General features: G+C 34.3%; 40 protein-coding genes and 1 tRNA gene. 38 read left to right on the forward strand and 3 right to left on the reverse strand.

Annotated features, from left to right (window positions below):
- Positions 1-122 precede the first annotated feature (122 nt).
- On the forward strand, positions 123-935 hold the full coding sequence (speD, locus tag CJF42_RS12015; RefSeq protein WP_095366951.1) for an adenosylmethionine decarboxylase: 813 nt from the start codon (positions 123-125) through the stop codon (positions 933-935).
- A gap of 110 nt (positions 936-1,045) precedes the next feature.
- Here the strand turns inward: speD and CJF42_RS12020 are convergent, their stop codons facing one another.
- Complete coding sequence (locus tag CJF42_RS12020) at positions 1,046-1,936, reverse strand: phosphoribulokinase (RefSeq protein ID WP_095366920.1); 891 nt, start codon at positions 1,934-1,936, stop codon at positions 1,046-1,048.
- A gap of 442 nt (positions 1,937-2,378) precedes the next feature.
- Here CJF42_RS12020 and radC point away from each other — a divergent pair, with 442 nt between their 5' ends.
- From radC to mutM, 5 genes are all read left to right on the forward strand, one after another.
- Complete coding sequence (radC, locus tag CJF42_RS12025; RefSeq protein WP_095366921.1) at positions 2,379-3,053, forward strand: RadC family protein; 675 nt, start codon at positions 2,379-2,381, stop codon at positions 3,051-3,053.
- A gap of 241 nt (positions 3,054-3,294) precedes the next feature.
- Positions 3,295-3,531, forward strand: coding sequence for a 50S ribosomal protein L28 (gene rpmB, locus CJF42_RS12030; RefSeq protein ID WP_042150648.1), 237 nt, complete (start codon positions 3,295-3,297; stop codon positions 3,529-3,531).
- 11 nt (positions 3,532-3,542) lie between these two features.
- Positions 3,543-3,698, forward strand: a complete 156-nt coding sequence (rpmG, locus tag CJF42_RS12035; protein WP_095366922.1) for a 50S ribosomal protein L33 — start codon at positions 3,543-3,545, stop codon at positions 3,696-3,698.
- Positions 3,699-3,876: 178 nt separating this feature from the next.
- A complete protein-coding gene (locus tag CJF42_RS12040) occupies positions 3,877-4,317 on the forward strand; it encodes a hypothetical protein (RefSeq protein ID WP_141235547.1) in 441 nt (146 codons plus the stop codon).
- Between the two features lie 48 nt (positions 4,318-4,365).
- Positions 4,366-5,175: a bifunctional DNA-formamidopyrimidine glycosylase/DNA-(apurinic or apyrimidinic site) lyase gene (gene mutM / locus CJF42_RS12045; protein ID WP_095366924.1), complete on the forward strand. Its 810-nt coding sequence runs from the start codon at positions 4,366-4,368 to the stop codon at positions 5,173-5,175.
- Between the two features lie 234 nt (positions 5,176-5,409).
- Here mutM and CJF42_RS12050 read toward each other — a convergent pair.
- A tRNA-His gene (locus CJF42_RS12050) sits at positions 5,410-5,485 on the reverse strand.
- A gap of 111 nt (positions 5,486-5,596) precedes the next feature.
- Between CJF42_RS12050 and CJF42_RS12055 the strand changes: the two genes are divergently transcribed.
- The 31 genes from CJF42_RS12055 (at position 5,597) to CJF42_RS27470 (ending at position 41,215) form a co-directional block, all read left to right on the forward strand.
- Positions 5,597-5,971, forward strand: a complete 375-nt coding sequence (locus CJF42_RS12055) for a YbaN family protein (protein WP_095366925.1) — start codon at positions 5,597-5,599, stop codon at positions 5,969-5,971.
- 114 nt (positions 5,972-6,085) lie between these two features.
- Positions 6,086-6,904 (forward strand): mechanosensitive ion channel family protein, encoded by an 819-nt coding sequence (locus tag CJF42_RS12060; RefSeq protein WP_095366926.1) that lies wholly within the window; start codon positions 6,086-6,088, stop codon positions 6,902-6,904.
- Positions 6,905-6,976: 72 nt separating this feature from the next.
- A complete protein-coding gene (locus CJF42_RS12065) occupies positions 6,977-7,735 on the forward strand; it encodes a DUF481 domain-containing protein (RefSeq protein ID WP_095366927.1) in 759 nt (252 codons plus the stop codon).
- A gap of 109 nt (positions 7,736-7,844) precedes the next feature.
- The gene (locus tag CJF42_RS12070) at positions 7,845-10,520 is read left to right on the forward strand and encodes a polysaccharide biosynthesis/export family protein (RefSeq protein ID WP_502694788.1); all 2,676 of its coding nucleotides are present in this window, start codon (positions 7,845-7,847) and stop codon (positions 10,518-10,520) included.
- A gap of 63 nt (positions 10,521-10,583) precedes the next feature.
- A complete protein-coding gene (locus CJF42_RS12075; RefSeq protein ID WP_252097598.1) occupies positions 10,584-11,543 on the forward strand; it encodes a Wzz/FepE/Etk N-terminal domain-containing protein in 960 nt (319 codons plus the stop codon).
- Positions 11,544-11,605: 62 nt separating this feature from the next.
- Positions 11,606-12,673 carry a UDP-N-acetylglucosamine--undecaprenyl-phosphate N-acetylglucosaminephosphotransferase gene (gene wecA, locus CJF42_RS12080; RefSeq protein WP_095366929.1) on the forward strand — a complete coding sequence of 356 codons (1,068 nt, stop codon included), beginning with the start codon at positions 11,606-11,608 and terminating at the stop codon, positions 12,671-12,673.
- Between the two features lie 87 nt (positions 12,674-12,760).
- Entirely contained in the window at positions 12,761-13,948 is a 1,188-nt protein-coding gene (locus tag CJF42_RS12085; protein WP_170940588.1) for a lipopolysaccharide biosynthesis protein, read from the forward strand.
- A gap of 12 nt (positions 13,949-13,960) precedes the next feature.
- Positions 13,961-15,304 carry a nucleoside/nucleotide kinase family protein gene (locus CJF42_RS12090; protein ID WP_095366931.1) on the forward strand — a complete coding sequence of 448 codons (1,344 nt, stop codon included), beginning with the start codon at positions 13,961-13,963 and terminating at the stop codon, positions 15,302-15,304.
- The gene (locus CJF42_RS12095) at positions 15,301-16,476 is read left to right on the forward strand and encodes a hypothetical protein (protein WP_095366932.1); all 1,176 of its coding nucleotides are present in this window, start codon (positions 15,301-15,303) and stop codon (positions 16,474-16,476) included. The genes CJF42_RS12090 and CJF42_RS12095 overlap by 4 nt, the downstream gene beginning before the upstream one ends.
- Positions 16,473-17,519, forward strand: coding sequence for an EpsG family protein (locus CJF42_RS12100; protein WP_095366933.1), 1,047 nt, complete (start codon positions 16,473-16,475; stop codon positions 17,517-17,519). Before CJF42_RS12095 ends, CJF42_RS12100 begins: the two co-directional genes overlap by 4 nt.
- A gap of 95 nt (positions 17,520-17,614) precedes the next feature.
- A complete protein-coding gene (locus CJF42_RS12105; RefSeq protein WP_095366934.1) occupies positions 17,615-18,769 on the forward strand; it encodes an O-antigen ligase family protein in 1,155 nt (384 codons plus the stop codon).
- Positions 18,766-19,893, forward strand: coding sequence for a glycosyltransferase (locus tag CJF42_RS12110; RefSeq protein ID WP_095366935.1), 1,128 nt, complete (start codon positions 18,766-18,768; stop codon positions 19,891-19,893). The genes CJF42_RS12105 and CJF42_RS12110 overlap by 4 nt, the downstream gene beginning before the upstream one ends.
- Complete coding sequence (locus CJF42_RS12115; protein WP_212668812.1) at positions 19,884-20,585, forward strand: acyltransferase; 702 nt, start codon at positions 19,884-19,886, stop codon at positions 20,583-20,585. The genes CJF42_RS12110 and CJF42_RS12115 overlap by 10 nt, the downstream gene beginning before the upstream one ends.
- Positions 20,582-21,799 carry a glycosyltransferase family 4 protein gene (locus CJF42_RS12120; RefSeq protein ID WP_095366936.1) on the forward strand — a complete coding sequence of 406 codons (1,218 nt, stop codon included), beginning with the start codon at positions 20,582-20,584 and terminating at the stop codon, positions 21,797-21,799. The genes CJF42_RS12115 and CJF42_RS12120 overlap by 4 nt, the downstream gene beginning before the upstream one ends.
- 7 nt (positions 21,800-21,806) lie before the next feature.
- The gene (locus CJF42_RS26780; RefSeq protein ID WP_170940591.1) at positions 21,807-22,892 is read left to right on the forward strand and encodes a glycosyltransferase family 4 protein; all 1,086 of its coding nucleotides are present in this window, start codon (positions 21,807-21,809) and stop codon (positions 22,890-22,892) included.
- Entirely contained in the window at positions 22,893-23,933 is a 1,041-nt protein-coding gene (locus tag CJF42_RS26785) for a DUF1972 domain-containing protein (protein WP_170940592.1), read from the forward strand. It abuts the gene before it with no gap.
- Positions 23,934-23,945: 12 nt separating this feature from the next.
- Entirely contained in the window at positions 23,946-24,827 is an 882-nt protein-coding gene (gene rfbA, locus CJF42_RS12130) for a glucose-1-phosphate thymidylyltransferase RfbA (protein WP_095366937.1), read from the forward strand.
- Positions 24,824-25,369 (forward strand): dTDP-4-dehydrorhamnose 3,5-epimerase, encoded by a 546-nt coding sequence (gene rfbC, locus CJF42_RS12135; protein ID WP_095366938.1) that lies wholly within the window; start codon positions 24,824-24,826, stop codon positions 25,367-25,369. The genes rfbA and rfbC overlap by 4 nt, the downstream gene beginning before the upstream one ends.
- Before the next feature lie 13 nt (positions 25,370-25,382).
- On the forward strand, positions 25,383-26,450 hold the full coding sequence (gene rfbB, locus CJF42_RS12140; protein WP_095366939.1) for a dTDP-glucose 4,6-dehydratase: 1,068 nt from the start codon (positions 25,383-25,385) through the stop codon (positions 26,448-26,450).
- Positions 26,450-27,301 carry a dTDP-4-dehydrorhamnose reductase gene (rfbD, locus tag CJF42_RS12145; RefSeq protein WP_095366940.1) on the forward strand — a complete coding sequence of 284 codons (852 nt, stop codon included), beginning with the start codon at positions 26,450-26,452 and terminating at the stop codon, positions 27,299-27,301. Before rfbB ends, rfbD begins: the two co-directional genes overlap by 1 nt.
- 153 nt (positions 27,302-27,454) lie before the next feature.
- Positions 27,455-28,624 (forward strand): nucleotide sugar dehydrogenase, encoded by a 1,170-nt coding sequence (locus tag CJF42_RS12150; protein WP_095366941.1) that lies wholly within the window; start codon positions 27,455-27,457, stop codon positions 28,622-28,624.
- 44 nt (positions 28,625-28,668) lie between these two features.
- Complete coding sequence (gene galE, locus CJF42_RS12155; protein ID WP_095366942.1) at positions 28,669-29,685, forward strand: UDP-glucose 4-epimerase GalE; 1,017 nt, start codon at positions 28,669-28,671, stop codon at positions 29,683-29,685.
- Between the two features lie 468 nt (positions 29,686-30,153).
- Positions 30,154-31,701 carry a 2-isopropylmalate synthase gene (leuA, locus tag CJF42_RS12160; RefSeq protein WP_095366943.1) on the forward strand — a complete coding sequence of 516 codons (1,548 nt, stop codon included), beginning with the start codon at positions 30,154-30,156 and terminating at the stop codon, positions 31,699-31,701.
- Positions 31,702-31,706: 5 nt separating this feature from the next.
- Positions 31,707-32,786: a 3-isopropylmalate dehydrogenase gene (gene leuB / locus CJF42_RS12165; RefSeq protein ID WP_502694789.1), complete on the forward strand. Its 1,080-nt coding sequence runs from the start codon at positions 31,707-31,709 to the stop codon at positions 32,784-32,786.
- A gap of 119 nt (positions 32,787-32,905) precedes the next feature.
- On the forward strand, positions 32,906-34,306 hold the full coding sequence (gene leuC, locus CJF42_RS12170; RefSeq protein ID WP_095366944.1) for a 3-isopropylmalate dehydratase large subunit: 1,401 nt from the start codon (positions 32,906-32,908) through the stop codon (positions 34,304-34,306).
- Entirely contained in the window at positions 34,306-34,929 is a 624-nt protein-coding gene (leuD, locus tag CJF42_RS12175) for a 3-isopropylmalate dehydratase small subunit (RefSeq protein WP_095366945.1), read from the forward strand. The genes leuC and leuD overlap by 1 nt, the downstream gene beginning before the upstream one ends.
- A gap of 197 nt (positions 34,930-35,126) precedes the next feature.
- A complete protein-coding gene (locus CJF42_RS12180) occupies positions 35,127-35,747 on the forward strand; it encodes a trimeric intracellular cation channel family protein (protein WP_095366946.1) in 621 nt (206 codons plus the stop codon).
- A gap of 258 nt (positions 35,748-36,005) precedes the next feature.
- On the forward strand, positions 36,006-37,529 hold the full coding sequence (locus CJF42_RS12185; protein ID WP_095366947.1) for a YifB family Mg chelatase-like AAA ATPase: 1,524 nt from the start codon (positions 36,006-36,008) through the stop codon (positions 37,527-37,529).
- A 153-nt stretch (positions 37,530-37,682) separates the two neighbouring features.
- Positions 37,683-39,392 carry an SEL1-like repeat protein gene (locus tag CJF42_RS12190; protein WP_095366948.1) on the forward strand — a complete coding sequence of 570 codons (1,710 nt, stop codon included), beginning with the start codon at positions 37,683-37,685 and terminating at the stop codon, positions 39,390-39,392.
- 203 nt (positions 39,393-39,595) lie between these two features.
- Positions 39,596-40,912 (forward strand): membrane-bound lytic murein transglycosylase MltF, encoded by a 1,317-nt coding sequence (gene mltF, locus CJF42_RS12195; RefSeq protein ID WP_095366949.1) that lies wholly within the window; start codon positions 39,596-39,598, stop codon positions 40,910-40,912.
- A gap of 135 nt (positions 40,913-41,047) precedes the next feature.
- Positions 41,048-41,215, forward strand: coding sequence for a hypothetical protein (locus tag CJF42_RS27470; protein WP_170940593.1), 168 nt, complete (start codon positions 41,048-41,050; stop codon positions 41,213-41,215).
- A gap of 108 nt (positions 41,216-41,323) precedes the next feature.
- Here CJF42_RS27470 and tadA read toward each other — a convergent pair whose 3' ends face one another.
- Positions 41,324-41,827 (reverse strand): tRNA adenosine(34) deaminase TadA, encoded by a 504-nt coding sequence (gene tadA, locus CJF42_RS12200; protein ID WP_212668813.1) that lies wholly within the window; start codon positions 41,825-41,827, stop codon positions 41,324-41,326.
- 269 nt (positions 41,828-42,096) lie between these two features.
- Here tadA and CJF42_RS12205 point away from each other — a divergent pair, with 269 nt between their 5' ends.
- Entirely contained in the window at positions 42,097-43,401 is a 1,305-nt protein-coding gene (locus tag CJF42_RS12205) for an inosine/guanosine kinase (RefSeq protein WP_095366950.1), read from the forward strand.
- The last annotated feature ends 222 nt before the right edge of the window (positions 43,402-43,623 follow it).

Here is a 43,623-nt window from a genome sequence, read left to right on the forward strand (position 1 = left end):
ATATTGAGCGAGAATTGCTGAGTGTAATTAATAAAGCTTTTTTGCAGGGCTTTTTTCGTATAAACTTTGAGAAACAAGCCCTGCAAGGGCAAATAAACAACTTTAACAAGGATGGTTTTTTGGTGCATAGACCATTTGAAAAACTCAAACTTCATGGTTTTAATAATTTAACTAAAAGTTTAAGTTTTAGTATTTATGATATTCGCTATGCCAAAACACAACAACAGCGAATAGAATACTTGGAATATATTGGGCAGCAATATAGTGCTGAGCGTTTAACCGATATTTTAAGAGAAGTCGTTGATATTATTGGTGCCAATATACTGAATGTTGCACGACAAGATTATGAACCTCAAGGTGCAAGTGTCACTATGCTTATATCTGACGAAGCACAATTAGGAAAAGAAGCACAAAACCACGTTCAGCAAGCAAAACCCGGTCCTTTACCAGATTCCGTTGTTGCTCACTTAGATAAAAGCCATATTTGTGTTCATACCTATCCCGAAACCCACCCTGTAGAGGGGATTTGTACATTTAGAGTTGATATTGAAGTGTCTACTTGTGGTGTTATTTCGCCACTTAAAGCCGTTAACTATTTAATTCATTCTTTAGAGTCAGACATTGTCACTTTAGATTACCGAGTACGTGGTTTCACCAGAGATGCGTCAGGTAAAAAGCATTATATAGATCATGCAATAGATTCAATTCAAAACTTTATGACTAAAGATACCTTAGTTGGCTATCAAATGCTTGATGTAAACATTTATCAAGAAAATCTATTTCATACAAAAATGATGCATAAAGAATTTAACTTAGATCAATACTTATTTGGTATTACTGCTAGAGATTTGTCTGAACAAGAACAATCAGATATTGCTGAAAAGCTACAGCGTGAAATGAAAGAGATATTTTACGGACGTAACTTATCTGACTAGAGTTTTGAAGATGGAGCTTTATAACTAAAAAAAAGGCTATAGATGAGAGTTCACCCTTATAGCTTTAAAATCGTTAGGTTACTATATCATAATTAACGGACCTAAACTGGCTACCCAGCTGGTGCTAAATTCATAGAGGCGCGCTTTTTAACAATGATATCTTCAATTAAAGGTCTCAGTATTAACTCCATTGCCAAACCCATTTTACCACCGGGTACAACCATAGTATTAATGCGCGACATAAAACTGCCTTCTATCATTTGTAAATAGTAAGGGAAGTTAACATCAGCAATATCCCTAAAGCGAATCACGACAAAACTTTCATCTAGTGATGGAATATCTTTAGCGCTAAAGGGATTTGAAGTATCAACAGTTGGCACGCGTTGAAAATTAATATGAGTACGAGAAAACTGTGGTGTAATATGGTTAATGTAATCATCCATGCTACGCACAATTGAATCTCGAACAGCTTCGTGAGAATGACCCCGATCTCTGGTATCGCGAATTAACTTTTGGATCCACTCTAAGTTTATAATAGGCACCATACCGATTAATAGATCGACGTGTTTAGCAACATTGTGTTCGTCATCAACTACACCACCGTGTAAACCTTCATAAAAAAGTACATCAGTAGTGGCTTCTAAATCTTGCCATGGCGTAAAAGTACCTGGTAGTTGATTATATGGCACTGCTTCATCAAAGGTATGTAAATATCGGCGGGTTTTGCCTTGACCTGATTCAGCATAGCTAGTAAATAAGTTTTCAAGTGCTGCAAAATCATTAGCTTGGGTACCAAAATAACTAATGTGTTTACCATCTTGATGGGCTTCACGTACACGTTTATCCATTTCAGGTCGGGTGTAGCGATGAAAACTATCACCTTCTATCGTGGCAGCATCAATATTTAAACTGCGAAAAATATGTTGAATGGCGTTAGTGGTAGTCGTGGTACCTGCGCCCGATGAACCTGTGATCGCGATAATGGGATGCTTAACTGACATTTTATGTTCTTCTTAATTGTATATAAATCTGCTGCGCATATTTATTATGGGCACTGCGTATCATTGAAATAATTTTAATTTCGTGGTCGACAGTATTTTAAGATATGCGCTATTGTTTTATATAAAGTAAATGGCAGTAGACAATAGGTCAAGTTTATTAGGGTAACTTGATGTACCCAAATCACTATAAGATGCAGAATTGAGCTGGAATAATAAGTGTCTTAAGTCAGTTTATTCGCTTTTGTTGAAAATTTATGAGGAAGTCGCAGAAAATATTAACTTTAAGCTATAGTTAAATTGAAATTAAAAACTTAAGTCAAAATACGACTTACTTTAAAATAATATATTGTGCTAAGCAGTGGATCAATAAAGATGCGAAGCAGGTTTTCGACATGCTGTAATCTCGCATTTCCATGTAGCATGGGTATATAAGGAAATGAATATGCAATTGACTGCGATGCCTAAAGAGACTCGTCCAAGAGAAAAGTTATTAGCAAAAGGTGCTGATGCATTAATTGATGCTGAGTTATTGGCGATATTTTTGCGAACTGGCACACCGGGTATGAATGCAATAGAGTTAGCGCAGCATTTACTACAAGAATCGGGATCATTACAAAATTTATTTAATGCACCTTTATCTGAGTTTATAAAATTAAAAGGATTGGGAAGTGCTAAATATGTGCAATTTCAAGCAGTATTAGAGTTAAATAAACGTTATTTGGCTGAGCAGTGTCAGCAACAAACTTTATTTGATTCACCAAAAGCCGTGCGTGACTTTTTATCTTTAAAATTAAAGGCACAGCAGCAAGAGGTTTTCATGCTACTTTATTTAGATAGCCAAAATCGTTTACTAAAAGATGAGGCATTATTTTATGGCACAATTAACGCGGCGAGTGTTTACCCAAGAGAAGTTGTTAAGTCAGTTTTAAAACATAACGCTGCTTCTGTTATTTTGGCACATAATCATCCATCAGGAGTTGCTGAGCCAAGTGAGGCTGATCGACTTATCACCAATAAACTAAAACAAGCTTTGCAATTAATTGATGTTCAAATTTTAGATCATATCGTCGTGGCAAGTAACAAAACGCTTTCTTTTGCCGAGCGAGGTTGGCTATAAATAAAAGTTTTTAGGTGGTTTGGCTCTAAAATAGTAAAAAAATCGTTTTTTATGCAAATTAGTTTAAATTAACTGCACTTTTTACTTTCACTTAGTCGAGAGGATCTCTATAATTAGCCGCTATCAAATTTACACATGAGCTGAAGTGGTCAGATAGTCCACTTTACAAGATCTTTGCCTGTAGTTGCTGTACTTATGGCTTGGGGAAATTAGCTCGAGCAAGATATTGGAGATATATATAATGTCTAAAGTCTGTCAAGTTACAGGTAAGCGTCCAGCGGTAGGTAATCACCGCTCACACGCAAGAAATGCAACTAAGCGTCGCTTTTTACCAAACCTTCAAACTCACCGTTTTTGGGTTGAGAGCGAAAAACGCTTTGTTAAACTACGTACTACTGCTAAAGGTATGCGTATCATCGACAAAAATGGCATCGACGCGGTTCTTACAGATATCCGTGCTCGTGGCGAAAAAGTTTAAGGAGCTGAATAATGCGTGAAAAAATCCGTTTAGTTTCAACTGCTGGTACTGGTTATTTCTACACTACCGACAAGAACAAGCGTAACATGCCTGAAAAAATGGAAATCAAAAAGTTCGATCCTAAGGTTCGTAAACATGTGATTTTTAAAGAAGCAAAAATAAAGTAATTTTGCTTTTTAAAGAAAAACCCGATTTATCGGGTTTTTTTATCTCCAAAATTCAACATTTCAATCATATTCTGCCATTTTAGAGTTTAATTGGTTACACTTCTTGTAAATTTATCAAATTTAAATCTTTATGATCCGATTAAGTAAAAAAGGTTGGAATAATGTATTAATATTTTCCATGTTAATAATGATCTTTTTGTTCAATGGTTTACATCATAAAATTATTGATACAGAATCAGATGATATAATACAATCCATCTTAAAAGAGCAAAGTTACATTCTGACAATCGAATACCCTTTATATAAAATTGAGCGTATTGGTACTGGTTGGCGTAGTAATTCACAACTAACAGGGCCTCAAATATTCGAACTCTCAATTAATTGGCAGCAAGCTACTGGTTTGCGAATAACTGATATTGATGCCATTAAATCAGAGTTTAAAAATAAACAGGCTGAAAATATAGTGACTATTTGGCTTGCTGGTGAGGCGTTACCACAGGTATATGCATTTTTTAAATTAGGTCAAGATTACTTTATTCATATGCCAAAAGCAGCTAATGAAACTTGGTTAAAACTAACTAGCGATCAAGTAAAGTTATTATTTCCAGAAGATATTTAGATTGATCATATATTTATTTGAATTGGTATTAATAGTTAAGAGAGAATTATGCCTGAATTACCAGAAGTTGAAGTAAGTAGAATGGGAATTTCACCTTACCTTGAAGGTGAAGTAATAAAAAAAATACATATTTATCAAGCAAGTTTACGCTGGGTCGTACCTGAGGAGGTTAAACTAACCGAAGGGTTAGTTATAAATAAAGTAACGCGACGTGCAAAATATCTATTATTAGAAACGATAATGGGCAGTTTAATTTTGCATTTAGGCATGTCGGGTAAACTAAGAGTGATAGATCATTCAGTGCCTAGGATCAAACATGATCATATAGATATAGAGATGGAAACGGGTAAAACATTAAGGTTTAATGACACAAGACGTTTCGGCTGTTTTTTATATCAACCACCAGGAACAATACATAAGTTATTAACTAAGTTAGGGCCAGAACCACTTACATTAGCTTTTAGTCATGAAGCGTTATATGAAAAATCTCGCGATAAAAAAACGGTTATTAAACAATTTATAATGAATAATGCCAATGTTGTTGGTGTTGGTAATATATATGCTAATGAGGCATTGTTTAAAGCGGGTATTCACCCGCAAACTCAAGTAGGTAAAATCAGTAAGAAACGCTATGAAAAATTAGTGGTATTAATAAAAGAAACGCTAGAGCATGCTATTTTACAAGGAGGTACGACATTAAAAGACTTTGCCCAAACAGACGGTCAGCCAGGATATTTTGCACAAGAGTTATTAGTGTATGGTCGTACAGGTTTACCTTGCAAACATTGTACTAAGCCATTAACTGAAATAAAAATAGGTCAACGCAGCTCTGTATTCTGTGATGAGTGTCAGAAGTAAACCTGTTTTGTAAGTATAAGATAAGGTTCCCGATAAAAGACTTCGAGAATAATGGGATCTTTGCACCAAGCTTAAACCCTTCACTAGATTCTGATAAAGCACTTTTGAAATCACGGGGTTTGAGCACAGAGTTAAGATTAAAAAATAGAAAATTAAAGTAAGAAGAAGCTATAAATAATATAAAAATTAATAAAAAAATAATCTGAAATGATAAGTACAAAATAGGTTAAAGAGTGGGGCGATTGACGGGGCTCGAACCCGCGACCACCGGAATCACAATCCAGGGCTCTACCAACTGAGCTACAACCGCCACTTCTTTAAACACCGTGTTGGTGTTGGCGCGCATAATACATAAAAATAAACGTCATGGGAAGAGCTATGTTACTATTTATTTCGAAAAATTAAAAAAAAAGGAAAGTAGATGATAAAACGTACGTTTTGGCTGCTTTTTGGTTTGCTAAGTTTATTATTAGGTATCGTAGGTGTTTTTTTACCTTTGCTACCAACAACACCTTTTGTATTGCTAAGCGCATATTGTTTTTCTAAATCGTCAAAAAGATTACATTTGTGGTTATTAAATCATAAATTATTTGGTTCATTGATTTCTGACTGGGAAAAACACGGAGTGATCCGTTATAAAACAAAATGTTTAGCAACGGCAAGTATGTTGATTTTAGTATCTTATCCGCTTATTTTTTTACCAATTATAATATGGCTTAAATTAGTGGTAATAATTACGATGGTATCTGTGCTTATATTCATATGGACTAGGCCTTCTAGCCCGGTTGAAGTGTAATAAAATGTAACCTTTTTATATAAATATAATATACAATACTTTTTTCTTACTTTTGTTAATTAAAAGCAGAGGTAATTAGGCATCATTTTTTATTTTCATATAAAGGAACATTAAATGGAACAGGCGGCTGATTGGTTAAACAATAATTCAGATTTATTCATTCATTACGGTATAAATACAATTTTAGCCATAGTGATATTTCTTATTGGTAATAAAATTGCTCGATTTTGCGCTAAAACTACCGAAAAAGCGTTTACTAAAAAGAAAGTAGATAAAGCGGTTGGTTCATTTGTTTCAAGTATAGTATATGCGTTGGTTTTTGCTGTTGCAATTTTAATGGCGTTATCACAAGTTGGTATTGAAACGACGTCCTTTATTGCTATTTTAGGTGCTGCAGGCTTAGCAATAGGTTTAGCATTGCAAGGTTCATTATCAAACTTTGCATCAGGCGTTTTAATTATTATGTTGCGCCCATTCAAATCAGGTGATTATATCGAAGCTGCAGGTCATGCTGGTTCAGTAGTAAAAATTGAAATATTCGCAACTGAATTACGTACGCCAGATAACAAAGTGGTCATTGTTCCTAACTCTTCAATTATGTCTGGTGCGATCACAAATTACTCCAAAGAAGCGACACGTCGCATTGATTTAGTGATTGGTGTGGGTTACGACGCGGATCTAAAACAAGCAAAACAAGTTTTTCAGTCGGTATTAACAGCTGATGAACGTATTTTAAAAGATCCTGCTTATACAGTTGCGGTATTGGAATTAGCGGATTCAAGTGTCAACTTTGTGGTACGTCCTTGGGTTAAAACAGCTGACTATTGGAATGTATACTTTGATTTGATGGAGAATATTAAAGTTGCACTAGATGATGCAGATATTAATATTCCGTATCCGCAAATGGATGTACATGTTCAAAAAGAAGATTAGGTTTAGTGCGTAGCCTAATGACAATTCAAAAAATATTTATTAAACAGTTATTAAATAAAGGTTTTAATTGAAATGAAAAAAATATATTTATCACTTGTGGTTGCTGCGTTAACTGCAACTCATGTCGCTGCTGAAGAAGCAAAAACAAATTGGCAAGTAACGAGTGAACTTGGCTTAATTTTAACAAGTGGTAATACTGAAACGACTACGCTTAAAGGTGCAATTAAAGCCAAACACGAAATGGAAAATTGGACAAATGAATATAAATTAGATGGCTATTTCAAAGAAGATGAAATTGAAAAAGAGGATGGTACTAAAGAAACACAACGTACTAATGAAAAGTACTTTGCATCTGCACAAGGTAATTATAAATTAAATGAGAAAAATTCACATTTCTTTTTATTTGGTTCTCATACATCTGATTATTTTGGTTCATACAGAAACGAAAGCGTATTAGCATCAGGTTATGGTAAACGATTTTTAGCTAAATCAAATATGTATTTTGATGCTGAAATTGGTCCTGGTTATAAGTATTTTGAAAAATCAAAAGACGAGGACGGTAATAAGGGAGACACCGAAGGTGAAGTTATCGCGTTAGGTAAAGTTAACTTTAGTTGGGATATCACTGAATACGCTAAATTTACGCAAACGGTTGGCATGGAATATGGTTCGACTAATACTAAAACCAAATCAGAGTCTGCATTATTAACTAAAATTAATGGTTCAATGCAAATGAAAATGGGTTTTAACGTAACGCATAATAGTATTGTAGATAAAGATGAAGAAAATATGGATACTCAAACGACGTTAACATTAGTCTACAGTTTTTAACATTTTAAATTGATATTTTACTAAAAAGGAAGCTTAGCTTCCTTTTTTTTTATGCAATCTAAGGTAGAATACAGCACTTTATTGTTCATTTTAGTTTCAAGGGATCTTTGTGAAGTTTTTAAATATTGTTTTATTAAGTATAATCGTGCTGTTATCGGCATCGGTAAATGCTGCGACACCTACAAAACAACAAATGGAACAGTTTAAAAGTTTACCAAAAGCACAGCAAAAAGCTTTAGCTCAACAAATGGGCATAGACGTATCTGATCTTACAAATACAGAGTCTTCATCAGAACAAACAGAATTAGAACCCACGATATTCCCTCGTGAAGAAAAAGAAGAACTTTTATCAGAAGAAGAAAAATACAAACCTGTTGAAGATGAAATTAAGCCTTTTGGTTATGAATTATTTGCAGGTGATCCAACTTCATTTATGCCAAGTGAAATATCAGCAGTGCCTGAAACGTATACAGTTGGCCGAGGCGATGAATTTCAAATCAACTTATACGGTAAAGAAAACTTAACCCATACAGTGATTGTAGATCGTGAAGGCCGTTTATCAATACCTGATTTAACACCTGTATTTGTAGCAGGTTTAAGTTTTGCTGAAGTAAAAGAATTAGTCAAAAATAAAATATCTCAAGAAGTGATAGGCGTAAAAGCATTTATATCTTTAGGTCAGTTACGTTCAATGCGCATTATGGTATTGGGTGAGGCATTTAAACCTGGTAGTTATACAGTATCTTCTTTAACGACAGTATCACATGCATTATTTGTAAGTGGTGGTATATCTGATATAGGTTCATTACGTAATATTCAAGTAAAGCGCGCTGGTAAAGTAGTACAAAATTTTGATTTATACGATTTATTAATAAAAGGTGATAGCTCTGGCGATATTATGCTAAAACCAGGTGATGTTGTATTTATTCCACCTGTGAGCAAAAGAGTCTCAGTGCAAGGTTTAGTAAAGCGCCCAGCTATATTTGAACTAAAAGATAATGAGCAAGCTGCACAACTGATGAAAATGGCCGGGGGGCTGTTGCCCTCAGCATATGCTAAAAACGCCATAGTAGAACGGTTTAGCAGCAAAAGTTTAAAAGAAATATTATCAGTTGATTTAACTTTAGATAACCTGACTTATAAACCCAAAGATGGCGATGTTGTAACATTAAAGCCGATGAGCGAACAAATAAGTAACTCAGTAGCGCTTGTTGGTGCAGTTACCAGACCTGGGCAATATCAATGGTATCAAGGGCAAAAAGTATCGGATGTGATCAAGTCTGTAAAAGGTGATTTATTAATACAAGCCGATCTTGATTATGCTTTGGTGGTGAGAGAACAGAATATTCAGGGTAATGTTAAAGTACTGCAGATAAATATTGCTAACGCAATAGCCAATAAGACCTCTGATAACGTATTACTACAAAAAAATGACCGAATATTAGTGTTTAGTCGCTATCAATTAAAAGTGAATGAAAAAGTCGCTTTAAATAATCTTGCTCTAACTGAAACGCAAGCATTCGAGTTGGAAAAGACTGAATTGTGGCATCAATTTGAAAATAAACAGTTTTACGATTTTGTTGGAGCTAAACAGTTAGGAGCAACAGAGGCCGTAGAAGCAACAGAAAAGCCAGAGGAAATTGAAGTAACAGATTTAAACAAACTTCAATTATCAAATAGAAAAAACTTAAAGTTAGTTGATTTTAGTGCCTTTAGCCGTGAGAAATTACTAAAACCACTGATTTTGCAACTTAAAAAACAATCAGGTGTAAATGAAAAAATAAAACTGGTTGAAGTAGCTGGTCATGTGAAATTTCCGGGTATTTATCCTTTATCTGAAGACGCGTCTGTAAAAGAGCTGGTTATAGCTGCCGGTGGTTTACTTGAGTCTGCTTATTTAGCTAAGGCTGAAGTAACCCGAGTCTTAAATAATGATACCGCTAGCGTTGCCCATATTGGCTTTGATTTGAAAGATGCTATCGCTGAAAATACATCGGTAAAGTTTGCATTAAAAAGCAGAGATAGTTTGAATATATTTGCAGTTCCTAACTGGCAAGAAAATATAAAGGTGGAACTCAAAGGTGAAGTTAAGTTCCCTGGCACTTATACCATAATGCGCGGTGAAACTTTAGTGAGTTTACTTGAAAGGGCTGGTGGTTTTTCTGATTTAGCAGCGCCAAATGCGGCAATATTCACTCGAGAATCAGTACGTATAAAAGAAGAAAAGCAGCTAGCTAAGCTTGCCGATGAATTACGTAAAGATATCGCAACAAAAAGCTTTCAAAGTTCAGTTGGCAGTAATTCACTTTCTTATGCAGATACTAATAACCTATTAAAAGATATAGGGTCAGTAGAAGCGGTAGGGCGATTGGTAATTGATTTACCTGAGATCGTAAATGGTCACAGAAATTTAACATTGCAAAATGGAGATGCTTTATATATCCCAGCTCAGCGAGCATCAATCAGTGTTATTGGCGAGGTGAATTTAGCAACATCTCACTTATTTACAGCAAATACAACAATTGATGAATACATAGCACAAAGTGGTGGACTTAAAGGTCGTGCAGCAGAAAGTCGTATTTATGTGATTAAAGCAAATGGCGCAGTAAAAATGCCAAAACCAGCAAGTTGGTTTTCAGTCTCTCAAGATAACTTTTTAGAGCCTGGCGATACCATTGTTATTCCGCTTGATTCAGATCACATGAACAATCTGACATTATGGAGTACCGTCACGCAAATCGTTTATCAATTGGGTGTAGCAGTTGCTGCGATAAGTAGTATTTAACTTCAAGATTTGAATAACCTTTAGAACATAGAATAATAATAATTAAAGGCTTAATTTTATTGTTTGAATAGAATAGAAAATATTGGAGTAAATAAGCATATTATGAAAAGTAATTTACAAACAGATAATGAATTTCGAGAGTTGTGGATAGAAATTTGGAGTCGAAAATGGTTTATATTTCTAACTAGTCTTATTGTTGTTATTTGTGCTGTCTTTTACGCACTTTCTTTGCCAAATATTTATAAGTCAGAAGCGTTGCTTGCACCTGTTGAAGAAAATAATCATAGTTCTGGTGGGTTAGCATCACAATTTGGCGGTTTAGCTGCTATTGCTGGTATTAATTTGTCTAACTCTGGAGCGGATAAGTTAACATTAACCTTAGAGGTGTTAAAAAGTAGAGCTTTTCTAGTTGAATTTTTAAACGAAAATAATTTTAAGCCCATTATCATGGCTGCCAATGGCTGGAATATGTCTACAAATACGATAAAGTATAATCGCGATATCTATGATCTAGACTCCAAAACTTGGCAAAGAGAAATTAAAGCACCAAAAAAAGCGGAGCCTAGTGATCTTGAAGTCTTTGAGTTTTTCATAAAAGAGAATTTATCGATCAATAAAGATAAAGAAACAGGGCTGGTGCTGTTATCAGTGAAACACTTTTCACCTTATGTAGCAAAAGAAATTGTTGATAAATTAATTTTAGCAATTAATAAGAAAAGAAAGCAGGATGATATAGCTGAAGCAAATAAAAGTATTGAATACTTGAGGATTGCTTTAAAAGAAACAGTCGTAGTTGATATGCAGAAAATATTTTATCAACTTATTGAGCAACAAGAGCAAACAAAAATGCTAGCGAGTGTTCGTGAACAGTATGTATTAAAAGTCATTGACCCTGCTATTATTGCCGAGAATAAACATGGCCCTAAAAGAGCTGTTTTTTGCATCTTAGCTTTATTATTTGGCGTGATCTTTAGCTTGGTTGTTGTAATGCTAAGATTTTTTTATAGTAAACATAGCAACTAGATATGTGTTATGTATTTTGTTGCACTCAGCAATTAATATGTTCAAAAGAAATAGAGTTTAGAATGGAATTAATATTACCGCTCCTAGTAGCGTTTATCATATCTTATATAAGTATATGGTTTTCAAAGCCAATAGCTGTGGAATTAGGGTTAGTTGACATCCCTAACTCAAGAAAGCTTCATATGGGAACAGTTCCTTTAGTTGGTGGTATTGCTATCTTTTTTGGGGTTTTAACTTCAACATCAATTTTCATGTTAAACAATCAATATTTGAATATATATCTTGTAGCTTCTGCATTAGTTGTTTTTATTGGCGTTCTTGATGATTTCTACGATTTGCCTGTTCGACCACGTATTGTAGCGCAAGTAATAGCTGCCTGTTTTATGATTTATGGTGCAAATATCAGTGTTATAAATTTAGGTGATTTATTTGGCTTTGGGGTTGTATCTTTAGGTGTCCTCAGCTCTATTTTTACAGTTATCGCTGTTGTTGCTTCGATTAATGCATTCAATATGGTTGATGGTATTGACGGGTTGGTAGGAATGCTTTCATTGGTTACATTTATAGCCTTGACCTACCTGTTATATGTAGCAGACCATAACTGGTTACTATTAAGCTCAACATTTATTGCTGCTACTATTGCTTATTTAATTTTTAATTTAGGTTGGGTTAAACATAAACGAAAAAAAGTGTTTATGGGTGATGCTGGAAGCATGCTAATTGGGTTTAGTATTCTTTGGTTGCTAGTTGTAGGCTCGCAAGGAAGTGCGCCTGCCTTTAAGCCTATAACTGCATTATGGCTAGTTTCGGTGCCTGTTATGGATATGGCAGCTATTATGGTTAGGCGAATAAAAAAAGGACAATCACCTTTTAAACCTGATAGAGATCATTTACATCATATTTTCCTCAGAGCTGGCTTGTCATCTAAGCAAACACTTATATTTATAACACTGATAGCGTTAGGATTAACCTTCCTAGGTATTTTTCTTGAATATTTAGAGACCCCAGACTGGTTAATGTTAAGTATATTCTTATTTATTTTTATTTGTTATAGCTACGCAATTACTCATATTTGGCGCTTTTTGGCATTTTATAGAAGATTTAGGGTGAAAGGACGAAAGGTAGAATAAAGGCTATGGATTGACCTTTATACTTAAATATATATGAAAATTTTTATAAATAAACTGTCACCTTTGATTGACCAATTTGTAGTTAGTATGAGTAATTTTGTAATAACAATATTGTTAGCTAGGTTATTAAATTTAACTGATTTTGGATTATATTCTATTGTTTGGCTTATTGTTATTTCAATAGCATCTTTGGTTCAAGCTTTAATATTTTCACCAATGCTTTCATTTTCACCTAAAATGTCTATTTCAAGGCTGCGTATTTTTTCTAACGTAACTTATTCACAGTTATTAGTTTTGCTTGCGATATTACTATTTTTATTAAGTCTGATTTCATTTATATCCTATTTTTTTGATTTACATACCATGTTTCAAGTTGCATTAGGAGTTTTATTTGTATCGATTCCATATTATTTATTTGAGTATTTCAGAAGAGAGTTAATGATTCAGGGGAGGTGTATTGCATTGCTCTGCACTGATTGTTTAACTTATCTCACTATCCTTTGTTGCTTATATTTATTTGAAGTGAAAAGTTTATATTATGCAGTAATGACAATTTCAATATGTTTTAGTGGGGTTGTTGTCGTGTTTATGCTTACCTCAAACAGTCGAATAGTTGCATTTTGGCTAAATACGCCAGAATATAGGGCCTTGATAATAAAACAGTATTATTTTTCTAAGTGGTTAGTCGCTTCTTCTGGGTTGCAGTTTTTAAATGGTAATGTTTTTACATTATTTGCTGGTGCATTTGTTTCTATGGCTCAAGTCGGTTATTTACGAATGGCACAAAATATTGTTGGAATCATTAATCCTATATATGTATTTTTGGATAATCATGCCCAGCTATATTTAGCAAGAATTAAAAGTGAAAAAGGGAATGAAGCCTGTGAAAAAGCTTATTTAAAAGTCGCTACATTATGCATGATGGGATTAAGCTTTATTCTAGTCATTCTTTTCACTTTTAAAACTGAAATCATTACTTTTGTTTATGGAAAGCAGTCGGCAGAGGTTAATGAATATATGGTATTGATGATATTTTTAAGTTTTATCACTGGGGCTAACTTTCTAGAGCGGTTAATATCAAAGGTCAGGGAAAATACTCATATTATATTTAAGTCCTATGTGCACTCCTCTATTTTAAGTTGCATCTCTGTATATCCATTAATTTTATATTCCGAGGGGAGAGGTGCTGTACTTGCAATGATATTTGCACAGTTAATTATGCTCATCTCTATTTTAAGCTCTAAAACACAAAAAGCAGTTAACTCTGTTAAATAAAGGAAGTCTGTTTTGTTTCAAATAGATGTAGAATTACTAAATGCGTTGTTTGTAAGTTTAAATGATAAGGTGAAGTTCCTAATTTTGAGAAATCATACGGGGTTACCTGAAAGTAATAATGCAAAAGATGTTGATATATTAGTACCTAAAGAAGTAAATCCAAGAGTGATTTACTCCCTTATTAGAGAGTTAGCTGACTCTTTGAATGCTAAAATAATTTGGGTGAATAAATTAGATTATCTATCTGGTTTTGTTTTAACTAGGGAGTTAGGGGATGGGCAGGTTGTATACGCTAAATTAGACTTTTTTTATGGTTTAAAGTGGCGTGGTTTAGAATTTCTTAATTCAGATGAAATTTTAGAACAAAGAGAGAGTGTTGCTAATTTTTATATTCCAAATCAAGGGCATGAAGCTGTTATTCATATCATAAATGGTGTGTTATATGGTAAAGGTGTCAACCCGAAGTATAGTGAAATCATCTTACACGGCTATAAACATGATAATACTCAATTTGAGGCGTTGCTTGTAAAGTCAGGAATTGGAAAGTTATATGAAATAATAAAAAGCAATGTAGAGAGCCTAACCTCAGAGTGTTTGAATATCAGAAAACCCCTAATTAATTTGTTAATTAAGAACCAGTTATCAGCTAATTTAGTAGGAGGGTTTTTAAGATCAGTGAAAACTGAGATTTTGGGGCGCCGAAGGTTTGGTTATTTATTAACATTTTCAGGCCCAGATGGTGCAGGGAAAAGTTCAATAATGGAACCTGTAATAAGCTTTTTTAAATTAACGGGTATCTGTAAACAAGAACTGGCGCATCACTTTCTCCCAGAAGGCATCCCTCCATTACATAGATTACTTCGTTTTAATAAAAAGCTTTCAAAGCAGGATTATACTCAACCTTATTCAGAGAAACCTGTGGGTTTAATTTCATCTACAGTACGGCTTACTTATTATTTACTAGCATTCTTTTATGCAAAAAATAAGTATTTAAAACCCCAATTTAAGCACAATGAAGTTGTTATTTTTGACCGCTATTACCCAGACTTAATTGCAGATCCTACTCGAGCGCGGTTATCAATAAGTAGAAAGATTATATCACCTGTATTATCCTTGGTGGCAGCTAAACCCGATATAGCGGTTATTTTTGTTGCAAATCCTGAGATTTTAATAAAACGCAAAGGGGAGTTAACAGAAGCGAAGGCTGTTCAATTAGTTAAAGATTATAAAGGAATTTGTGAGAATAGAGACTTTACATTATTAAATAATAATGGTTCTTTGGCTAATGGCTTGTCTACCTGCTTTTCTATTTTATTTGATGGTCTTCACTCAATAAATGTAAAGAAGTTAGTATGAGAAATCAATCTAAAAAAGTAAATGAAGAAATACTAAATAGTATTGGAATTGATTTTACTGATGAAAATTCTCAAGAGAAGTCTGACTCAAAATATTATGCAATGTATTGGCCTGATGGTACTATGCGATGGGCTTTTACAGTAACAGGGATTACACCAGGTTTTCTAGCATTCTACTCTGCTGCTAATATAAGAGCAAAGCTAGGGGTGTGCTTTATGCATATGATTGCTGCAATGGGCTTAATGAAATATTTCGCAAAAAAAATGCCTAGATTAAGAGTACTTGAACAAGGGATCTTAGCTACTTCACTCAAACAAACTAATTGTAATGGGTGGTCATTATTTGCAGGAACACCGGGAATAGACCGAAAAGCTGTACTGGCATTATCCGATAATGGAACAATTAAAAATTACGTTAAAGTTCCAATTTCAGATGCGAGTCGAAATTTAGTTTTAGATGAATTTAAAGCTATTGAACTATTTAGTAATTTGCAACTAAAATCAGTTTCTATACCGTCAGCTAAGCTACTAGAGGGGAGTCTGATTTTATCTAATGTTAATATAGAAAATTCAAGAGTTTCATCAAAGCTTGGCTGCACCCATTTAAATGGTTTGAAACAAATTTTTCAATCTAGCAAGGAAGAAATAACTGTAAACAGTTATTTAGAGCGTCACTCATTAATTGAACGATTTAAATTTCTTACCGGTAAAGAAGCGTTAGATAACCGAATTGATTATGAAAAAATAAAGTTAATAACGAATAATGCCTTAAGAGAGTTAGATAAGTTAACGGCTAATTTTGGTAGTAAATCAATTCATATATCTTTAGCGCATCGTGATTTTACACCTTGGAATTCTCTTATTGCAAAAAATAGTTTAATAATATTTGACTTGGAACTAGTTAAACAGGGTTTATCATTTGGATTTGATATCTTTCATTTTACCTTTCAAACATCAATTATGCAGGGAAAAGGTAGTGGGATAAATGTTTATGATGAAGACTTAATGAATGCACTCAAGGAACTCAGTCGAAATATAACATACGAAGAATTTGAAATTTATAAAAAATTATATTTTCTATATCATATTTCAGAGTATTTATTAAAATATTTGGAGCAACCAATTGTCCATGAGCAAGTTATAACACAGATTGATTTCTGGTCTACTCTATGATTCTTTACTTTTTATACGCGAGCTCATATTTTTGGTATTTTAGTGCTAAAAATTATAAAGACCATATTGCGGTATTGATACCTATTTTATTCTTTTGGGTAATGCTATTGTCTTTAAGGAGTGAGAGTTATGGGGAGGATATAAAGTATTATTTTTATATATTTATTCATCCAGAACGATATTATCTTGACGAATTTGGCTTGTATTATTTTAATGCGCTTTTAAGTTTTTTTTCTTCGGAGTATATTTGGTTTTCCTTATGTTATTCTTTATTAATTAATAGTTTGTTAATTTTTTTTTATAGATACTTAGATCGTAATGCCGCTATATTAATGTTTCTATATTTTTGCTCTACCTTCATATTTTATCAGTTAAACTTGAATATTTTTAGACAAGGAGTTGCTGTAGTTCTTGTTTTGTTTTCAATTACTTTATTTTCTAAGCATGCTTCCATATCAATAATGATATTGGTATTAGCTATTTTGTTCCATAAAGCAGCAATAATCGGAGTCGTATTTTTATTTTTCCAACAGTTTGATTTTAAAAAAGCGTTAATTATTCCAACTGTTTTGCTGAGCATATTTCCAATTGGACCTGATTTCTATGCTGGTGTAGCGGGGATTATTGGTCAATTTATTCCAATAATGGAAAGAGCTTTAAATGCATATGTTGAAATGGGTCAGCAAGGCTTAATAGAAAGCTCTGATTTAAATCATCGAAATTTGCCAATAATTGTTACAGCTTTGCTTCTATTAAAGGCTAAGTTACCTGAAAATATAAGAGTAAATAGTATCGTTTGGGTCTATATTTTATCTTTACTTTTCTCGGCTTTGCTTACAAATAATGTTTTACTATATGATCGAGTGATTATATTTTCTCAATTACTTCAACCTTTTGTTTTCATGCTTAGCTGTAAAGCTATATTCCCAAATAGGTGGATGGTTCCTTTTATATTTGTAGCTGTATTGCAATTTATATTTACGGTTTCTATTTGGGGGCCTCAAAACTTATTGCCAACATACGACTTTTATAAAATATTGTAGTGCGGGCTATTTGCCTCAATGGTCATCGAAATGTAAATGTTTTGAAGTTGGCTGTATGATAAATATCAATTTAAAGTGGTTATTATGGAGTATGGATGCCTGCTATTGTGATTGCAAAGTATGTTTTTTCTCTTTTTATATTAATTTTTATTTGTCTTATAATGAGAAATTGGAATGCTAAAATATCAAAAGGTGAGCTTTATTTTGTAGTATTATTTACAGCTATATTGGTTCACTCAATCGCTTTTAGTCATGAGATTGAAAATAGTGTTGAGCGATCATTATTTAGCCTTTCATTTGTATTTATGTTGTTATCTTTAAGGGTTTCATTCGGGCAAAAACTGTTAGATTGGCTAAAAAATTTTTTAGTTGTATTTGCGATCATTGTTACTTTAATTAGTGATATAATATTAGTGTTATTCGGTAATTCTAGTCGATTTTATATTGAAGGAAATTTTACAAGCATTTTTAGTAATGCAAATAATTTTGGTCTATTAGTGAGTGTATTTTTATTACCGGCTGCTATTTCATTTTTCGCATCAAAAAAGCGGAAAGTAACTTGGAAAAGTGCAGGGATGCTCTGTTTGGTTTTTAATCTTCTGTTCATTTTAATTGAAACAAGATCTAGGGCATCGTTAGGTGTCGTGCTATTTATAATTAGTGTCTTTATTTTAATTAAGTATAAAAAAAGCTCTAGTAGAGTTGCAATAGGTGTTACAGCATTCGTGGTGTTAATGCCTATTATTATATCACTACAAGAGACTTTACTAAATAAATATCAGTCAAGTGGTCAAATAGAAAATAATATTTTTTCAACAAGAATGATACTTTGGATTCATCGTATAGAAGGGATTCAAGAAAAGCCATTAATAGGTTGGGGTTACCAGGTTAATTCAGCAAAAAATAAATTTTTTGGGCCTTATAAATTTAACGAGTTAGAAAAAGGGAATACACCATTAGCATTATTAGAAGAATTTGGAGTTATATTCGGTGGTTTAGTTATATTTTCCTTATATTCACTTGTTTATAAGTTTCTGTCATTAAAAAAGCAGTATTCTCTTATTCCTCTTTTGGTTACTCCTGCCCTAGCTCATTCAATGTTTGAAACTTGGCTGTTTAATTTTAATGGCTATTATGCTTGGATATTATGGGGTTGTATTTTTTTAGGGTGTTCATTTTTGAGTAAACAGCGTATTGAAGAAAAACATCGTATTGCTAAAAGTAAATTAGAGGAATTAAATCACAGATGAAAATAGTTCATTTTATTCTGGGAAGGGCAAGTCAAAATACCGCTAATGGTGTAAATAAAGTTATTGGCGGTTTAGCTAAGTATGGAAACCAGAAAGGGCACAAAATATATGTTGTAGGCATAAGTGCAAGTCAAAAAGAAAGTTTTACGTTAGTCAGTCGGGATGGCTTTGAAGTTGAAAGTTACAACACTTTCTTTAACGGGGCTTTTAAGCGAGTAAAAGAGCTTTTGAGTGAATGTGATGTGGTTCATCTACACAGTGTTTGGAATAACTATAATTTATTTTTGGCAAATTATTTAAGGAAAGTTGGAAAACCTTATGTTGTTACAGCTCATTCAGGTTTAACAGAGGATCGCTTAAAGCAAAGTAATTATAAATTTAAGCTGGCTTATCATGCACTTTTCCAGAAAAAATTATTTGACTCAGCTGCTGGTGTGCATGCTCTAACAAGAGAAGAGTCGACCGTTTTAAGAAAGCATACAGATAATAATAATATTTTTGTAGTGTCAAATGGCCAAGATTTAGGTGAACAAGTTTTAAGTCCGAAAAAGTACGACAGTGTTAACGAAAAGATAAACATAGGATTTATAGGAAGGTTGTCAGTTGAAAAAAATATTGATGGATTGATTAATGCGATAGCCCTATTGCCGCCAGAAATAAGAAGTAGGATCATACTCAACCTAATCGGTCCTAACGCTCTTAATAAAAAACAATTAGATAAAGAAATAAAACGGATGGGGATTGAGTCAAACATTGTCTTTAAAGGTGCATTATATGGTGCTGATAAAGATAGGGCTTTATCTAATTTAGATTTTTATATTCACCCTGCACATTCTGATGTTGTTAGTATTGCTGTAATGGAAGCGATGCGTTTAGGTTTACCATCCGTTATAACAAGAACTTCAGATGTCAGTTATTTTTATAACCGTGATGCTTTTGTGATGATTGAACCTGACTCTAAAGATATTGCTAGAGGCATTGTTGAGATGTTTGAAAGAAGAGCTGAATGGTCAAATATGTCTATGAATGCAATTGCGTTAGTACATGATGTTTTTAATTGGGAAAAAGTTGTAGAACAATTAATTATTCAATATAAAGGAGCTATTGATATAAAATGTTCATAAAGGTCATAATTTGGTTTATCCAGAAGTATAAAAATCCCAGTTTTGAATTTGATCAGAGTGTTTCTTTTGGAATTATTTGTTCTTTAATCTTATCTCGTCTTATTTCTCGAGTTCGTGCATTAAAGTTGCTCGTGTATTTAAAGCTACCAAAGGGGCTGTTTTTAGGGAAAAGTGTAACTTTTTTCAATATCAAGAAAATTACTTTTGGTCAAAGTGTTACAATAGGCAGCTCTGTTCATTTAAGCGGTTTAGGCTCTGATGGTTTGAATATAGGGCATCGCGTAAATATAGGTGATTATTCGAGAGTTGTTGTCTCCACCTCTTTTGATAATATCGGCAAAGGTATTAAATTACATGATGATGTAGCAATTGGAGAGTTTTCTTATATCGGTGGTGCAGGTGGTGTTGAAATAGGTTCAAGTTGTATTATTGGTCAATATTTTAGTACCCACCCTGAAAATCATATTTTTTCCTCACTAGAAACAGAAATTAGAGCGCAAGGTGTCGATAGGAAAGGTATTGAAATTGGCAGAAATTGCTGGATAGGTGCAAAAGTAACTATATTGGATGGATCTGTCATAGGAAGTGGTTGTGTGGTTGCTGCTGGAGCTATAGTAAATGGGAGTTTTCCAAATGATGTTGTTATTGGTGGAGTTCCGGCGAAAATTATAAAAAAGCGAAGTAATAAATGAAAAGCATCTTAATAACTGCCTATGATGTAAACCCTTACCAAGGATCTGAATCTGCTACTGGTTGGAATTATCCGTTACATTTAGCTAAAGATAATAAAGTATCTGTTGTAACAAGAGAAAACAATTTACCCGAGGTTTATCGATATATAGAAGAGAATAAAATAGATACAAGCAATTTGTCTTTTATTGGTTGCGATCTACCATATTGGGCACGCTTTTGGAAGAAAGGTGCTAGAGGATCTTTTTTATATTTTTATTTATGGCAAATATTTGTGACTTTAAGTTTTTTTTCGAAGCGAGATCAATTTGATATATGTCATGGCCTTAATTTTCATTGTGATTGGGCACCTTCTTTTCTTTGGTTATTAGGAAAGCCATTTGTTTGGGGCCCAATTAACCATAATGAGCAACTTCCAGATTATGTTTTAGCTACCTTACCTAAGAAAGAATTAAGAGCTGAACGAGTTAAGCTAATTTTTAAAAAGCTATTTTGGAATTTTGATCCATTTTTGTTTCTCACTAAGAAACGAGCAGATAAAATACTTGTAGGTCACAAAGGTGTTATTGAAAGTTTAAATCTAGATAAAAAAAAATGTATTTTATTTAATCAAATAGCAACAGAAGTGAGAGAGTATAAAGCTCTGGAGGGACGAGATTTTAATGTACTATTTATTGGACGAGGTTTATTAATTAAAAATTACTTAACGGTACTTGAAGCAGTTAAGTTGTCTTTTGAGAATATTGACAGTAATGCTTTAAGTTTATCAGCGTCTTTTATTGGTGTAGGAAAAAATGCAAAAAAGGTATTATTAGAAAGAGCTGAGGAGCTAAATATAGCTCAATTGATTGAGGTTAAAGATTGGGTTGAGTTTGATGAGGTCAATTATTATTATAGCCAGGCAAGTGTTTTCTGTTTTCCTTCATTTGAAGGTGCAGGAATGGTAATTGCTGAGGCTTTGTCCCATGGTGTGCCTGTTATTACAATTGATAGAAATGGTGCAGCTCATGAGTTATCTTCTGATTATTCATTTGTCATAAAAGGTCAAGACTCTAAAACAATAATAAAAGGAATTTCAGAAGCTATTACATTACTTTCTAGTGACAGTAATACTAGATCTTTGATGAGTTTAGAGGCTCATAAGGCTGCAGAAAAAAAATTCAGCTGGCTAGAGAAATCAAACATAATATCCAAAATTTATACTTCTTTAAAATGAGTGTTCAGTGAAAAGAAAAAACTATATAGCAGTGCATTTGCTAAACGACTTTAGTGGAAGCCCGTTAGTGTTAGCTAATTGTATAGACGCATTAACATCTGAAGGGAAAAATGTTGAATTATTAACTAGTGGAAAAAACGGTTTTTTATCTAGATGTGAATGTAAACTAACCTCTTTTATTTATAAGCGTTTTGAAAATAAACTACTTACTTTACTTTCATTTCTATTTTCACAATTATTACTTCTAATAATGATATTTCTCAAAGCAATTAAAATGAGGAATAAGCCAATAGTAATAATCAATACTATATTGCCGTTTGGTGCAGCTTTGGGGGCAAAGCTAGCAGGTTGCAGGATTGTGTATTATGTACATGAGACATCCATAAAGCCAAAAATCTTAAAGCGCTGGCTGAAGTTTATACTTAGGCTAACTGCAAATGATGCTATTTATGTCTCTAATTATTTAATGCAAAAAGAAGGTGTTGGTAAAAAGGGTAAAATAAATGAAACTGTAATTTATAATTCATTGCCACCAGAGGCAATTAAACTTAGTGCGATAAATAATAAAAAAGAATTTACGGTTTTTATGCCCTCTTCACTAAAGAGGTATAAAGGGGTATATGATTTTGTGCAGCTTGCTAAACTATTAAGAAACACAGATATAAATTTTGTGATGGCTTTGAATGCAGAAAAATCTGAGTTTAAGGAATTTTTAAGAGAGGTGGGTGAGCTTAAAAACTTAACAATATATAGAAGACCTAAAAATATTAATGAAATTTATAGCAAATCTTCTTTAGTGTTAAATTTATCAAATCCAAATGAATGGATTGAAACATTTGGGATGACAGTGATAGAAGCTTTTAACTATGGTTGTCCTGTTATTGTGCCTAATATAGGTGGGATCTCTGAAATTGTTGACCAAGGGTACAATGGTTATAAAATGTCAGTTGTAGAATTGAATTCTATTAGTCAGAAAATTAACCAATTAAGTGAAGATAGGGATTTATATAAAGAGCTTGCTACTAATGCTTTAACATCATCAACTCATTATCACTTTTTAGAGTATAAAAATAAAATTCAAGGGTTATTGTAAATGAAACTTTCAATTGTAGGAACCGTAGGTGTTCCTGCTTGTTATGGTGGGTTTGAAACTTTAGTAGAGAACTTACTCGATGAATCAAGTACAAGTGTGGATTTGACTGTTTATGCTTCATCCAAATCGTATAAAGAAAAAACTCCAAAATACAAGAATGCAAATTTAAAGTATATCCCTTTACAGGCAAATGGAGTACAAAGTATACCTTATGATATTTGGTCTTTATGTCATGCAGTATTTAAAGGGACTGATAATATATTGATTTTAGGTGTTTCAGGCGCGATTTGTTTACCGTTTATTCGGCTGTTTTCAAAAGCTAGAATAGTAACAAACATTGATGGTTTGGAGTGGCGTCGTGATAAGTGGAATTCATACGCTAAACGCTTTTTAAAATTATCTGAAAAAATAGCCGTAAAATACTCAGATGTTGTTGTTGCTGATAATAAAGCAATTGCAGATTATGTGTTTAACGAGTATGGATGTGACTCAGAGGTAATTGCTTATGGTGGAGATCATGCGATAATTGAAGCATTAAATATTAATGATGAGGGTTATGCTTTAGCACTATGCAGAATTGAGCCCGAAAATAATGTTGAGATGATTCTTTCAGCCTTTTCTCAGACACAGAAGAAAATAAAATTTGTAGGGAATTGGGGTTCCAGTGAGTTTGGAAGGACCATGAGGGAGAGGTTTGAATCTTTTGATAATATAGAAATCATAGAGCCTATATATGATATATCAACTTTATTTGAGATGAGAAGAAATTGCTCCTATTACGTTCATGGCCATTCTGCTGGAGGAACTAACCCTTCATTAGTTGAGATGATGCATTTTAACAAAAATATTATGGCATTTGATTGTAACTATAACCGTGCTACAACTGAAGATAAATGTCGCTATTTTAAGAGTGAAGATGAACTAATAGCTAAGACAGAAAGTATAGGTAATGCTGATCATGGTAAGGTTATGAGAGAGATAGCTCAAAGGCGCTATACATGGAAAATAGTGAAACAACAATATTTTAATTTATTTAAGTAAAAGAGATAAGACATGCGAAAAGGTATAATTTTAGCTGGTGGTAGCGGCACCCGTTTATATCCTCTGACTAAGGTAGTGAGTAAGCAACTCATGCCTGTATATGATAAGCCTATGGTGTATTATCCGCTAGCAACTTTAATGCAGGCAGGCATTAAAGAAGTGTTATTAATATCTACACCAGATGAAATAAGTCGATTTGAAGATCTTTTAGGTAATGGTGATAATTTTGGTATTCGCATTTCATATAAAGTGCAGCCTAGCCCTGATGGGTTAGCACAAGCATTTCTGTTGGCTGAAGAGTTTTTAGATGGCTCTGCAGCAGCATTGATTCTTGGTGATAATATGTTTTATGGTCACGATTTAGTGAAGTCACTTAGAAGTGCTAATACTCAAGCTGCAGGTGGAACAGTCTTTGGTTATCACGTTGCTAACCCACAAGCTTATGGCGTTGTTGAGTTTGATGATTCTGGTACGGCTGTTTCAATTGAAGAAAAGCCTCTAACTCCTAAATCAAATTATGCGGTGCCAGGTCTATACTTTTTTGATGAACGCGTTGTTGAATTTGCAAAAAAAGTCAAACCTTCATCGCGTGGTGAATTAGAAATTACTGATGTGATAGATCAATACTTAAAATTAGGTGAATTAAAAGTAGAGATCATGGGACGTGGTACCGCTTGGTTAGATACCGGTACTCATGATGACTTATTAGCTGCGGCCCAATTTATTGCCACGATAGATAAGCGTCAAGGCTTAAAGGTAAATTGTCCTGAAGAGGTTGCTTTTAGAAATGGTTGGATTTCACCAGAAAAGCTGCGCTATATCGCCGAGCCTTTACGAAAAAGCGGCTATGGTGAATATTTATTAAAACTGCTAGATGAGAAAGTATTTTCATGAAGTATATTGAGACAGAAATTAATGATGTGAAGATTATTGAACCACAAGTCTTTGGTGACGAACGTGGTTTTTTCATGGAAACATTTCGAGTTGATGAGTTTAATAAGAGTTGTGTTGAACGACATTTTGTTCAAGAAAATCATAGTAAATCAGCTCATGGTATTTTGCGTGGCTTGCATTATCAATTAAAACAAACACAAGGTAAATTAGTGAGAGTAACCTCTGGTGAGGTATATGATGTTGCAGTTGATATGCGAAAGTCATCTCCTACCTATGGTCAGCATGTTGGTGTGATATTATCGGCTGAAAATAAGCGTCAATTGTGGGTGCCTGAAGGATTTGCTCATGGTTTTTATGTTATGAGTGAATCAGCTGAGTTTGTTTATAAGTGTACTGATTATTATGCACCTGAACATGAAGTATCTTTACTGTGGAATGATCCAGAATTAAAAATAAACTGGCCTTTAGTTGAGGGTATATCGCCTTCCCTATCAGCTAAAGATAAAGTGGGTTTATTGTTTGCCGATGCTCCAAGCTTTTAAATTAGAGAATATAATGAAGAAAACTATTTTTATAACTGGTGGTGCAGGATTTATTGGCTCCGCACTTATACGATTTTTGATAAATGAAACGACTCATACAGTTATAAACTTTGATAAATTAACTTATGCAGGAAATTTAGAATCTTTAAAGTCAATTGAAAGCTCTGACCGTTATCATTTTGTACAAGGTGATATTTGTGAACGTGCTGTTTTAAATGGTGTACTTGCTCAATACCAGCCTGACTTTATAATGCATTTAGCAGCTGAAAGTCATGTTGATCGTTCTATTGATGGTCCTGGTGAGTTTATTAAAACAAATATTGTTGGCACATACGAGTTATTAGAAGCATCCCGTCAATACTATTCACAACTTAATGATACTAAAAAAACTATTTTTCGTTTTCATCATATTTCTACAGATGAAGTGTATGGTGATCTCGATGATAAGAAGCTATTTACTGAAGAAACCTCCTACGAGCCGAGCTCACCTTATTCAGCTTCAAAAGCAGCATCTGACCATTTAGTTCGTGCATGGTACCGCACTTATGATTTTCCTGTTGTGTTAACTAATTGCTCAAACAACTATGGGTCATATCATTTTCCTGAAAAACTAATCCCTTTAATTATTTTAAATGCATTAGATGGTAAGAAATTACCTATTTATGGTGATGGTAAGCAAGTACGGGATTGGTTGTATGTAGAAGATCATGCTAGAGCACTATATAAAGTAGTAACTGAAGGTAGATTAGGAGAAACATATAATATAGGTGGTTTTAATGAGAAGCAAAATATAGAAGTTGTAAAAACTATATGTAATCACTTAAATGATTTAATTATTGATAAACCAAATGGTTTAAAAGACTTTCAAGAGTTGATTACTTTTGTAGCTGATCGCCCAGGTCATGATGAAAGATACGCAATAGATGCAACTAAAATCAATAAAGAGCTAGGTTGGTATCCAGAAGAAACATTTGGATCCGGCATTCTTAAAACTGTAAAATGGTATTTAGATAATTTAGAGTGGTGTCGTCACGTGCAAGACGGCAGCTACCAGCGAGAGCGACTGGGTGATAATAGCTAATGAAAGCATTAATTATTGGTAAAAATGGTCAAGTCGCTTGGGAGTTGATACAAGCTTGTCCTAAGCATGTTCACGCGAAAGCATTAGGTCGTAATGAAATAAATATTACAAATATTGAATCAATACTTCAAACAGTTAAAAACTTCAAACCTGAAGTTATTATAAATGCATCTGCTTATACGGCTGTCGACAGGGCTGAAAGTGAGGAGGCTCTTGCTTTTCAAATTAATAAAAATGCTGTTGAAAACTTAGCCTTGGTTGCTAAAAAATATAATATCCGTTTCATTCATATATCTACTGATTTTGTATTTGATGGAACTCAAAATAGCGCTTACCGAGTTGATGATGAAACTAATCCCATTAATGTTTATGGAGCATCTAAGTTAGCTGGTGAAGAAGTAATTAAAAGGGTTTACCCTGAAAACTCAATTATTATACGAACATCTTGGGTTTATTCTACTCACGGTAATAATTTTGTAAAAACGATACTACGCTTGATGGCTGAAAAAGAGTCATTAAATATTGTCAGCGATCAAATAGGGAGTCCAACATATGCTAAAGGTTTGGCTGAATATATTTGGCAACAGGCTGAATTAGATTCAGACGGAGTTATTCAAAACTACAGCGATGTAGGGGCTGTAAGTTGGTATGATTTTGCTATAGAAATTCAAAATATAGCTTTTCAAAAAGGAATCCTAAGCAAGACAATCCCGATTAATCCAATTTTTAGCTCTGAGTACCCTACTTTGGCTATTAGGCCTAAGTTCAGCGTGTTAAAATTAGACCTTATAAATAAAATAAACTGGCGTGATAACTTAATATTATTTATGGACTTGAATTCCTTTGATTGATCCATATGTTAAAACTTCTAAACTTAATTAGCTAATGAATATCATAATAGCAATATAGAACGAGGAGTGAGTTCGCAGTGGACGTTATATTGAGAGCAACTCCCGCGATAGCGTTTATGATGAGGTTGTAAATTTAAATATGTGGGAAATAAAATGAAAATAGCAATAGCCGGGACTGGCTATGTCGGTTTGTCGAATGCAGTATTATTAGCGCAAAACAATGAAGTGATTGCGGTTGATATCATTCAAGAAAAAATTGATTTAATCAATGATAAAAAATCTCCTATTTCTGATGTCGAAATTGAAGATTTTTTAGTAAATAAAGATCTGAATTTAACTGCAACGACAGATAAAAACTTAGCATATAAAGATGCTGAATTTGTAGTGATAGCAACACCAACAGATTACGACCCTCAAACGAATTATTTTAATACCAATTCAGTTGAAGCTGTTATTAAAGACGTTATTGCTATTAATCCAAATGCGGTAATGATTATAAAATCAACCGTGCCAGTTGGCTTTACCAAAACGATAAAAGCTCAGTTTGAATGTGATAACATCATATTTTCACCTGAATTTTTAAGAGAAGGTAAAGCGCTTTACGATAACTTACATCCATCTCGTATCATCGTGGGTGAAGATTCTAAGAGAGCTAGTACATTTGCTAATTTATTGGCAGGAGGTGCGATACGTGTTGATATTCCTATTTTATTAACTGACTCTACGGAAGCAGAAGCTGTTAAATTATTTTCAAATACTTATTTAGCGATGCGTGTTGCTTATTTTAATGAGTTAGATAGTTATGCTGAATCTCATGATTTAAATACACAACATATAATAGATGGTGTAGGTTTAGACCCGCGTATAGGGACCCATTATAATAACCCGTCATTTGGTTATGGTGGTTATTGTTTACCTAAAGATACTAAGCAACTACGAGCTAATTATAAAGATGTACCTAACTCATTAATTGGTGCTATTGTTGATGCAAATAGCACCCGTAAAGATCATATTGCTGATTCAATTATAAAACGAAATCCTGAAGTCGTGGGGGTATATCGTTTAATTATGAAGTCTGGTTCAGATAATTTTAGAGCTTCTGCCATTCAAGGCATAATGAAGCGTATAAAAGCAAAAGGCATTAAAGTTGTAGTGTTTGAACCTGAGCTAAAAGAAAAAGAGTTTTTTCATTCAGAAGTGATGACTGACTTAAATGAATTTAAAAATGTATCTGATGTAATAGTTTCAAATCGTATGTCAGTTGATTTAGATGATGTCGCTGACAAAGTATATACTCGAGATTTATTTGGTTCTGACTCTTAAGGTAATTTAAAAACTTTTTTAAAGCTTTTTATAAGGAAAGTAAAATGTCGATTTTAGTTACCGGTGGTGCAGGATATATTGGTTCACACACTGTTTTAGAGTTATTACAACAAGGCGAAGACGTTGTTGTTGTTGATAATTTAGCAAATTCATCACAAGAGTCTCTTAAGCGTGTTGCAGAACTTACAGGTAAAGCCTGTACTTTTTATCAAGGTGATATTTTAGATAAAGCCTTTTTAGCTTCTGTTTTTGCTGAACACTCAATAAATAGTGTGATGCATTTTGCTGGATTAAAAGCAGTTGGTGAGTCAACTGTGAAGCCAGTTGAATATTACCAAGTGAATGTACAAGGTACGCTAACTTTATTAGATGCGATGCGTGATGCAAATGTATTTAAGTTGGTATTTAGTTCATCTGCCACTGTTTATGGTGATCCGGCTAGTTTACCAATTAAAGAAGACTTTCCTGTAGGTGGTACCACAAATCCTTATGGTACTTCTAAACTGATGGTAGAAATGATTCTGCAAGATGTTGCTAAATCAGACGAGCGTTGGTCGTTCGCTATTTTACGTTACTTTAATCCGGTTGGTGCTCATGAGTCTGGCTTGATTGGTGAAGATCCAAATGGCATTCCTAATAACTTATTGCCTTATATTTCACAGGTTGCTGTTGGTAAATTAAAAGAGTTAGCTGTATTTGGTGATGATTATGATACTAAAGACGGTACTGGCGTACGTGATTATATTCATGTAGTTGATTTAGCCATAGGTCATTTAAAAGCGCTTAACAAAGTCAATGCTGAAGCGGGTACTCATGTGTTTAATTTGGGCACTGGTAATGGTTATTCAGTTTTTGAAATGCTTAAAGCGTTTGAAAAAGCCTGTGGACATGATTTAGCTTATAAAGTGGTGCCTCGCCGCCCAGGTGATATTGCAACGTGTTATGCAGCCCCTGAAAAAGCACTTACTGAGCTAGATTGGCAAGCCGTTCGTGGTTTAAATGCTATGATGGCTGATGCGTGGCGCTGGCAAAGTAAAAATCCTCAGGGGTATGGTTCTTAGGACTAGGTACTAGGAAAAGAGTAGGAGCTAGGGGTTTTTAAGCTAAAATTTGGAGAAACCTAGAACCATTTCCGTACTTTTCTACATTAGTATATTTATTTCTTATATTTGTTAACTTGATGTTTACTTATCATTTTATTTTCACTTTATGAATTATTAAGTCTTTTTTTGTGGTTTTTATGAATTTAAATTTCTTTCTGTGTGGCTTATTTTGATCTTAAAAGAATAAATTATGCTTGCTCATTGACTTTAATGGTGATAAAAATAGCGTCATAATTTAATCATTAATTAATTAAATAAACAAATTTAACGATGCAAAAAATAATTTTAATTACACTACTTTTAAAACTGGAGCTCTTAAAAAGAGTTTGCGGGCGTTAGTGTATTTGCATCAAGTAATACAAAAAAACCCCGCATAAACTGCGGGGTTTTTTTTTGAATTTAAAGTAATTGGGCACAGGTGATAGCATGAGCGATAAAGTTTGGATTTTTGATACCACATTAAGAGATGGTGAACAGGCATTAAAAGCGAGCTTAACTGAAGATGATAAACTGCGTTTGGCACATACTATTAGCCGCCTTAATGTAGATGTGATGGAAGTCGGCTTTCCTGTATCTAGCCCAGCAGATTTTAATGCGGTTAAACGTATTGCTGAAGAAGTAAAAGGCCCTATTATTTGTGGTTTAGCGCGTGCCGTAACTAAAGATATCGAAGCGTGTGGTGAAGCATTAAAACCAGCCAAAAAAAGCAGAATTCATACCTTTATTGCAACGAGTCCTTTGCACTTGGAACATAAGCTAAGAATCACTTTAGACAAAGCAATTGACATGGCGATTAAGTCAATTAAGTTGGCACTAACTTATACTGAAGATGTTGAATTTTCTTGTGAAGATGCAGGGCGTACGCCACATGATGATTTATGCAAGGTTGTAGAAGCAGTGATTGATGCGGGGGCGACAACGATTAACTTACCAGATACTGTCGGTTATGTAACCCCTGATGAATATGCTGCGATGATTAGCTATTTGGTGGCTAATGTACCAAACATTGATAAAGCACGCTTGAGTGTGCATTGTCATAATGATTTAGGTTTAGCGGTGGCCAACTCTATTGCGGCAGTCCAAGCGGGCGCACGTCAAATTGAATGTACAGTAAATGGTATAGGTGAGCGTGCAGGTAACTGTTCGTTAGAAGAAGTGGCAATGATAATGCAAATGCGTAGCGATCACTTAGGTGTTAATTGTGACATTCAAAGCGAAGAGATTTATCACGCATCTCGTCAAGTTAGTCAAATTTGTAATATGCCTGTACAGCCAAATAAGGCGATAGTGGGTGAAAATGCATTTGCCCATAGTTCTGGTATTCATCAAGATGGTGTCTTAAAAGCGCAAAATACATATGAGATTATGGCACCAGAAACTGTAGGTGTGCCTAATAATCAATTGAATATGACGTCACGTTCGGGTCGACATGTCATTCAGCATAGGTTAACGGAGTTAGGTTACCAAGATGGTGATTATGAGATGGATACCTTATACCAAAGTTTTATCGCTTTAGCTGATAAAAAAGGGTCTGTATACGATTACGATCTTGAAGCGATGATCTACTTCAATAAAATTTCAGACAATAATGATTATTACCAACTTGAGTTTTTAAATACTACGACTAATTCGCAAACTGTAGCCAGTGCGACAGTAGGATTAAAAGTCAATGGTGAGTTATTTACCCACGCGGCTACAGGAAATGGTCCGGTCGAAGCCGCTTACACTGCCATGAAAAACATCACGAAAATGGACACTAAAATGTGTAAGTATCATTTAGATGCCACTGGTAAAGGTGAAAGTTCATTAGGTCAGGTTGATATTATTACTGAATATCAAGACCGACAATATCACGGTGCAGGTTTAGCATCTGATGTAGTTGAATCATCGGTTCGTGCCATGATCCATGTATATAATTTAATTAATCGTGCACAGCAAGTTATGTGTTTAAAGCAGCAGAAGAAAGCAGGATAAGAGAAATGATTACTCAAAAAGAATATAATATTGCAGTGTTAGCCGGGGATGGCATAGGTCCTGAAATCATGAATGCAGCAGAGCAAGTACTTGATGTTGTGTGTGGTAAATTTAATTTAAAGCTTAATCGTGAACATCATGCAATTGGTGGTGCTGCAATTGATAAATTTGGTGAAGCATTACCAGAGTCTACATTAGCCGCCTGTGATAAAGCAGATGCTATTTTATTTGGTTCGGTAGGTGGTCCCAAATGGGCTGATTTACCACCACAAAAACAGCCGGAGCGAGGCTCGTTATTACCACTTCGTAAGCACTTTAACTTATTTTGTAATTTACGCCCAGCTCAGTTATTACCTGCTTTAAGTGCTGCTTCACCACTTCGTGCAGATATCAGCGAAAAAGGTTTTGATATTTTATGCGTGCGTGAATTAACTGGCGGAATTTACTTTGGTGAAAAAGGTCGTTCAGGTGAAGGCGCGCAAGAGTTTGCATTTGATACACAAAAATATTCACGCTTTGAAATAGAACGCATTGCTAAATTTGCTTTTGAAGCGGCTAAGTTACGTAGTAATAAGGTCACTTCGGTAGATAAATCGAATGTATTAGCGTCAAGTATTTTATGGCGTGAAGTCGTAACTGAAGTGTCAAAAGACTATCCAGAAGTAAAACTTGATTATATTTATGTTGATAACGCAGCTATGCAGTTAGTAAAAGATCCTGCGCAATTTGATGTGCTTTTATGTGATAACTTATTTGGTGATATTTTATCTGATGAATGTGCCATGATCACAGGTTCTATGGGTTTATTACCTTCAGCAAGCTTAAATCAAACTGGTTTTGGTTTATATGAACCTGCTGGTGGTTCTGCACCTGATATTGCAGGAAAAGGCATTGCAAACCCAATTGCACAAATTTTAAGTGCAGCACTAATGTTACGTTATTCTCTTAAGCAAGAAGAAGCGGCTCGTGCAATTGAAAAGGCAGTAGCAGAAACTGTTAAAGCTGGCATAGGCACACAAGATATTTATTCTAACGAGCGTTACACAACAAGTGATGTAGCTGCGGCGATTGTAGAAAGAATTTAACTTTCTGCAAAGTCAGCGCCTACCATAAGAGGTTATTTATGTTGGTAGGCGGGGATTTATCCGCGCAGCAGGTTAAACGTAAAGTATTTAGATAAAAAGATTTTGGGGCGAAACAAGTAATGGCACAAACTTTATATGACAAAATTTGGCAGTCGCATACTGTCACAGCAATAAATAATGAAACAGATTTATTATATATAGATAGACATTTAGTACATGAAGTCACTTCTCCTCAAGCATTTTCAGGTTTACGCGAACAAAACCGTCCTGTGAGAAGAACAGATAAAACATTTGCGACTATGGATCATAATATTTCGACCAAAGTTCGTAAAATCTCAGCTGCAAGTGAAGTTGCACAAAATCAGTTAAATGCTTTAACTGACAACTGTGAACAGTTTGGCGTACCGCTTTATGATTTAAACTCTATTGAGCAAGGAATTGCTCATGTTGTAGGTCCTGAGCAGGGAATTACTTTGCCTGGTACAACAATCGTATGTGGCGATAGCCATACATCAACTCACGGTGCATTTGGTGCACTAGCTCACGGTATTGGTACATCTGAAGTTGAACATGTTTTAGCAACACAGACTTTACAGCAGAAAAAAGCCCGTTCTCTTAAAATTCAAATTGATGGCATTTTAAAGCCAACTGTTACCTCTAAAGATTTAATCATGGCAGTAATTGGTGAGCTAGGTACGGCTGGCGGTACAGGTTTTGTCGCAGAGTTTTGTGGTACGGGCATTGAAGCGCTTTCAATGGAAGCACGTATGACCCTATGTAATATGAGTATTGAAATGGGCGCAAAAGCAGGTTTAATTGCACCGGATCAAACAACTTATGATTATTTAGAAGGTCGCCCATTTTCACCTAAAGGTGATGATTGGCAAGCAGCAGTTGAATATTGGTCAACACTAGCATCAGATGAAGGCGCAGAGTTTGATCATGTTGTTGTAATGCATGCTGATAATATTCAACCACAAGTTACTTGGGGCACAAGTCCTGAACAAGTAATAGGTATTGATGAGATCATTCCAGATCCAGATAAAGAAACAGATCTAATTAAAGCTGATGCAATTCGCCGTGCACTTGCCTATATGGATTTAAAAGCAGGTCAAACAATTGCTGATGTTGCGATAGATACGGTATTTATTGGTTCATGTACTAATAGCCGAATTGAAGATTTACGTGCGGCAGCACAAATTGTAGAAGGCAAGCAAGTTGTAAATGGCATTGAAGCTTTGATCGTTCCCGGTTCTGGTTTAGTTAAAAAACAAGCCGAAGAGGAAGGTTTAGCTGATATTTTTAAAGCTGCGGGCTTTGAATGGCGTGAGCCAGGTTGTTCTATGTGTTTAGCCATGAATGACGATAGATTAGAAGCTGGAAAACGTTGTGCATCTACTTCAAATCGTAACTTTGAAGGTCGTCAAGGTCGTGGTGGTAGAACACACTTAGTAAGTCCTGCAATGGCAGCAGCAGCAGCTGTTTATGGTAAATTTGTAGATATCAGAGGAGAAGCATAATGACTGCAAGTAATGAAGTTTATCACTCAGGTTTATTAGCGCCTTTAGATAAAAATAATGTAGATACTGATCAAATTATTCCAAAGCAATTTTTAACATCAACGAGTCGAGATGGTTTTGATGCTGCTTTATTTTATGATTGGCGCTATCTAGATAATGGTGATCAAAATCCAGAATTCATTTTAAATGAAGCGTGTTATCAAGGTGCGACAGTATTATTAACTCGCGATAACTTTGGTTGTGGTTCATCTCGTGAACATGCGCCTTGGGCGTTAAAACAGTATGGTTTTACTGTGATCCTTGCTGAAAGTTTTGCAGATATCTTTTTTAATAACTGTATGAATAATCAAATGTTAGTCATTGCTTTACCTGAGGTTACATTAGATAAATTATTTGCAATTAGCGAGCAATGTTTTGCAGATAAACAAGATATTCAAATTAATGTCGATCTACAAAATCAGCAATTGATCAGTGATAGATTTGAACCAATCGACTTTGATATTCGCCCTGATATTAAACAGCGTTTATTAAGTGGTTTAGATTTTATTGGTGTAACTGAAACATTTAATCCTCAAATTGATGCGTTTGAAGCACAGCTGAAAAAACAGCGTCCTTGGCAGTAGATAGAAAAATAGCGAATTTTTAGATGAAGATTCGCTTTTGTTAAACTCTCCCTAACTCAAATCGAACATTCTTCATTTTCGTACTGTTAAGGTTAATTTTAGAGTGTCATAATCTCATTTACTAACTTATTTCTCGCAAATATTTTTCATTTATTGCATATTAACTTCATTATATTAGTTAATTTATTTTGATTCTTATGGACTCTTTATTTCATTGGTGTGATCTGATAGGTGTTGCCGTTTTTGCTGTTTCTGGGACTTTAGTTGCGTATCGTAAGAAGCTTGATGGTTTTGGTGTGGTTGTATTAGCTTCGGTTACTGCTATTGGTGGTGGTACGGTGCGTGATGTGATTTTAGATGCGCCTGTGTTTTGGTTGCAAGATCAAAGCTATTTATATTCTATTTTTGTTGCCGCTTTTATTACTATTGTATGGGTTAATAAAAATAAAGACTTCCCTCAAATAGTATTAGAAGTAGCTGATGCACTCGGTTTAGCTTTTTTTGTTGTGATGGGTGTTCAAAAAGCGTTAGATTATGGTGTTCAAGATATGACTGCTGTATTGATGGGAACAATTACATGTTGTTTTGGTGGCATGATCAGAGATGTATTAGCTAGGCAGACACCTATGGTGCTTAAAAGTGAGCTTTATGCTACGACATGTATTTTTGGTGGCATTATTTATACTCAAAGCTTAAATTTTTCTGTTAATACTGAAGTTGCTATGGTTTTAGGCATGTTAGCGACCTTATTACTGCGTTTAGGTGCATTAAAATGGGGTTGGAGTTTACCTGTATTTCGCCATGTTAAGACAAAGTAATTAGCAAAATTACAAGCTATCGGTTAGGTGCAGATTAAATTATCCGAAGGATTCGGCTAAAAGTATTTTATTCTTTGTGGAGTCGTATTTACTTAGAATGACTAGGCTACACACTACTCGCCGCGACTAAAATACTTTTATCTCGAACAAAATTTAACCCTGAAAGATCAACAGGCCCTAATGTGCTTTTAATAAAATACTTGCTCACTGGGCAATCTTTACTAAGCTTATATTAACTCTCTAAAATGAGGACAGGGAATGTCTTTTGCCAGAACTTTTTCAAGAGCACTATTGGGGATGCAGGCTCCTGAAGTAGTTGTTGAAGTCCATTTAAGTAATGGTTTACCAAGCTTTAGTATTGTTGGTTTACCAGAAACTTCAGTGAAAGAATCAAAAGATCGTGTTCGTAGTGCGTTAGTCAATTCCAATTTTATTTTTCCAGATAGCAGAATAACCGTTAATTTAGCGCCAGCAGATTTACCCAAAGACGGGGGGCGCTTTGATTTGGCGATTGCGGTAGGGATTTTACTTGCCTCTGGACAGATGCAAAATACTGATATGGACAATTATGAATTCTACGGTGAGCTAGCGCTTAGCGGTGAAGTGAGAACTGTTCGTGCTATTTTACCCTCAATTATGGCTGCAACGAGTGTAAATCGGTGCTGTTTTATACCTCAAGTTGATGATGAGTTGGCAAGTTTAATTGAGAATGCAAACCGTAAAGCAATTACAAGTTTACAAGAAGTTTGGCTTGATCTTAGTGGTCAGCAAGCACTTCCTTTTAATCAAATTTATAACAATGAAAATATGAGTAATGTGGAAAGCCCACAAAGTGAATTTGATCTTTGTGATGTGAAAGGTCAGCAACAAGGTAAGCGTGCATTAGAGATAGCGGCTGCAGGGTCTCATAATTTACTTTTTCTTGGTCCTCCAGGTACGGGGAAGTCTATGTTAGCGCAAAGAATGACGGGAATAATGTCAGAAATGACTAATAGTGAAGCACTTGAAACAGCAGCTGTTTATTCTATTACAGGTCAGCAGGTTAACTTACAAAACTGGAAAAAACGCCCTTTTAGAAATCCGCACCATACCTGTTCAGCTGTTGCTTTGGTTGGTGGTTCTTCCACACCAAAGCCTGGGGAAATCAGTTTATCCCATAATGGTATTTTATTTTTGGATGAATTACCCGAATTTGACCGAAAAGTGCTAGACAGTTTAAGAGAGCCAATGGAAACGGGAAAGGTAATGATATCTCGCGCCGCAAGACAAAGTGAGTTTCCTGCTCGATTTCAGCTTATCGCAGCTTTAAATCCGAGTCCAACAGGCTGCCATACGGATAAAAGAGCAAGCCCAGATCAAGTGCTTAAGTACTTATCTAAAATATCAGGACCTTTTATCGATAGGATAGATCTACAAGTTGAGTTACCTAAACTATCAAGTAAAAAATTACAATCCCAAGAAGTAGGAGAGACCAGTAAACAAGTTAAAAATAGGGTTGATACGGCACGAAAAATACAATTAAATCGGCAAAATAAAGCAAATGCTCATTTAACAAATAAAGAAATTTCAAAATACTGTATATTGGACGAAAAGTCCTTAAGTTACCTAGCAAAAGTGAGTGAAAAATTAGGTTTATCACCTCGTTCCTATCATCGAATAATAAAAGTGTCTCGCACAATTGCCGACTTAAACTCCTGCCAACATATAGATATTGCACATTTAAAAGAAGCGCTCAGTTATCGTTGTTTTGAGCGTTTTTTAGCACAATTAGCCAAAGTCTAAACTAATATTTACGTTATTTATATATGTTTATAGTTACATGTAAACTTCTCATTTGCACCTTTGTTTACCAGCTGTTAACATCATTATCCAAGTGGCTTTTTTTTTGTGTAATTATATTTCCAAAGCCGTATCACTTAAAACAAGGAGACTCAGTTGAATAAATTTATTTTTCTTTTTGCTGTCTTAAACAGCCCTGTTTTATTAGCAAATGCGACCCAAGCGATGGATGCGTATTTAAATCAAGATTATCAAAAAGCTTTTGAACTATATGAGCAAACAGCATCATTAGGTCATTCTAAGAGTCAGTTTAATTTAGGTGTACAATACTTAAGAGGACAAGGTGTAAAGCAAAATAAATTAACAGCTTATGCCTACTTTTCACTCGCTTTAGATAATGGTTTTATGATGGCAAAACAAGCACGTAAATCTGTTGCAAAGCGTTTATCTGAAAGTGAGTTAGTACAAGCAAAAACACAAGTTCGGGAGTTAATGGCTCTATATGGACAAAATGGTTCTCAAAATATAGACACTGCTTTGAATAATAATAATAGTTATAACCCGCCACCTAGACGTAGTAAAAATCCTGAAGTCGAGTATCCTTCATTGTTAGCAAAAGATGGCATCCCAGGTTTTGCATCTTATATTTTTGATATTGATAGGAATGGTGTACCTAGAGACTTAATATTACTTAACTCTTATCCTGAAAAAGAGTTTGGTGAAAGCGTTAAAGATAAGTTAGAAAATTCTCGTTATCAAATAATTAAAATAACGGGTACTTTGAGACAATTTTCTAATGCACAATTCTCAGGTGTTTTTAAAAGTGAAGAAATACCAGATAAAATTCTCAGCCGCATCAATAAAAAGAAAAAAGCTTTATATGCTAAAGCGCGTTCTGGTGATATTACAGCACAGGCTGAATTAGCTGATTTGTTAGATCTAATGAGTGAACTGCCTGAATATTCAGTGGCTTTACCTAAATCTGAAATAGAATCTAAAAAAATGCCCGAACAAGTTTTTTTAGTTGATGATTCTCAACCTGTTTTTAAATATAACAGTGATATGAATGATGACTTTTTTAATTTTAGTTATCTAGTTTGGTTAAACCCTGATGGAAAAGTAACTCGGTATGAAACTCATAAGCATGGTGACATTCCAAAAAGATTAAAACAAAATGCAGAAATAACCATAAATGATTGGCAGTTGAAATTTTCACAACCTCAAAATGTAACTCATGTTCAAGGACCTTATTTAGCACAGTTTTTTTATAATAATAGTAAGCGTAATAAAACGTTTTCTAATTATTTAAATCGCAGTCACGTGACTGTAAAGTCAATTAAGAATGTATCTAAATATGAGATAGCCAGTTATTGGCGAAAGGAAGCCGCGAAAGGTGGGCATGCGCCAAGTTTATTTGTACTAGGTGCAAATTGTAATATGCGATTATTAACTATTGCAGCTAACAATGGTTATATTCCGGCTCAAACACAAGCTGCAAAATGTGTGATGCGTATGCCTAACGCATCTGATGAAGATATTAATAATGCTAAATATTGGTTAGTTTCTTCAGCGCAAAATAATAGCTTTATTTCTAAAAGGCTATTAGCTGGCTTTTATGTCAAGCATTCAAACAATCAAGCTGAATTAGAGAAGGCGATTTTACTTGCTGAAGAAGTCGCTGATGAAATTGATGATCCCAGAGCCTATGAATATATGGCGGCAGCATCTGCTAAATTAGGGAGATTTGAGGATGCGATTGATTATCAAGAAACAGCCGTTAAAAAAGCTTGGCAAGATAACTATTTTATGTCGTCATTTGAATTAAACTTAACGAATTTTAAAAGTAATAAAGTTGCGACTTGGTAATATGCTGTTTTAGTTTGTTATAGTTAGCAAAGAGAGTACTTATGAGCATCAATGTGAATTAAACTTAACTGATTTTAAAAGTGATAAAGTAGTGGTTCTAATAGCACTGCTAAGTGGCATGATATAAAATTAAAATTGTCGATATATGGGGAGTTTCAGTTATTTTGAAAAGATGGTTTGTTGTCTTTTTTGTTTTTTTTATCATGTCATGCTCTGAGCCTGATGGACAAACTCAATTAAAAAAAATATCTACTCAAAATAAAATTAGAATAGGCACTTTAGTTGGTGCGAGTACTTTTTATCAAAGCACGAATGGCGAACAAGGTTTTGAGTTTGAGTTGGCTCGAGCTTTTGCTGATTTTATCGGTGTTGAACTTGAAATTGTACCTTTCTTTAACCTTAGCGATTTATTCCCAAGATTGGAAAGTGGCAATATAGATATTATCGCTTCGGGTTTAAGTATTAATGAAAATCGTTTAAAACAATATAGATTTTCTCCGCAATACCGTGAAATAAGCCAGAAACTTGTTTTTAAGCAAGGTGGTAAGCGACCCAGAAATTTTACGCAATTAAATGGTAATTTAACTGTGTTAGCAAAAAGTAGTCATTCGGATAGTTTAGAGCAAGCAAAGCAAAAGTTTGAACAACTGAACTGGAATGAAACCGATGATATGGATGAGTCAGAATTACTACAGGCAATTATAGATAATGAGATTGACTATACTATTGCTGATTCAAATTCCTTAGCGGTATTTAGACGTTATCATCCTGAATTGAGTATTGGCTTTTCAGTTACTAGAAATGAGCCTGTGGCTTGGATGTTAGCGAAAAATGAAGATGATTCTCTTTATGCTTTATTAATTGAATTTTTTGGTGAAATACAAAAAAATGGCCAATTAAATAGCTTAGAAGAAAAATATTTTGGTCATATAAGAGAGTTTAACTATATCAATACATTGTCTTTTATTAAGGCAATAAAAACTAAACTACCTAAATATAAACATTGGTTTGTAAAATATGCTAAAGACTTAGATTGGCGTTTATTAGCGGCTTTAAGCTATCAAGAATCTATGTGGAACCCTAGGGCTAAATCTCCTACTGGTGTACGTGGCATTATGATGATCACACAAGCAACAGCTAAGCAAGTAGGGGTGAAAAATCGTTTAGAGCCTGAGCAAAATATTCGAGGTGGTGGTATTTACATGAGTCGGCTACTTAAAAGATTACCTGATAAAATACAATATCCAGATAGGCTTTGGTTTGCATTAGCTTCATATAATGTTGGCTGGGGACATGTAAGTGATGCTAGGAAGTTAACAGGACAAGCTAATAAAAATCCAAATAAATGGGTTGATGTTAAAGATTTTTTACCATTATTAATTAAAAAACGATATTATCGTAAAGTGCGTTATGGTTATGCCAGAGGTGATGTGGCAGTTACCTACGTTGACAATATTCGTCGTTATTATGATACACTGGTTTGGTTAGATAATAATGATGGTATGAGTAGCGAAGAGTAGGCCTTTCAATTTTAATTCATAAAACTGTTAAGGAACAACAGTACACTTAATTCAATATACTGAATATCAATAATATTTATCTCTGCTAAAGTTAATTCTTTTAATTTTCTCAACTCTCACCTTTTAGGAGAAAATATGTTAAAAAGGCGAAATATACATAGATTTAAGCGAAATGTTACTAATGCAACACCTGTTAGACGTCGTATTATGATAAGAAATATACAGCGTAAAATTAATTTACGAAGAAGAATGTTTGCTTTAATGCAATCTGAAGACAGGAAGCAAACCAGTGAAGCGTGTTAATCACGCTTTAGTACCTTGTCTACGATTTTTAAATAAAATGGATAGTTTATAGCCTCATAGTTCTACTAATAGAGCGATATATTATTGAATAGGTGTTTAAATTTATTATTAAATATTGTTCCGTTGGGCTTTTTTTTTCGCTTTTATTTCTTTTCTACGGCGTTTAAAAAAATGGGATAGTTTATTGCCACATCGTTCGGCTAATACACCTGAAGTGACATCTAGCTGATGGTTCAAATCAGGATGTTTAACTAAATTCATAAGTGAGCCAGCTGAACCCGTCTTTAAATCATCAGCACCAAATACTAAACGTTCAATTCTGCTATGCACTAATAAACCAGCACACATAAAGCAAGGCTCTAAAGTCACATATAAAGTACATCCTAACATACGATAGTTTTCGAGTACTTTACCTGCCTCTCTTATGGCTAACATTTCTGCATGGGCTGATGGATCATGAGTGTTAATAGAGCGGTTCCAGCCTGTTGCTATGACTTTATTGTCTTTAACTATTATTGCACCAACGGGTATTTCACCTTCAGACTCAGCTTTGTTCGCTAGTTTGAGTGCTTCATGCATCCAATATTCATCATCAAAAATTGGTTGGGTCATAATATTCTCATCTGTCCTGAAACTCGTATCTGAAGTTACTTGGGTATACATATTATATTGAATTTTATAATCACATAAACTCATTTACAGCTTATTTATTGTAATAAGCTTGTATACCCAAGTTCTGAAACCTGCATTTCCAAGTAGCACGGATATAATTGTATGTTTTATAGCTTTATTTACTCAAAGGACTTTAGCCCTTTATAAAATGTTTGAATTTACGTTATAATTATCAGCTTTGTTATTTAAAATAGCTACACAGGTTTGTTATGAAGTTTCCTGGGCGCCGCAGGCATAAACATTATTTTCCAGTAGAAGATAAAGATCCACTTACCCAAAAGTTGATAAGTAATAACTCACTACAAAGAAGTTATATTGTAGGGATAGATCAAATCGTAGTAGACATAGAAGCTAAGGTTGATAATGATTTTATCGTTAAATTCGGCTTACATCGTGGTATGTCTCAGGTAATAGATGATGAAACCACCAATGCTTTATATCAAGAACTTCAAGAGAAAAAATTAGTGAACTATGAATTTGCTGGTGGCACCATAGGTAACACCATGCACAACTATTCTGTGTTAGCTGATGATCGTTCTGTGTTGTTGGGTGTGATGAGTGAAAATATTAAAATAGGTAGTTATGCTTATCGTTTTATTAGCAATACTTCTAGCCGTGTCGATCTTGAATATTTACAAGGTGTTGATGGTCCTATAGGACGTTGCTTTACTCTAATTGATGAGGCTGGTGAGCGTACATTTGCGATTAGTCCTGGTTTAATGAATCGTTTACACCCAGAATCTATTGATGAAAGCCTTATTGCTGGTTCTGCAGCATTAGTAATTAGTTCGTATTTAATGCGTACTGAAAAGGGCGATACTATGACACAAGCTGCAATTAAAGCTGTGAAATGCGCAAATAAAGCGGGTGTTCCAGTTGTTTTAACTCTTGGAACTAAGTTTTTAATTGAACAGGATCCCGTTTGGTGGCAAGATTTTGTGGCTGAGCATGTTGACATTTTAGCTATGAACGAAGAAGAGGGTCTGGCAATAACTGGATTTGAAGACCCATTATTAGCAGCGGATAAAGCATTAGATTGGGTTGACTTGGTTATTTGTACTGCGGGTGCACAAGGCATGTTCATTGGTGGTTATATTGATGATTGCTGGAAACGCCATACTAAACATAAGCTTATGCCTGGTGCAATTTCTGATTTTAATCAATACGAGTACTCTCGTGCCATGTTAAAAAGTGATTGTGAACAACCGCTAAAAGCGTTCACTCATAGTGCACCTTATATGGGAGGCCCTGACTCCATAAAAAATACCAATGGTGCTGGTGATGGTGCACTAGCTGCAGTATTACATGATTTAAGCTCTAATGTTTATCATAAATTAAATGTACCTAGCTCAAGCAAACACCAACAAAAAGCGTTAACTTACTCTTCGTTATCGCAAATTAGTAAATATGCTAACCGAGTTAGTTATGAGGTATTAGTACAACATTCTCCTAGATTGTCTCGCGGTTTACCTGAAAGAGAAGAGTGTTTAGATCAAGGCTATTGGGAACAGTAATTCTAAAGTGCAGACTCATTAGGTGAGATAGTTTATTCGAGTAAATTATTTCGCTTATGTATTATTTTTCTTACATATTCTAACAATTTAACTGCAAGTGACTTTTCATATCCCATCTTATTGATGATACTATATCTATGCTACTTGCTGAAATCGCAATTTTCCATGTAGCATGGGTATATAACGATATATTTTGAAAGTGTGGGAACAATATGACAATTC

The organism is Pseudoalteromonas sp. NBT06-2, from assembly GCF_002276045.1.
GTDB lineage: Bacteria > Pseudomonadota > Gammaproteobacteria > Enterobacterales > Alteromonadaceae > Pseudoalteromonas.

Excerpts from the sequence above, each read along its gene's own strand:
- rfbB (WP_095366939.1), top strand. The coding sequence starts at position 25,383 with ATGAAGAAAACTATTTTTATAACTGGTGGTGCAGGATTTATTGGCTCC.
- CJF42_RS12085 (WP_170940588.1), top strand. The coding sequence starts at position 12,761 with ATGAGTAATTTTGTAATAACAATATTGTTAGCTAGGTTATTAAATTTA.
- mltF (WP_095366949.1), top strand. The coding sequence starts at position 39,596 with ATGTCATGCTCTGAGCCTGATGGACAAACTCAATTAAAAAAAATATCT.
- CJF42_RS12120 (WP_095366936.1), top strand. The coding sequence starts at position 20,582 with ATGAAAAGCATCTTAATAACTGCCTATGATGTAAACCCTTACCAAGGA.
- CJF42_RS26785 (WP_170940592.1), top strand. The coding sequence starts at position 22,893 with ATGAAACTTTCAATTGTAGGAACCGTAGGTGTTCCTGCTTGTTATGGT.
- rfbC (WP_095366938.1), top strand. The coding sequence starts at position 24,824 with ATGAAGTATATTGAGACAGAAATTAATGATGTGAAGATTATTGAACCA.
- mutM (WP_095366924.1), top strand. The coding sequence starts at position 4,366 with ATGCCTGAATTACCAGAAGTTGAAGTAAGTAGAATGGGAATTTCACCT.
- rfbD (WP_095366940.1), top strand. The coding sequence starts at position 26,450 with ATGAAAGCATTAATTATTGGTAAAAATGGTCAAGTCGCTTGGGAGTTG.
- CJF42_RS12205 (WP_095366950.1), top strand. The coding sequence starts at position 42,097 with ATGAAGTTTCCTGGGCGCCGCAGGCATAAACATTATTTTCCAGTAGAA.
- leuC (WP_095366944.1), top strand. The coding sequence starts at position 32,906 with ATGGCACAAACTTTATATGACAAAATTTGGCAGTCGCATACTGTCACA.
- galE (WP_095366942.1), top strand. The coding sequence starts at position 28,669 with ATGTCGATTTTAGTTACCGGTGGTGCAGGATATATTGGTTCACACACT.
- CJF42_RS12040 (WP_141235547.1), top strand. The coding sequence starts at position 3,877 with ATGTTAATAATGATCTTTTTGTTCAATGGTTTACATCATAAAATTATT.
- tadA (WP_212668813.1), bottom strand. The coding sequence starts at position 41,827 with ATGACCCAACCAATTTTTGATGATGAATATTGGATGCATGAAGCACTC.
- radC (WP_095366921.1), top strand. The coding sequence starts at position 2,379 with ATGCAATTGACTGCGATGCCTAAAGAGACTCGTCCAAGAGAAAAGTTA.
- CJF42_RS12055 (WP_095366925.1), top strand. The coding sequence starts at position 5,597 with ATGATAAAACGTACGTTTTGGCTGCTTTTTGGTTTGCTAAGTTTATTA.
- rfbA (WP_095366937.1), top strand. The coding sequence starts at position 23,946 with ATGCGAAAAGGTATAATTTTAGCTGGTGGTAGCGGCACCCGTTTATAT.
- rpmB (WP_042150648.1), top strand. The coding sequence starts at position 3,295 with ATGTCTAAAGTCTGTCAAGTTACAGGTAAGCGTCCAGCGGTAGGTAAT.
- leuB (WP_502694789.1), top strand. The coding sequence starts at position 31,707 with ATGATTACTCAAAAAGAATATAATATTGCAGTGTTAGCCGGGGATGGC.
- CJF42_RS12100 (WP_095366933.1), top strand. The coding sequence starts at position 16,473 with ATGATTCTTTACTTTTTATACGCGAGCTCATATTTTTGGTATTTTAGT.
- CJF42_RS12060 (WP_095366926.1), top strand. The coding sequence starts at position 6,086 with ATGGAACAGGCGGCTGATTGGTTAAACAATAATTCAGATTTATTCATT.
- CJF42_RS12105 (WP_095366934.1), top strand. The coding sequence starts at position 17,615 with ATGCCTGCTATTGTGATTGCAAAGTATGTTTTTTCTCTTTTTATATTA.
- leuD (WP_095366945.1), top strand. The coding sequence starts at position 34,306 with ATGACTGCAAGTAATGAAGTTTATCACTCAGGTTTATTAGCGCCTTTA.
- CJF42_RS12095 (WP_095366932.1), top strand. The coding sequence starts at position 15,301 with ATGAGAAATCAATCTAAAAAAGTAAATGAAGAAATACTAAATAGTATT.
- leuA (WP_095366943.1), top strand. The coding sequence starts at position 30,154 with ATGAGCGATAAAGTTTGGATTTTTGATACCACATTAAGAGATGGTGAA.
- CJF42_RS12110 (WP_095366935.1), top strand. The coding sequence starts at position 18,766 with ATGAAAATAGTTCATTTTATTCTGGGAAGGGCAAGTCAAAATACCGCT.
- CJF42_RS12180 (WP_095366946.1), top strand. The coding sequence starts at position 35,127 with ATGGACTCTTTATTTCATTGGTGTGATCTGATAGGTGTTGCCGTTTTT.
- CJF42_RS12115 (WP_212668812.1), top strand. The coding sequence starts at position 19,884 with ATGTTCATAAAGGTCATAATTTGGTTTATCCAGAAGTATAAAAATCCC.
- CJF42_RS12150 (WP_095366941.1), top strand. The coding sequence starts at position 27,455 with ATGAAAATAGCAATAGCCGGGACTGGCTATGTCGGTTTGTCGAATGCA.
- CJF42_RS12185 (WP_095366947.1), top strand. The coding sequence starts at position 36,006 with ATGTCTTTTGCCAGAACTTTTTCAAGAGCACTATTGGGGATGCAGGCT.
- rpmG (WP_095366922.1), top strand. The coding sequence starts at position 3,543 with ATGCGTGAAAAAATCCGTTTAGTTTCAACTGCTGGTACTGGTTATTTC.
- wecA (WP_095366929.1), top strand. The coding sequence starts at position 11,606 with ATGGAATTAATATTACCGCTCCTAGTAGCGTTTATCATATCTTATATA.
- CJF42_RS27470 (WP_170940593.1), top strand. The coding sequence starts at position 41,048 with ATGTTAAAAAGGCGAAATATACATAGATTTAAGCGAAATGTTACTAAT.
- CJF42_RS12020 (WP_095366920.1), bottom strand. The coding sequence starts at position 1,936 with ATGTCAGTTAAGCATCCCATTATCGCGATCACAGGTTCATCGGGCGCA.
- CJF42_RS12065 (WP_095366927.1), top strand. The coding sequence starts at position 6,977 with ATGAAAAAAATATATTTATCACTTGTGGTTGCTGCGTTAACTGCAACT.